This window comes from Pedobacter aquatilis, from assembly GCF_032678425.1.
GTDB lineage: Bacteria > Bacteroidota > Bacteroidia > Sphingobacteriales > Sphingobacteriaceae > Pedobacter > Pedobacter aquatilis_B.
The window spans coordinates 173,015-230,685 of the sequence record NZ_JAVTSG010000003.1 but is presented as its reverse complement, the minus strand read 5'-3'; the positions used below and the strand labels follow the sequence as shown (position 1 = coordinate 230,685).

At 35.4% G+C, this 57,671-nt stretch carries 52 protein-coding genes, 1 tRNA gene and 1 other RNA gene (2 of these 54 running past the window's edge); 31 read left to right on the top strand and 23 right to left on the bottom strand.

Going from position 1 to position 57,671, the window contains the following annotated elements; genetic code table 11:
- The 4 genes from R2Q16_RS10965 to R2Q16_RS10950 form a co-directional block, all read left to right on the top strand.
- On the top strand, positions 1–471 hold the final stretch of the coding sequence (locus R2Q16_RS10965) for an electron transfer flavoprotein subunit alpha/FixB family protein (RefSeq protein WP_316737055.1). It extends 498 nt beyond the left edge of the window; only the last 471 of its 969 coding nucleotides appear in the window; the start codon falls outside the window, past its left edge; the stop codon is at positions 469–471.
- Positions 472–522: 51 nt separating this feature from the next.
- Positions 523–1,137: a bifunctional nuclease family protein gene (locus R2Q16_RS10960; protein WP_316737053.1), complete on the top strand. Its 615-nt coding sequence runs from the start codon at positions 523–525 to the stop codon at positions 1,135–1,137.
- Between the two features lie 141 nt (positions 1,138–1,278).
- Positions 1,279–2,667: a nucleoside permease gene (locus R2Q16_RS10955; RefSeq protein WP_410478160.1), complete on the top strand. Its 1,389-nt coding sequence runs from the start codon at positions 1,279–1,281 to the stop codon at positions 2,665–2,667.
- Positions 2,668–2,685: 18 nt separating this feature from the next.
- Entirely contained in the window at positions 2,686–3,810 is a 1,125-nt protein-coding gene (locus R2Q16_RS10950) for a DUF3667 domain-containing protein (protein WP_316737050.1), read from the top strand.
- A 66-nt stretch (positions 3,811–3,876) separates the two neighbouring features.
- Here the strand turns inward: R2Q16_RS10950 and R2Q16_RS10945 are convergent, their stop codons facing one another.
- From R2Q16_RS10945 to R2Q16_RS10910, 8 genes are all read right to left on the bottom strand, one after another.
- The gene (locus tag R2Q16_RS10945; RefSeq protein WP_316737048.1) at positions 3,877–5,166 is read right to left on the bottom strand and encodes a citrate synthase; all 1,290 of its coding nucleotides are present in this window, start codon (positions 5,164–5,166) and stop codon (positions 3,877–3,879) included.
- A gap of 133 nt (positions 5,167–5,299) precedes the next feature.
- Entirely contained in the window at positions 5,300–5,830 is a 531-nt protein-coding gene (locus R2Q16_RS10940; RefSeq protein ID WP_316737046.1) for a DUF3347 domain-containing protein, read from the bottom strand.
- Between the two features lie 97 nt (positions 5,831–5,927).
- Complete coding sequence (locus tag R2Q16_RS10935) at positions 5,928–6,470, bottom strand: hypothetical protein (RefSeq protein ID WP_316737043.1); 543 nt, start codon at positions 6,468–6,470, stop codon at positions 5,928–5,930.
- Positions 6,471–6,617: 147 nt separating this feature from the next.
- Positions 6,618–7,124, bottom strand: a complete 507-nt coding sequence (locus R2Q16_RS10930) for a hypothetical protein (RefSeq protein WP_316737041.1) — start codon at positions 7,122–7,124, stop codon at positions 6,618–6,620.
- Between the two features lie 102 nt (positions 7,125–7,226).
- Positions 7,227–8,171: a tRNA (adenosine(37)-N6)-dimethylallyltransferase MiaA gene (miaA, locus tag R2Q16_RS10925; RefSeq protein ID WP_316737039.1), complete on the bottom strand. Its 945-nt coding sequence runs from the start codon at positions 8,169–8,171 to the stop codon at positions 7,227–7,229.
- A 1-nt stretch (position 8,172) separates the two neighbouring features.
- Positions 8,173–8,970 (bottom strand): hypothetical protein, encoded by a 798-nt coding sequence (locus R2Q16_RS10920; RefSeq protein ID WP_316737038.1) that lies wholly within the window; start codon positions 8,968–8,970, stop codon positions 8,173–8,175.
- A gap of 75 nt (positions 8,971–9,045) precedes the next feature.
- Complete coding sequence (locus R2Q16_RS10915) at positions 9,046–9,408, bottom strand: hypothetical protein (protein WP_316737037.1); 363 nt, start codon at positions 9,406–9,408, stop codon at positions 9,046–9,048.
- 57 nt (positions 9,409–9,465) lie between these two features.
- The gene (locus tag R2Q16_RS10910; RefSeq protein WP_316737036.1) at positions 9,466–10,551 is read right to left on the bottom strand and encodes an MBL fold metallo-hydrolase; all 1,086 of its coding nucleotides are present in this window, start codon (positions 10,549–10,551) and stop codon (positions 9,466–9,468) included.
- Positions 10,552–10,818: 267 nt separating this feature from the next.
- On the opposite strand from R2Q16_RS10910, the gene R2Q16_RS10905 reads away from it, so the two are divergent.
- Positions 10,819–11,829: a LacI family DNA-binding transcriptional regulator gene (locus R2Q16_RS10905; protein WP_316737035.1), complete on the top strand. Its 1,011-nt coding sequence runs from the start codon at positions 10,819–10,821 to the stop codon at positions 11,827–11,829.
- A gap of 1 nt (position 11,830) precedes the next feature.
- On the opposite strand, the gene R2Q16_RS10900 is transcribed toward R2Q16_RS10905, so the two are convergent.
- A complete protein-coding gene (locus tag R2Q16_RS10900) occupies positions 11,831–12,763 on the bottom strand; it encodes an AraC family transcriptional regulator (RefSeq protein ID WP_316737033.1) in 933 nt (310 codons plus the stop codon).
- 148 nt (positions 12,764–12,911) lie between these two features.
- Between R2Q16_RS10900 and R2Q16_RS10895 the strand changes: the two genes are divergently transcribed.
- Both R2Q16_RS10895 and R2Q16_RS10890 read left to right on the top strand, forming a co-directional pair.
- Positions 12,912–14,981 (top strand): TonB-dependent receptor, encoded by a 2,070-nt coding sequence (locus R2Q16_RS10895; RefSeq protein ID WP_316737031.1) that lies wholly within the window; start codon positions 12,912–12,914, stop codon positions 14,979–14,981.
- Positions 14,982–14,996: 15 nt separating this feature from the next.
- Complete coding sequence (locus R2Q16_RS10890) at positions 14,997–16,064, top strand: HmuY family protein (RefSeq protein ID WP_316737029.1); 1,068 nt, start codon at positions 14,997–14,999, stop codon at positions 16,062–16,064.
- Between the two features lie 141 nt (positions 16,065–16,205).
- Here the strand turns inward: R2Q16_RS10890 and R2Q16_RS10885 are convergent, their stop codons facing one another.
- Complete coding sequence (locus R2Q16_RS10885; protein ID WP_316737028.1) at positions 16,206–16,553, bottom strand: Dabb family protein; 348 nt, start codon at positions 16,551–16,553, stop codon at positions 16,206–16,208.
- A gap of 94 nt (positions 16,554–16,647) precedes the next feature.
- Positions 16,648–17,949, bottom strand: coding sequence for a DEAD/DEAH box helicase (locus R2Q16_RS10880; protein WP_316737027.1), 1,302 nt, complete (start codon positions 17,947–17,949; stop codon positions 16,648–16,650).
- A 351-nt stretch (positions 17,950–18,300) separates the two neighbouring features.
- On the opposite strand from R2Q16_RS10880, the gene R2Q16_RS10875 reads away from it, so the two are divergent.
- The 5 genes from R2Q16_RS10875 to R2Q16_RS10855 all read left to right on the top strand — a co-directional run bounded on the left by R2Q16_RS10875 (position 18,301) and on the right by R2Q16_RS10855 (position 20,415).
- Positions 18,301–18,462, top strand: coding sequence for a hypothetical protein (locus R2Q16_RS10875; protein ID WP_316737025.1), 162 nt, complete (start codon positions 18,301–18,303; stop codon positions 18,460–18,462).
- A 7-nt stretch (positions 18,463–18,469) separates the two neighbouring features.
- Positions 18,470–18,541: transfer RNA gene (locus R2Q16_RS10870), tRNA-Met, on the top strand.
- A gap of 310 nt (positions 18,542–18,851) precedes the next feature.
- The gene (locus R2Q16_RS10865; protein ID WP_316737023.1) at positions 18,852–19,874 is read left to right on the top strand and encodes an LD-carboxypeptidase; all 1,023 of its coding nucleotides are present in this window, start codon (positions 18,852–18,854) and stop codon (positions 19,872–19,874) included.
- Positions 19,875–19,942: 68 nt separating this feature from the next.
- Positions 19,943–20,152 carry a DUF2683 family protein gene (locus tag R2Q16_RS10860; RefSeq protein WP_316737022.1) on the top strand — a complete coding sequence of 70 codons (210 nt, stop codon included), beginning with the start codon at positions 19,943–19,945 and terminating at the stop codon, positions 20,150–20,152.
- The gene (locus R2Q16_RS10855) at positions 20,134–20,415 is read left to right on the top strand and encodes a Txe/YoeB family addiction module toxin (protein WP_316737020.1); all 282 of its coding nucleotides are present in this window, start codon (positions 20,134–20,136) and stop codon (positions 20,413–20,415) included. The genes R2Q16_RS10860 and R2Q16_RS10855 overlap by 19 nt, the downstream gene beginning before the upstream one ends.
- Before the next feature lie 3 nt (positions 20,416–20,418).
- On the opposite strand, the gene R2Q16_RS10850 is transcribed toward R2Q16_RS10855, so the two are convergent.
- Together R2Q16_RS10850 and R2Q16_RS10845 are read right to left on the bottom strand one after the other, a co-directional pair.
- Complete coding sequence (locus R2Q16_RS10850; RefSeq protein WP_316737018.1) at positions 20,419–21,735, bottom strand: nicotinamide mononucleotide adenylyltransferase; 1,317 nt, start codon at positions 21,733–21,735, stop codon at positions 20,419–20,421.
- A 157-nt stretch (positions 21,736–21,892) separates the two neighbouring features.
- Positions 21,893–22,327, bottom strand: a complete 435-nt coding sequence (locus tag R2Q16_RS10845; protein ID WP_316737016.1) for an Hsp20/alpha crystallin family protein — start codon at positions 22,325–22,327, stop codon at positions 21,893–21,895.
- Between the two features lie 67 nt (positions 22,328–22,394).
- Here R2Q16_RS10845 and R2Q16_RS10840 point away from each other — a divergent pair, with 67 nt between their 5' ends.
- Positions 22,395–22,880, top strand: coding sequence for a thioesterase family protein (locus R2Q16_RS10840; protein ID WP_316737014.1), 486 nt, complete (start codon positions 22,395–22,397; stop codon positions 22,878–22,880).
- Positions 22,881–23,243: 363 nt separating this feature from the next.
- On the opposite strand, the gene R2Q16_RS10835 is transcribed toward R2Q16_RS10840, so the two are convergent.
- Together R2Q16_RS10835 and folB are read right to left on the bottom strand one after the other, a co-directional pair.
- Positions 23,244–24,653, bottom strand: coding sequence for an FAD-binding oxidoreductase (locus R2Q16_RS10835; protein ID WP_316737013.1), 1,410 nt, complete (start codon positions 24,651–24,653; stop codon positions 23,244–23,246).
- Between the two features lie 2 nt (positions 24,654–24,655).
- On the bottom strand, positions 24,656–25,024 hold the full coding sequence (gene folB, locus R2Q16_RS10830) for a dihydroneopterin aldolase (protein WP_316737012.1): 369 nt from the start codon (positions 25,022–25,024) through the stop codon (positions 24,656–24,658).
- Positions 25,025–25,135: 111 nt separating this feature from the next.
- Here folB and R2Q16_RS10825 point away from each other — a divergent pair, with 111 nt between their 5' ends.
- Genes R2Q16_RS10825 through R2Q16_RS10815 form a run of 3 tightly spaced genes read left to right on the top strand, consistent with a single transcriptional unit; the run spans position 25,136 to position 27,012 of the window.
- Positions 25,136–26,326, top strand: coding sequence for an acyl-CoA dehydrogenase family protein (locus tag R2Q16_RS10825; RefSeq protein ID WP_316737010.1), 1,191 nt, complete (start codon positions 25,136–25,138; stop codon positions 26,324–26,326).
- A gap of 43 nt (positions 26,327–26,369) precedes the next feature.
- Positions 26,370–26,750: an SRPBCC domain-containing protein gene (locus tag R2Q16_RS10820; protein WP_316737008.1), complete on the top strand. Its 381-nt coding sequence runs from the start codon at positions 26,370–26,372 to the stop codon at positions 26,748–26,750.
- A gap of 49 nt (positions 26,751–26,799) precedes the next feature.
- Positions 26,800–27,012, top strand: a complete 213-nt coding sequence (locus R2Q16_RS10815) for a hypothetical protein (protein WP_316737007.1) — start codon at positions 26,800–26,802, stop codon at positions 27,010–27,012.
- A 102-nt stretch (positions 27,013–27,114) separates the two neighbouring features.
- On the opposite strand, the gene lysA is transcribed toward R2Q16_RS10815, so the two are convergent.
- On the bottom strand, positions 27,115–28,287 hold the full coding sequence (gene lysA, locus R2Q16_RS10810) for a diaminopimelate decarboxylase (RefSeq protein ID WP_316737005.1): 1,173 nt from the start codon (positions 28,285–28,287) through the stop codon (positions 27,115–27,117).
- A gap of 318 nt (positions 28,288–28,605) precedes the next feature.
- Positions 28,606–29,919: an aspartate kinase gene (locus R2Q16_RS10805; protein ID WP_316737004.1), complete on the bottom strand. Its 1,314-nt coding sequence runs from the start codon at positions 29,917–29,919 to the stop codon at positions 28,606–28,608.
- A gap of 261 nt (positions 29,920–30,180) precedes the next feature.
- Here R2Q16_RS10805 and R2Q16_RS10800 point away from each other — a divergent pair, with 261 nt between their 5' ends.
- The 11 genes from R2Q16_RS10800 (at position 30,181) to R2Q16_RS10750 (ending at position 39,945) form a co-directional block, all read left to right on the top strand.
- Positions 30,181–31,917 carry a phospho-sugar mutase gene (locus tag R2Q16_RS10800; RefSeq protein WP_316737003.1) on the top strand — a complete coding sequence of 579 codons (1,737 nt, stop codon included), beginning with the start codon at positions 30,181–30,183 and terminating at the stop codon, positions 31,915–31,917.
- A gap of 304 nt (positions 31,918–32,221) precedes the next feature.
- Positions 32,222–32,506 carry a hypothetical protein gene (locus tag R2Q16_RS10795; RefSeq protein ID WP_316737002.1) on the top strand — a complete coding sequence of 95 codons (285 nt, stop codon included), beginning with the start codon at positions 32,222–32,224 and terminating at the stop codon, positions 32,504–32,506.
- A gap of 236 nt (positions 32,507–32,742) precedes the next feature.
- Positions 32,743–33,513 (top strand): MbnP family protein, encoded by a 771-nt coding sequence (locus R2Q16_RS10790; RefSeq protein ID WP_316737001.1) that lies wholly within the window; start codon positions 32,743–32,745, stop codon positions 33,511–33,513.
- Position 33,514: 1 nt separating this feature from the next.
- Complete coding sequence (locus tag R2Q16_RS10785; RefSeq protein ID WP_316736999.1) at positions 33,515–34,552, top strand: cytochrome-c peroxidase; 1,038 nt, start codon at positions 33,515–33,517, stop codon at positions 34,550–34,552.
- Positions 34,542–35,492, top strand: a complete 951-nt coding sequence (locus tag R2Q16_RS10780; RefSeq protein ID WP_316736998.1) for a hypothetical protein — start codon at positions 34,542–34,544, stop codon at positions 35,490–35,492. Before R2Q16_RS10785 ends, R2Q16_RS10780 begins: the two co-directional genes overlap by 11 nt.
- Positions 35,493–35,495: 3 nt before the next feature.
- Complete coding sequence (locus R2Q16_RS10775; protein WP_316736997.1) at positions 35,496–35,951, top strand: hypothetical protein; 456 nt, start codon at positions 35,496–35,498, stop codon at positions 35,949–35,951.
- Between the two features lie 4 nt (positions 35,952–35,955).
- Positions 35,956–36,213 (top strand): YHS domain-containing protein, encoded by a 258-nt coding sequence (locus R2Q16_RS10770; protein ID WP_316736996.1) that lies wholly within the window; start codon positions 35,956–35,958, stop codon positions 36,211–36,213.
- Between the two features lie 163 nt (positions 36,214–36,376).
- On the top strand, positions 36,377–37,027 hold the full coding sequence (locus R2Q16_RS10765; RefSeq protein WP_316736995.1) for an SCO family protein: 651 nt from the start codon (positions 36,377–36,379) through the stop codon (positions 37,025–37,027).
- Positions 37,028–37,182: 155 nt separating this feature from the next.
- Entirely contained in the window at positions 37,183–37,605 is a 423-nt protein-coding gene (locus R2Q16_RS10760) for a cytochrome c (protein WP_316736993.1), read from the top strand.
- Positions 37,606–37,644: 39 nt separating this feature from the next.
- Positions 37,645–38,024: RNase P RNA component class A (rnpB, locus tag R2Q16_RS10755), an RNA gene on the top strand.
- A gap of 514 nt (positions 38,025–38,538) precedes the next feature.
- Entirely contained in the window at positions 38,539–39,945 is a 1,407-nt protein-coding gene (locus tag R2Q16_RS10750) for a sigma-54 dependent transcriptional regulator (RefSeq protein WP_316736991.1), read from the top strand.
- Positions 39,946–40,082: 137 nt separating this feature from the next.
- On the opposite strand, the gene R2Q16_RS10745 is transcribed toward R2Q16_RS10750, so the two are convergent.
- Complete coding sequence (locus R2Q16_RS10745) at positions 40,083–41,873, bottom strand: chloride channel protein (protein ID WP_316736989.1); 1,791 nt, start codon at positions 41,871–41,873, stop codon at positions 40,083–40,085.
- 78 nt (positions 41,874–41,951) lie between these two features.
- Positions 41,952–42,674 (bottom strand): RluA family pseudouridine synthase, encoded by a 723-nt coding sequence (locus tag R2Q16_RS10740; protein ID WP_316736988.1) that lies wholly within the window; start codon positions 42,672–42,674, stop codon positions 41,952–41,954.
- 249 nt (positions 42,675–42,923) lie between these two features.
- Here R2Q16_RS10740 and topA point away from each other — a divergent pair, with 249 nt between their 5' ends.
- Both topA and R2Q16_RS10730 read left to right on the top strand, forming a co-directional pair.
- Positions 42,924–45,488, top strand: coding sequence for a type I DNA topoisomerase (gene topA, locus R2Q16_RS10735; protein ID WP_316736987.1), 2,565 nt, complete (start codon positions 42,924–42,926; stop codon positions 45,486–45,488).
- A 206-nt stretch (positions 45,489–45,694) separates the two neighbouring features.
- Positions 45,695–46,099, top strand: a complete 405-nt coding sequence (locus tag R2Q16_RS10730; RefSeq protein WP_316736986.1) for a hypothetical protein — start codon at positions 45,695–45,697, stop codon at positions 46,097–46,099.
- Positions 46,100–46,212: 113 nt separating this feature from the next.
- On the opposite strand, the gene R2Q16_RS10725 is transcribed toward R2Q16_RS10730, so the two are convergent.
- Positions 46,213–46,635 carry a nuclear transport factor 2 family protein gene (locus R2Q16_RS10725; RefSeq protein ID WP_316736984.1) on the bottom strand — a complete coding sequence of 141 codons (423 nt, stop codon included), beginning with the start codon at positions 46,633–46,635 and terminating at the stop codon, positions 46,213–46,215.
- Positions 46,636–46,892: 257 nt separating this feature from the next.
- Between R2Q16_RS10725 and R2Q16_RS10720 the strand changes: the two genes are divergently transcribed.
- Together R2Q16_RS10720 and pbpC are read left to right on the top strand one after the other, a co-directional pair.
- Positions 46,893–52,484, top strand: a complete 5,592-nt coding sequence (locus R2Q16_RS10720; RefSeq protein ID WP_316736982.1) for an alpha-2-macroglobulin family protein — start codon at positions 46,893–46,895, stop codon at positions 52,482–52,484.
- A 210-nt stretch (positions 52,485–52,694) separates the two neighbouring features.
- Complete coding sequence (pbpC, locus tag R2Q16_RS10715) at positions 52,695–55,073, top strand: penicillin-binding protein 1C (RefSeq protein ID WP_316736980.1); 2,379 nt, start codon at positions 52,695–52,697, stop codon at positions 55,071–55,073.
- 370 nt (positions 55,074–55,443) lie between these two features.
- On the opposite strand, the gene R2Q16_RS10710 is transcribed toward pbpC, so the two are convergent.
- The 3 genes from R2Q16_RS10710 to R2Q16_RS10700 form a co-directional block, all read right to left on the bottom strand.
- Positions 55,444–56,136 carry a lysoplasmalogenase gene (locus R2Q16_RS10710; protein ID WP_316736979.1) on the bottom strand — a complete coding sequence of 231 codons (693 nt, stop codon included), beginning with the start codon at positions 56,134–56,136 and terminating at the stop codon, positions 55,444–55,446.
- Positions 56,126–57,343, bottom strand: a complete 1,218-nt coding sequence (locus tag R2Q16_RS10705; RefSeq protein WP_316736978.1) for a sterol desaturase family protein — start codon at positions 57,341–57,343, stop codon at positions 56,126–56,128. Before R2Q16_RS10705 ends, R2Q16_RS10710 begins: the two co-directional genes overlap by 11 nt.
- Positions 57,344–57,455: 112 nt before the next feature.
- Positions 57,456–57,671, bottom strand: partial view of a DUF421 domain-containing protein gene (locus R2Q16_RS10700; protein WP_316736976.1) — the 3' end only. It continues 471 nt past the right edge of the window; the window shows 216 of its 687 coding nt (coding positions 472–687); its start codon lies beyond the right edge, outside the window; the stop codon is at positions 57,456–57,458.

Genomic DNA, 57,671 nt, shown 5'->3' with positions numbered 1-57,671 from the left:
ACTGATGCGACTATTGAAAACTTCACAGCTGATGTTAAACAATCAGATTTAGGCACTGTTATAAAAGACATTGTTAGAGCAACAGATAAAGTTTCTTTACCAGATGCAGAATTAGTTGTGTCTGCAGGTAGAGGCTTAAAAGGACCTGAAAACTGGGGAATGATTGAAGAGTTAGCAGGCTTGTTAGGCGCTGCAACTGCATGTTCTAAACCAGTTTCGGATGCAGATTGGAGACCACACTCAGAACACGTTGGACAAACTGGTATTGCAATTAGCCCGAATTTGTACATTGCGATTGGTATTTCTGGTGCAATCCAACATTTAGCTGGTGTAAGTTCATCAAAAGTAATTGTTGTCATTAACAAAGATCCAGAAGCACCTTTCTTTAAAGTTGCAGATTACGGTATTGTTGGCGATGCTTTCGAAGTTGTTCCGAAATTAATTGAAGCCTTAAAAGCACATAAAGGATAATATTTTACAGACCTTATAGGTTTTAAAAATCTATAAGGTCTTGCTGTAAACATGAAGAAAGTAAAATTAGACATTGTAGGATTATCTTACAGCCAAACTCAATCTGGTGCTTATGCTTTAGTACTTGGTGAAGTAAATGGCAGAAGACGTTTACCAATTATTATTGGCGCTTTTGAAGCACAGGCAATTGCCATCGAAATTGAAAAAATGACCCCGAGCAGGCCATTAACGCATGATTTATTTAAATCTATGGCTGAAACGTTCCACATTAATATTCAGGAAATTATTATTTATAATTTAGTTGATGGTGTTTTCTACGCTAAATTAATTTGTAGTGATGGAAAAAACACACACGAGATTGATGCCAGAACATCGGATGCGATTGCACTTTCTGTAAGGTTTAATGCAATGATTTATACTTACGAATTCATTCTTGCATCTGCCGGAATTGTGATTGAAGGTAACGATTTCCTTTTTCTGGAAAACATGGATGGTCTTGCAAAAGAACCAGACGCTGACACCATTCCAACTTCCACAAACCAGCAAGGCTTTTCAGATTTAACTGTTGATGAATTGCAACAAAAACTACAAGAAGCTATCGCTGATGAAGCTTATGAAAAAGCAGCCCGTTTACGCGATGAATTAAATAAAAGAGGAACATCTTAGTTTTTTTTAAAGATATATCTTTAAAAAATCATAGAAATTGAAATGAACCCAAATTGTTTGAAATAATTTGGGTTCATTTTTTAATTATATTTTAAAATAGTTCCTATATTCAGCCTTTACTTTCAAAATCAAACTAACTATATGATGAATGTTAAGTTTCGCTTAACTATAATGAGTTTCATGCAATTCTTTGTATGGGCTGCCTGGTTAATTACAATTGCAAATTATTGGTTTGGAACCAAACAGTGGGACGGTGCAGATTTTGGAATTATATTCTCTACAATGGGTATCGCTTCTCTTTTTATGCCAACCTTAACTGGCATACTAGCTGATAAGTGGATTAATGCAGAAAAGCTTTATGCAATTTTACATATCCTATACGCTGCAACAATGTTTTATCTGCCTCAAGTAGAAAATCCACATAGTTTCTTTTGGGTAATACTTGTAGCAATGTGCTTTTATATGCCAACAATTGCACTCAGTAATTCGATAAGTTACACAACATTGAAAAACAGCAATTACGATGTTGTAAAAAGTTTTCCTCCAATTCGTGTTTGGGGAACGGTTGGTTTTATTGCTGCCATGTGGATTACCAATTTAACTGGTAATAAGGCAAGCGCAAATCAATTTTACATAGCTGGTATTAGTGCCTTAGCATTAGGCCTATATTCTTTTACTTTGCCTGCTTGTAAGCCCTCAAATTTAATTAGTGAGAAAACCTCATTCATACAGAAATTAGGACTAGAATCTTTTAAACTTTTTGCCGATTATAAAATGGCTTTGTTTTTTGTTTTCTCTATGTTTTTGGGTGCAGCTTTACAATTAACCAACGCTTACGGTGATGTTTTTTTAGATGAATTTAAGTTGTTTCCAGTTTTTGCAGATTCATTTGTAATTAAGTATTCTACAATAATTTTATCCATATCTCAAATTTCTGAGACCTTATTTATTTTGGCCATTCCTTTCTTTTTGAAAAAATTTGGAATAAAATGGGTTATTGTAATTGCAATGTTTGCATGGGTACTGCGTTTTGGGTTATTCGCCTATGGCGATCCTTCTTCGAATTTATGGATGATTATTGTTTCGTGCATTGTTTATGGAATGGCCTTCGATTTCTTCAATATTTCAGGTTCATTATTCGTAGAAACTTCTACAACACCTAAAACCCGTTCATCAGCTCAAGGCTTATTTATGATGATGACAAACGGCTTCGGTGCTGTATTTGGTAGTTTAGTATCTGGTTTGATGATAAATAAATATTTCACAACCTATTATACTACAATTGATTCTTTATCAAAATATGTTAAAAGTGATGCAGACAATACACATTTACTTAAATTCTTGCAAAACAAAGGAATTAGCGTATTAGAAAATGGAAACCTGAGTAGAGCTTTAGATGTTAAAGACTGGCATAACATATGGCTTTCTTTCACCATTTATGTTTTAGTAATCGCTGTTGTTTTCGTTATTGTTTTTAAACACAAACACACCAAGGCAGAAGAAAAAGCTATCGAAGCAATTAGTCATTAACATCTCACAAAATCCTTTATGTCAGCAGGCAAGTACAGAAAAGAACATAATTGTTTAAACTGCGGCGCTAATGTCGAAAAGCATTATTGCAGCAATTGTGGTCAGCCAAATTTAGAATTAAATGAAAGTTTTTGGGGTTTTATAAGCCATAGCATTGCCCATTATTTTCATTTTGACAATAAATTTTTTCAAACGCTTACCCCCCTCCTTACTAAACCCGGACAAGTTACCCTTGATTATTTAGCTGGTAAAAGAGCGAGATACATCAATCCGGTAAGTATGTATATTTTTGTATCTATTGTTTATTTTTTGGTTGCTTATTCTCCGGAACATAAAAGTAAAAAATCCACTCACGAGGTCAAAACCACTGAAAAGGTTGATAGACGAAGTGTAATAGACAGTGCTGATAAAGAACTAACTGACGCAGGACTTAAGAAAACATCTCCTGCCCTTTTTAACCACGCCAAGAGGCAAATTTTAGAGGAGATTGATAAGGATGAATTTAAAAAGCTTTCTTTAAAAGAACAGAATATCACTTTATCAGAACTTAAAAAGCAATATAAAGCCAACGAATCAGATTCTTTAAGTGATATCATTAAGCAATATAACTCTATCCACATTAAGCGTAATGATAGCACTTACCAGGCATATCTTTCTCGTCAACAGCAGTTACCGATAACCCAAAGAGATAATTTTTTTGAACGAATGATGAAGAAACGTTCGATTACGATTGGTGAAAAATCTGAAATAATTGAAGAAACTTTAGAGCACAACAGACCAAAGCAGTACTTTCTACTCATGCCGCTATTGGCATTTTTTATTATGCTAAACTTCAGGAGGAACCACATTTACTACTTGGATCACCTGATTTTTACCATACATGGAATGACAGCCTATTTTATTGTATCTATAATTACCAAGCCACTTATCAAATATATTTTCGGAGCAAGTTCTATCATGTCAACCATTATAGAAATTGGATTGTACGTTTGGATTTGCTGGTATATGTTTAATGCTTTAAAAGTATTTTATCAGCGCAAAAAAGTAATAGGTAAAATGTTTATGATTTTTATTCTATATGCAATTGCACTTGCCTTTACAGAAATGGTTATGCTTAACTTAATCTATTACGTAGCAACATAGTTTTCAAAAATCAGAGCATAAAAAAACCAGGTTTTCTCAAACCTGGTTTTTTTATGTAATAATAAATTACTTTCTATCTTTAATACCAACGAAAGCTCTATCAGTTTCACCAACGTAAATTTGACGAGGACGACCAATTGGTTCTTTATTTTCATGCATTTCTTTCCATTGTGCAATCCATCCTGGTAAACGACCCAAGGCAAATAATACTGTAAACATTTCTGAAGGGAAACCTAAAGCACGATAGATAATACCTGAATAAAAATCTACGTTCGGATATAATTTTCTATCGATGAAATATTGATCTGTTAATGCTGCCTCTTCTAATTTTTTAGCAATTTCTAAAATCGGATCATCAATACCCAAGTTCTCTAAAATATCATCGCAAGCTTTTTTAATGATTTTTGCACGTGGATCGAAGTTTTTATAAACTCTATGTCCAAAACCCATCATACGGAACGGATCGTTTTTATCTTTAGCCTTAGCAATCCATTTTTCAGTATCACCACCATCAGCTTTAATTAGTTCAAGCATGTCAATCACTGCTTGGTTTGCACCACCGTGAAGCGGTCCCCAAAGTGCTGCGATACCTGCGGCAACAGAAGCGTATAGGTTACAATCAGATGAACCTACAATACGAACAGTTGATGCTGAACAATTTTGCTCGTGGTCTGCATGAAGAATCAATAATTTATTCATTGCGTTAACCACAATTGGGTTAACATCATAATCTTCTGTACGTTGTCCAAAAGTCATCCAAAGGAAGTTCGTAACGTAATCGTATTTATTTTTCGGATAGATAAGCGGATGACCTAAAGATTTTTTATAGATGAAAGAAACAATTGTAGGTAATTTAGCTAATAACTTAATAATGGTTAAATTCTGCGCTTCAGCTGTTTGATTTGGCTTTAAACATTCAGGATAAAATGTTGATAAAGAGAATATTAAAGAACCTAATTGACCCATTGGATGAGATTTTGATGGATAACCATCAAAAAACTTCTTCATATCCTCATGAATCAATGTATGCTTACTAATTTCACCTTGAAAATCATCAAGTTGTGCTTGAGTTGGCAATTCACCGTACACAATTAAATAAGAAACTTCCAAGAAACTAGATTTTTCTGCAAGTTCTTCAATCGAGTAACCTCTGTATTTTAAGATACCTTTTTCACCATCTAAAAAAGTTATTTTACTTTTTGTAGAGCCGGTGTTTTTAAAACCTGTATCTAAAGTTACAAAACCAGTTGAATCCCTTAGCTTAGAAATATCAATAGCCTTTTCATCTTCTGTTCCTGTAATTACCGGTAATTCAATTGTCTTACCATCAACTTTAATCTCTGCAATATCTGACATATTATTGTGTTGTGTTTATAGCTTTCTAAATTATATAAAATTAATATACATGCATAGCAAATCTGTTAAATTAATGTGAAATATTAGTCAATATGACGTAACAATCATGATTATAAATAACAGTTTGAAAGCACTATATTCCCTTGATTTCTTCTGTTACTCTACCGCACTCAAGCATTTCATTACCATAATAAGGATTTTTAATTTCCTTTTCTGTTGATAACCAATCACCACCATCCCCTTTATTAGCCATTGGGCAATGTTGTACATAAATTTTACCGCCTTTTAATGGTGTTGATTTAATAAAAGCAATTAAATCCATGCTTAATGCTGTAAAATCCTTACGTTGAAACTTTAGGTTATTCGTGGCGGCAATTTTTTCAGCGATACTTGCTGTGGTTTCACATCCTTCGTAATCAGCTAAGCTTTTTTGTAAACCCGAAGCTAATTTTTGTGCTTCAGCAGCATCCGATTTAACCAAGGCATCTTTTAATAAAACGTAATCAGTAAATATTTTTGCTTTTTTTACATCTTCAATAACTACTGTATTTTTTTTATCTGCTGTATTTACTGTTGAAGAATCTATTTTATCATCAGATTTTTTCTCTGCTTGATTGCAGGCCATTAAAACGCTAAGTATTGCTATTCCGAATATTTTTTTCATTGTATTTGGTTTTCGGCTCAAAATAGCAATTAAAATATTAAAATAATAAAAAAAGCCCCCGAAAATTTCGAAGGCTCTAAATATTATGATGTTCCTATTATAATTTAAAGTTGTATCCAATCCTTAAGGCATACTGTCCGGTTTTCATAAAGTATAAATCAGACGCGCTATTGTTCACATATCCTTCATACTTAACGCCAACTTCCAATCCATTGTTCCATTCGTACCCAAGTCCACCAGTGTAGATAAAGTTCATATTAGCACCATCTTTTAAAGCCAAACCTGTTCCAGCTCCTCCGGTTAAAAACATTCTATCTATCACGAATGCTTTAACACCACCCATCAAAGGAATAAATTCAAAATTTAATGGACTACCTTTCCATTTCAATTTAGTATAGCCACCTGATGCTGTAATTGCTACGTCTTTTGTTAAATCGTATTGCAATTTAATGTCGGCTCCATAACCATAATCCATTTCAGATTTATCTGGAAATAAGCCACCTTGCACGCCAACACCTATTTTAAAAGCCATTCCGTTATTGGTAGTCATTGTAGTGGTAGATGTTTGTGCCTTTAAGCTTCCTGTTGTAAAAATTGCAATTGCTGAAGCTACTGCAAAAATTTTTGTAATCGTTTTCATATTAGATTTTTTAAGTAAATAATTAAGGTTTTAGTTTATCTACGAAAACTGACATGAAATAGATTTTTTAATTATTGTTTTTATCGAATTTTCTGAAAATAAAAAAGCCCCTGATTTCTCAGAGGCTTTAAAATATGAAGCTTTTTATTATAGTGAGAAACCGTAAGCTAAACGAATACCGGCAAATCCGATACTTCCATTATTAGAATATCCCTCGTATTTAGCAGCAAGGTCTAAACCATTACTCCATGAATAACCAATAGCAGGAGAATAAACAAATGCTGTTCCAGCTCCTTTGTTCGTTCCAAAACCAGCGCCAAGTTCTGCTAAACCATAAGCACCAGATCCAGAATCGTTAAAGAAATATTTAGCACCCGCTTTTACAGGGATAATTCCAAAACTGCCACCACCGTAGGTATCTTTAATAGAGAAATTATTGTAACCAGCAGTTACTGGAATAGATAATTGTTTATCAACATTAAATTGATATCTGATATCACCACCTATAACTAAGCCATAACCAGTAGTTGTTCCAGCACCAACATTTAAGCCTATACCTAAATTTCTAGGTGCTGTTTGAGCATTAACATTTGTTGAGATAAATAACGCTACAGCAGCTGCTGATGTAGCGAGGATTTTAGTAATTGTTTTCATTATAAGATATTTATTTTTGGGTAATCAATATAGCTACAATGTTTACAAACCCTGTGCCAAACAAGTGACTTTAAGGCATTTTCGTAGACAAAACCGTCAAATTTAACTCACAAAATCTAAGTTGTAATTATTTGAAACCATTTTTAAAATTTGCTGTTTTAACTGATCGGTTTCTAGTTTAGCGTCCAGCCAATTTATCGAAACTCCATCCTTTTCCATCTTTCTAAAAAATGTATTTTGTCGCTTTGCAAATTGGCAGATTGCCGTGCCAAGTTTTAATTTCAGTTCATCTAAATTTAATTCGCCATTCAAATACATTACTATAAACTTATATTCCAATCCATAGAAAATTAAAGTAGCCTTATCTACTCCATCTGTAAGAAGTTGTTCAACCTCATCAATCATCCCATTTTGTAAACGGTAATCCAATCGTTTCAAAATATTCGAGCGTGTAATTTCAACTTCGTTCTTCAAACCGAAAACTAAAGGATTAAACTTTGGATATTCGTAATTAATTAATGTATTGTGGTTCAAGTATGCTCCTATTTCAATAGCTCTTATTAAACGTTTTTTTGATGATCGATCAACATTATTAGTCTGTTCCTTTGGATAGGTTTCCAACTTCAATATCAATTCTTCTTTGGAAAGCAAGTCAAGTTCATTTCTTAAATTCTCATCAACTGGAACTGCTGTATAAGGTTGGTTCTGTAAAACCGAATGAATGTACATTCCGGTGCCACCACAAAGTATTGGTAGTTTTTCTTTGGATGTTATTTTCTTAAAAGCAGTAAAAAAATCATTTTTAAAAGCATCAACATGGTATCGTTCACCAGGTTCTAAAATATTTATTAAGTGATGAGGTATTTCTCTGCCATTAATTAAATATTCGGATAAATCTTTTCCAGTGCCGATATCCATTTGTCTAAAAATCTGTCGGCTATCTGCGCTGATTATTTCACCATTTAATGCTTCCGCAACACGAACAGCAAGTTTGGTTTTGCCTGATGCCGTTGCGCCTAAAATAACTAGCAAAGGTTTTTCATCCATATTAAAATTTTAAGATAAATTTAATGCTTCCTGTATTAAAAACCGTTGGATGAGTTTTTGGATTTTCATCTTTTACTAAAGTTCTGGTAAGATTTTCATCTAATAAAAAAGTTTGAGGTTTGCTAAAAGAAACTTGCTCGAAGCCCAATTTTTGATAAGATGATCCAAAAGACCAATCTCTATCTGCATAACTCATTACATCATTTGGCTGGAGATTTTTACCAACATGCATGATTAATTTTGATAAACCACCGTTAACCGAAAAGCCAGCTTTTACCGCAAATCTTATCAATTCTATTGATTTATAATTTTGGGTATGGTTCATCTTCCTCAACGCAGAAAATGTAGCAACAGCAACTAATTCATTATTTGTGAAAAGACCAAATTTATAGCGACTGCTCACTGAGCCTTGCAAGTGATTTTCATTTAAAAAAGCATCTGCTTCGGGCTTAGTTATTTTTAAAACATTTGTTTTTCTGCCGTGAATTCTGGTATTTTTTCCTGTTAAGGATTTTATCCGTTCTATAACCTCAACTGGTTTGGTGGTAAAAACATCTTCCCAAAGGTGAATCAAGTTTAAATTATTGGAGTAAAATTTAGTTTGAAGTTCTATGAGATTTTCTGGCGTTTGAGCGGTACCAATTTCAACAAAGTTGATAATGAGTTTGCTGTTTTTAATGCCGATTAAAGTTAATTCTTTGTCATCAATAAAATCAAATTCAAAACCTTGGGCATTTAATTTTGAAGTTAAATCCTTAATCCAATTAAAGTTATGCGATTCAAAAACTTTGTTTTTCAATTAAGAGATTTATAATTTGTAGCTAAACACAGATTTTTCAGCTACAAATTTAGTTTTTCCATATCGAAAATGAGATTAAACCCACTCTTTTTCTTTGAAATGGATGTGAATAATTTCAACAAGCGTTCCGGTCTCTTTAAGTTTTTCTTCGTCTATGGCACTTATAACCAACCCAGATTTTTCATCGCCAAAACTAATTATATTTTGATTTGAAGCTTTAAATTCCTGAACATTTACCTTTAGTTCAACTTCACTTCCGTTTATATAAACACCTGCAAAAAAGCGCTCTGTAATTTTATCACCGTTAATTTCTATATTTTTCTCGCTATATAAATCGTAACCCGTTTCCGAGTTTTCGTGCACGGTATAACCTAAACTAGCATAAGGATGTAAGCTTGCTCTAATGGTTTGAAAAATTTCTACAAGGTCGGTTTTCATAGTTTATGTTTTTTTGAGATAAACAACCCGAAACCACTATTGTTTAAATTTTATCCATTACCACCATTTTTCATTTAAGTGTGCCTGTCCAACTGTAACTGTTTCACCAAGTTTTGGTGTAATTATCGGAAATTCTTTTTTTTCAGCAGCTTTTACAATTCTTTCAATTGGTTCGTTCCAGGGATGCATGGCCAAACTAAATTTACCCCAATGTACAGGCATTAAAAATTTGGTTTTTAAATCGATTGCTGCTTCAACGGTTTGTTCTGGAAACATATGGATATACGGCCATAGTTCATTGTACTGTCCGCATTCTAATAGCGCAACGTCAAATGGACCAAATTCATCACCGATGGCTTTAAAATGCGTGTCATAGCCAGAATCGCCGCCTAGAAATAATTTCGACGACGCAGTTTGTAAAACAAATGCCGACCAAAGCGTTTGATTTCGCTTAAACTTTCTACCCGTAAAATGTCTTGCTGGTACTGCGGTAAAACTAATTTCATCGAATAAATTAATAGATTGATTCCAGCACAATTCATTTATTTTATCGGTACTTATCCCCCACCTTTCTAAATGCGAACCTACACCAATTGATGAAACGATATGCTTCGCTTTTGGTGCAATCTTTAAAATGCTTTGGTAATCCAAATGGTCGTAATGGTCGTGTGTTATGAGCAGAACATCGATATTTTCAAAATCTTCGGCCTTAACAAAATCAGTGCCTTTAAAAGCTTTACTACCAATAAAAGAAAAAGGAGATGGTGTTTTACTAAAAACCGGATCGACAAGAACTCGAAGACCATCAATTTTTATTAAATAGGAAGAATGACCAAACCAAATAATTTCTGGAGCTGTACTTTTTTGAATATCGTTAATAGCAGGTTTTACAAACTTTAACGCTAGTGTAGGTGCTTTATTTGGTTGCTTTTGAAAAAGAAATGCACGCAATACTTTAAAGAAACTTACACCTTCAGGTTGCATTAAAGTAATCGACAAATTTTGTAAAGCACCATCTTTATAATTTGATAAATGGTGAATTGTGTCTAATCGTTTTCCTTTAGGTAAACGGCCGAAGACAGGCAGATTTGTAACGACAAGAAAGGATATTAAAAGTATTATTAAAATATATAAGGTAATCATAAAAATAATTATGCTACAAAAGTAGATTAATTTTAAGATTAAAAGTTATTGCTCAAAATTGCAGCAGCTTTAGATATATGTTTTATTGAAGCCGTTACAAAACGTTAAGTAACATAAATTTTAGGTAAGAAAAACCTCCCCAAAGATAAAATAACTGTTATTTAGACATTAAAATAAAATTAATTGCATCTAAATATTTGCAATGATGAGATAGATAATTTTCGTAATATTACATCGAAAAGATATTTCATATAGCTTTTAACCTAAATGCAATCGAAACCAACTACCATTAAGGAAATTGCCAAAATTTTAAATCTTTCACCGTCAAGCGTGTCAAGAGGACTGCATGACCATCCAAGTATTGGCGCAGTTACCCGGGAGAAAATTAAGGAACTTGCTAAATCTTTAAACTACGAACCCAATAATGCTGCGATTCTTTTTCAAAAAGGTAAAACCTATACAATTGGTGTTATTTTACCAGAATTAGCAGAGCACTTTTTTTCGACAGCCATTTCTGCTATTGAAGATGAAGCTTTGAAAAGAAATTACACAGTAATTTTTGCTCAATCGCATGATAATTTTGAGAAAGAATTGAAGTTGGTTGATAAGATGAAAAATCAGCGTGTGGATGGTTTATTGGTTTCAATTACAAAAGATACTTCTACTTTTGAGCACTTTGAAAAATTGAAAGCTTTTAATATTCCGGTTGTGTTTTTTGATAGAATTCCACCTGTTAAAAATGTACATTATGTTGCTTGTACTTTGGAAAATGCTACTATAAAAGCTGTTAATTATTTATTGAAGAAAGGCCATAGAACCATAGGTATGATTAATGGTCCTTCTACCCTTTTTGCTAGTGGCGAACGTAAAGACGGTTATATGCAAGCCATTAATTTTAATCGTTTAAAATACGATCCATCATTGGTTATTAATTGTGATTTAACTGAAAAAGGTACAATTGTAGCCGCAGAACAACTTATTAATCACAAAAGAAAACCTTCTGCAATCGTTGCTTTTAACGATTATGTTGCCCTGTTTCTGATTAAATATCTTAAAAAACAAAACCTTGCCGATAAAATTGACATTGTGAGTTACGCAAACTTACCATTGATGGATTATCTTGATTATTCACCAATTGCTTCTGTAGAGCAATATCCATATCAACAAGGACAAAAAGCAGCGAACATATTGCTTGATTTGATTAGCAACCCGAATGCAGAAAACCAGGCTTTTTACAACACGCTTGTCGAATCTGAATTGGTGGTAAATGAAAAATAACTTAAGATTTATTTAGATTTCCCGGAAGGATACTAAACTTCTTTTTAAATGCTGCTGTAAAATGCTGAGGGTTTTTATAGCCGACCAAAAAAGCAACTTCACCAACGCTTTTAAATTCTTTTGAAAGTAATTCGTAGGCTTTTTCCATCCTAATTTCGTATAAATAACCAAAAACTGTGTTACCGATAATTTCTCTGAAGCCTTTTTTTAATTTATAATCATTAATTCCAACCTTCCGGGAAAGTTCTATCAAGGAAAAGGGAATCCGAAAGTTAGCTTCAATTAATTGCTTGGCATTTAGAATTTTATCAACATCATCTCTCTTCATCGAAAAGCTTTGCTTCGGCTTAGATTTATTGATAAAAAGTATAAGTAACTGATAAATTTTTGCCTTTAGATGTAGTTTCTCAATTCTTGGATTAATTTTATCGTCAAATAAATCCATCAAAATAGAGGTCACCTCCGGAAATGGATTTAAAGAAGAAAAGGCTTCTACATCATCAGAAAAATTAGCTCCGGTAAGATTGTGATAATAATCCTTTGTAAATCGCAATACGATATACTCAGCCTTTCCATTAATGCTAAATAATAAATTATCTAAGTCATGATTGAAAACAATGTGTTCATTTTTCATCAGCGCTTGATTTGAAAAATGCTCCTCATTCTGATATTTTAAACTTCCATCTAAACAGAAAACAAAGCCTATGCTTCCAGAAATATCCTTTAGCACAAATTCACTTTTTCTAATTGCAATTAGTCTGTTAAGCGCAATTTGAACCCCGTCACAAAATATTTCATCCCTGGTAAAAGTGTAATTTTCACTATTAAATCGATGATTATTTCTCTCGATACCATCATAATTTTCTGGATTATTCATAGCAACGTTTTGATAAACAACGTTATTCGTATCTACTTCTGAAATTCTAATATTCATTATTACGCTTGCAAATCAATATCACTATAGAGATTATTTAGAATAATTCTTAATAATCCGTTTAACGTTGTAAATTATCCGTATGGCGTTATCCGCTTTGTTCGATTATGCACAAATTTGCACAATTATTTATAATTAGTCTAAATTAATGAAAATATATTTATCAACTGTCCTAAGTGTATTAGCATTTTCTGCTTACAGCCAATCTGTTAAGCAAGATACTTCGAGCGCTAAAAACTTAAGAGAGGTTGTAATTACCGGACAATATTGTCCACAAACTTTGAAGAACTCAGTTTATAATGTTAGAACAATTAGTGCCGAAAGGATTAGACTAAGAGCAGCAACAAACATTCAGCAAGTTTTAAATACCGAATTGGGTTTTAGGTTTACAAACGATTTAACCCTAGGAACTACAGATGTATCTCTAATGGGTATGACGGGTAGAAATGTTAAAATCTTATTGGATGGGATTCCGATGGTAGATAGATCTGACGCCAGAGAAAGTTTAGGCCAGATTGATATTAATACTGTAGAACGTATTGAAATTGTTGAAGGACCGATGTCTGTAATTTATGGTACTGATGCTTTGGCTGGCGTGATAAACATCATCACTAAAAATGCAGGTAAATCACTTTTGAGCATAAATGCTCGTGTACAAGAAGAAACGGCTGGTAATGAATATGAAGCTTTTAGTGGTAAAGGTTTACACAACCAAAATTTGAGCGTCAGCTGGCAGAAAAAAGGATGGAGTGCAATAGTTGGTGCTTCCCATAATGATTTTGGTGGATGGAATATGGCGCCAAAAACTGCTTTTTTAGAGGAGTTCAATGCTAGGAAAAATCAGTGGAAACCAAAAGAACAGTGGCTTGGAAATACTAAAATTGGTTACAGAAATGAAAATTTTAATATTTGGTACCGCCTTGATGGCTTAAATGAAGACATTGATGCACGATTCGGTATCAACCCAAACACTTACATTGGTAAACTCGCAACGTATACTACAAAACGCTACACTCAACAATTACAGTCAGAGTGGAAAATCAATTCAGACTTTCAAATCACAGCTGTTGCCGGATACACGGATTTACAACGTTCTACACATACCGTAAACCATAATTTCACTAATAATACTGAGGTTTTAACTACAGATGCTGGTGAACAAGATACTGCAAAATTTAACGCAACCATTTTCAGGGCGACTGCAATTTACAAGCTGAATGATAAAATCTCTTTTCAACCGGGTTTTGAGTACAATAGAGATGCAGCTTCCGGACAGAGAATTAGTGGTTCTCCTGTAATTAATGATTATGCCTTATTTGTTTCCTCGGAGATAAAACCTATTGATGGCATTGCACTTCGCCCAGGTTTAAGGTTTATAAAAAATTCTATATATGATGCACCACCGCTAATCCCATCATTAAATACAAAATTCAGTTTAAGCAAAACTTTAGATTTGCGTTTGGGTTATGCCAGAGGTTTCAGGGCTCCGGCATTGAGAGAATTATACTACGATTTTGTTGATGCAAGTCACAAGATTTACGGCAATCCAAATCTAAAAGCAGAAGAATCGAACAGCTTTAATGGTTCATTAGCTTGGTCTGGAATTATGACTAGCGATATCCAATTTCGTTCTACCTTAGCTGGATTTTTCAATAAGTTTAAAAACAAAATAGATTTCGGTACGGCTCCAACTGATAATTCAATCACAACCTTACTGAACATCAGCAATTTTAAAACAACCGGCGCAACCTTAGACAATACCTTCATTTATAAAGATTTGCAAGCGAACGTTGGTGTATCATACATCGGCTCGTTTCATACGTACTCAGAGTCTTCAACATTTACAGATAAGAAAATTGTATGGTCGCCTGAAGTAACCGCTAACGTTACTTACACTATAAATAAAATTAACGGAAGCATTAGCTTATTCTATAAATACACTGGTGAAAAGTTAGGCTTTCAAACCGACCCAACAAATGTTACTACTTACGTACCAACAAAAATTTCGGGCTTCAGCTTTGCTGATTTAATGCTAAGCAAAATTTTTTATAAGCGTTTTACGCTGAATGCCGGAGCGAAAAATATTTTCAACGTAACCCAATTAAACAATACATCAACTGCTTCGGGTGGCGCACATAGCACTGGAGGAGCATCCATTCCCCTAAGCTATGGCCGATCTTATGTTTTGGGGTTGACATTTAACTGGAACAAAAACTAATTAAAATAAAAAACAATGAATAAACTTAACTCGATTATTGCAATTGCCCTTTTGGCGGTAACTTTTACAGCTTGTAAAAAAGATGGTGAAGAGCCTGTTATTGTTGCACCTCCGTCAGATGGTAGCACATTAACCTTAAACGGTCTAATTTCTACAGAGGCTGGAAGTGCGGCCGGAAACAGCGTTTACGTAGATTTTAGTACAGATAAACAAACTTCAGTAGATAGAGATAGCTGGGATTTAGGCTTCTACTCTGGATCAGATTTCAAAGTTATTTTGAACTCGACAAATGGTGCATCTGCACTTTTAGTGAATAAAACAGATTTAAATACAGTTACAGCTACAGATCTCGACCCAAATGCACTTAAAGTTGGTCAAGGTGGTGGAAACTTTACCATTATTGATGATGGTAGAGAAACCAATATTTTGAATAAAACTGCGATTGCTGCTGTTTCAGCAACCGATGCTGATAACAAAGTTTACATCATCAACAGAAAAGGCGGTTCGAATACAGTTTTAGCAAATGATGAATTGTACAAAATCCGCGTGTTAAGAAAAGGAACTGGTTACACTTTACAATACGCTAAATTAACGGCTACAACTTTTACAAGTTTAGATATTGCTAAAAATGCGGAGAGTAATTTCCAATTCACTTCATTAGTAAGAGGTACAACGGCTAATGTTGAGCCAACTAAAGCAACCTGGGATATTGTTTGGGGTTACAGCATGTATTGGACAGCGGCTGGAACAACGCAGTTACCGTATGGTTTTTCTGATTTAGTTTTCATCAATAACATCGCTGGTGTTACAGCGGCTCAGGTTTCTACAACAACTAAAACCTATGCTGCATTTGCAGAAGCTGATGTTGCCGGTATTACTTTCTCATCATCAAGAGATGTAATCGGTTCCAACTGGAGAAACACAACAGGAACTGCAGTTGGTGTTAAAACTGATGTTTTCTACGTAGTAAAAGATGGTTCAGGAAATGTTTACAAATTAAAATTCAACAGTTTTATTTCAAATGATGGTGGTACTCGTGGTAAACCAGTTATTGAATATAAATTAGTTAAAAAAGGTGCATAAACCTTTTATAAAATTATGTTTTGTTAGTTGGATAATTGGCCCGCCGCGATGGTGGGCCTTATCTTTTTAAAGATTTTTTAAACAAAAAAATCCTTAAGCTTCAAACTTAAGGATTTATAGTTATTACATCTTTTTAAAATGTTAGCCGTAATTAGCAGATACAATAGTATCATGAACCACAACTCTATACCAATTTTTAGAAAACTTCTCTACAGCATCCAGATGGGTTCTGTCTTCCTGGTAAGCATTGTGATCTTCAATTGTATCAAATGTGATGGTTAAAGAATAGGTGAATGAATTATCGGTAACTGGTCTGTTTGGGGTATTTGCCGCCAAACCGTAATTTAACGTTTTGATGTATTTTATAGATTTTAAACTTTCAAAGAAATTTGCAAAATCTACTATCTCTGCTTTTGTAAGTTGAGGTTTTAACCAAAACATAACAAAATGCTGAATCTGGCCTTTACTAGCGTAACTGTTTTCTTTCATAATTGATTAAATATATTATGATTTTTTACAGATTAAAAGAGAAAAAATCAACAACCTTAAAATTGTTGCAAATCTGAAACGATAATTAAACGGATTAAGATAAACCTTTTTTATTTTTGTAAGTCATCTTCGCCTTTGCGCCAGCACTGTAATTATAGTTTTTCACATTACTTGCCTTCTTTTCATGAAATGCTGCACCTCGTTCAGAAGTATCTTCATCCTCATCCTTCTTTTTCTTTTTAGGCTTCGCTGTTGATGCATCAACAATTTTTAAATCTTCTGGCAAATCGATAATATCCATACGCTGTCCAATGGCTTGTTCAATTTTCTTAACCTCTGCCAATTCAATATCTGTAGAGAAAGTTATCGCAACAACTTCATCGTTTTCATGCTTTACAATACGCTTAATCAACGTTTCCTTTTGCTCAGGCAATTCAAAGTGAAGAATAAACGGAATGCCCTGAATATCTAAATCACCAAGGTTTTCATTGGCAACAATTAAAACCCTGGCTTCATTATCGGCCTTAAAATCTTCGATATCATCAAAACCATCATCATCAAAAAACAAAGAACGGTAAATGCTTATCTCTCCTTTCTTCGGATGATTAAAGTTTTTAAAAACGGTTTGTGCAGTTAATCTAGTGTTCACAAAAACGATAACCTTATCAAAAAACTCCGCATCGCCCATTAATAAAGTAAGCAAATTAAGTTTTGTTCTGAAGTTAGGCACCTGATAAAGCATCTGCTGATAAACTTCAGCTTGTGGCTCTCCAATTTCATCGACCTCTACAGTTGCAGTAGAATCTTTCATAAATGGCGAAACCATATGATTAAATTTCTCATGCAAAACCTCGGTAAATACCACATGTTGAGATTTGTAAGCACTTTTTGCCAGTTCTACAACCGGCAATTGCAAACCTTTTTTAATAATCAATTCGGCATTATCCACAATAAAAAGCTGAATTTTATTGGTATTCAATGCCAGCTTCAAATATAATGCTCTTGCTCTATCTGGAACAGCGACAATAATATCGCAACCGTTGGTAATTTCGTTCATTTGGGTTTCAACAACACCGCGGCTATCAATACCTAAAATCCTAAAAGTATTATTACGATTTAACAGTTTGAATTGCTCCAAAACATGGTCAACATGATCTGCATCAGGCACCAAAATCAAAGCCCTTGGCGCTTCTTCAAAAGCATATTTCAATTTCATTAAAGTGGCTAAAACATAAGTTGTTGTTTTCCCTGCACCCTCTGGTCCTACCGCAATAACATCTTGCCCACCCAAAATTCGAGACATGGTTTTAAGCTGAATTTCTTTTGGTGTTAAAAATCCGGCATCCGTCATGGCTGCTACAAGAGGTTTACTCAGTTTTAATTTATCTAAAGACACTGCTAAAATTTTAATGTTTGAAAATGCAAATATCCTCAAAATAATTAGCTTTTAAGGAATTGAATTAAAAGGTTTGGAAATGAATGCCGCTTATTCTTAGGTACTTCAGTCCTGCTATCCATTATTTTCAATGAAGAATCGAAATCATTTCTATCAGGTTTAATTAACTTAAACTAGTATTTCAAAGCGCAAAACCAAATCAAAATAAAAAATAAGATACTGAAATACAGATAATTGAATTCAATTTCAATCTATAATCTACTAATTCTATAGATTTTATATACTAATTAGTATATTTGCTGAACGTTAATCATTAGCGGATTAATATGTACACAAATAAACGCAGCGATCATGTCAATCTATTTTCAATATCCGGCCATAAATGAGTATCCAAACTTAGTTTATCCATTAAAAAAGGAAGAAATTGAAACACTAAATTTAAAGGATGAAGATAGTGTTAAACGACAGGAAACTGAAGAATTAAAAGATTTTTTAACATTAAAACCTGTTTAAATTATACGGCCAGTTGACCGATTGGAAGGTACTTGTTTCATAAACTTTAGCACAATGGTTCGAATCCATTACTAGGCCGCAAAGTGTTTCATATGCACTTACCCTGATTCTGCTCAATCAGGTAAGATTTGGTTATCTTATATTTGTTTTGTTGTTAGCAAAGGCTACTCGCGATGGGTAGCCTTGACTTTTTAAAGCCTAGGAATAACGAAAAATTAAAATTCTCAAAACAATTCAATTCATTATTGGTTATCTATACAATTCACATTATACTAATCTTTTACAGATTAATTTGTTTGGTTTAAAAATGGGATTTATGGATATAAATCCCATTTCTTTTATGCGATATTTTTAAAATCCTATATTCGCTAAATACAACTCAGAACCAAATGAATAGAAAACATTTTCTTTCTTCGATTATTGCTGCAACCACAATACTTCCTGCTTTTAAAAGTTTAGCAAAGCCGATTGAAAGCGAAAGTTATTCATTTAAAATTCCCCCATACTTAAACCCTGGCGATACAATTGGAATTACAAGCCCGGCTGGTTACATTACGCTGGAACAGATTCAGCCATCTGTTTTGCAAATGCAAAGCTGGGGATTTAATATAAAAATTGGAAATACCATTGGCAAACGAGATTTTACCTATGGTGGAACAGATGAAGAACGTTTAAATGATTTCCAGCAAATGCTAGATGACCCAAACCTAAAGGCCATAATGTGCGCCCGAGGTGGTTATGGTTTTGTTAGGATAATTGATAAACTTGATTTCTCCACATTCAGAAAAAATCCAAAATGGATTATTGGCTTTAGTGATATTACCGTTTTGCATTGCCATTTAGCCAAAAATTATGGAATTGCGTCAATCCACTCTAAAATGTGCAATAGCTTTCCTGATGATTGGACGAAAGCTGAGCCTATTCAAATTGAAACCATCTTATCAATAAAAAAAGCCCTAATTGGCGAGCAATTAAACTATAGTGCGCCAACAAATTTAAATAATAGAAAAGGAAAAACAGATGGTATTTTAGTTGGCGGAAATTTAAGCATCATCGAAACAATTGCCGGGAGCGATTCAGATTTAGATACCAAAAATAAAATTCTATTTATTGAAGATACCGGAGAATATCTTTACAGTATCGATAGAATGCTTTGGAATTTAAAAAGAAGTGGTAAACTGAAAAATCTAAAAGGCTTAATTGTTGGCGGTTTCAAAATTAAACCCGACGATGCGGGAGAAGAATTCGGAAAAACCATCTACAAAATCGTGTTAGAAAAAGTAAAGGATTACAACTACCCTATTGCTTTTGATTTTCCGGTTGGCCATCAGCGAAACAACTTTGCACTAAAATGTGGTTCAAACCATTATTTAGACGTCAACGAAACCGGAAGCTTTTTGAGAGATTTTTAGCCTATTTACAGACTAAGAAATAATCAGTTGATTAAATATTTTTGTATTTTTGAGTATATTAAATCGTTATGACTATAATCGCACATCCAAAAAACAAAAAGCAAGAAGCCGCAATAGAGGCAGTTCTAAAAGCTTTAAATGTTTCTTTTGTTAAAGAAGATGAAAGCCCCTATAATCCGGAGTTTGTTGCTGAAGTAAATAGCAGACTTAGGGAGGTTGAAAAAGGAAATGTTATCCGCATTAAGAACCCAGAAAACATATGGGAAAGTATTTTATAGAGGTTGAGAAAAGAGCTAAAAAGGATTTAGAAGCTCAGTACAAATCTGGTGATAAAGCTTCAATAAAAAGAATTAACCAAATATTTATCGAACTATCCGAACACCCAGAAACCGGCATCGGCAATCCAGAAAAATTAAAATTTGATTTATCTGGATTGTGGTCTAGGCAAATCAATAAAAAAGACCGATTAATCTACCAAATTGAAAATAAAATAGTTACTGTTACTATTATCTCAGCATTAGGTCATTATAGTGATAAATAAACCTTACACCGTCTTCACCTCATTTTCCGCATAATCCTCTATATCAGTAATATAACCATTTACCAATAAGAAATCGAACAAAGGTTTTGCCTCTGGAGTAACAGGCATATTCGCTGTAGTAATTACCTGATTGGTTTTTTTATCTAAAAACGGATAAGCAAATAAACGAACGTTAGTATTAAACATATCATTTACATAGCTTAATAACTGACCAGAATAATTTTCACCTTTAAAATTAGTAGAATTAAATACGAATTTCAAGTTGTTGATATTTGTAGCTAAACCAACACTTTTTGGCTTACAACGAGCCAAATATTTCGCTAAACGGTTATGACGGGTAAAGTTCGATACAATTACAATATTTCCTGTATCGCACATTTCTTGTGCTCTTTTTGCAACAGATTCTAAATCAATATCATCAGGCGTTTCCTGGTCGTCTGTTAAAACATTCGTTAACAAAACCTCAATCATCACAGCCAGATTGTTATCTTCAACTTGGTTAGTGCGTTTAAATTGGTCGGTTGCTTTGTTAAATAAACTAAAGTTTGGCAATGATTTCTGACCGTATTTGGTTCTCAAAATCATGATATCCTTTTTATACAACAAATCTTTAGCCTGACGAGGGTGAGCATCTGAATCAAAAATCGCAGCAGCAGAAAAATCCTTCATAATCATATAAAGATTAAGCAAGATGTTATCAACTTCAGGGAAGGCTGGTCCTTTAACCGAAATTAAATCGATTTCTACTGAACCTATTGTTAGGTTATCGGCCAAAGATTCGACCATTAATTTTGGGTCTTGATAATGGTAAAACGCAGCATAAACCAAATTCACACCAATAATACCCAAAACACGTTGCTGCATATTTACATCTGTATCAAGCAATCGAACGTGAAAAAATATTTCGTTTGGTAAACCACCAGGCTCGTTTTGGAAACGAATTCCAACCCATCCATGTGGTTCATTTGTACGTTTATAATTTAAAGTAGTAACCGTATCCGCGAATGCAAAGAAGGTTCTGCTTTCATATTTTTCGCCAGATAAACGCTCATTTAACAAACCAAATTCATGGTCGAGCATTTGTAAAAGCCGGTTTTGAGAAACATAACGACCGTTAGATTCCGCACCATAAATGGCATCGCTAAAAGTCATATCATAAGCCGACATCGTTTTAGCAACAGTTCCAGATGCTGCACCAGCATTAAAAAAGTTTCGCGAAACTTCCTGCCCTGCTCCAATTTCGGCAAAGGTGCCATAAATTCGTGGGTCTAGGTTAATTTTTAATGCTTTACGTTTAGTATCCAGAATTTCTCTTACCATGCGGGCAAAAGTACAAAAAATGATATTAAGCTGATTTTAAGAATGTAACTTAAAATCAATCTAAATACTAAAAAAAATAAGGTTAGCGCTATCCAGCACTAACCCTATAAAACCTAAACTTAAACTATTATGAAATCCTCTCTCGAGAAACTCTTTATTACGATACTACAATTTCCTTGTGTTGAGATTTAGTATCGTCTTTTTTGCTGATGGTGATATTTAAGATACCATCTTTATATTCAGCAGTAATTTTCTCAGCATCAGCTGTATCTGGCAAATTAAACGATCTTGCAAACGAGCTGTAATCGAATTCTTTACGCGTAAAATCTTTAGCTACCTGATTTTCATCTTTCTTAACTTCTGCCCAAACAGAAAGTGTGTCTTTTTTTAAGTTGATTTGAAAATCTTCTTTCTTTAAACCTGGAGCAGCCAATTCAATAACATAAGCCGCTTCATTTTCGTAAATATTTACGTTTGGCGATTTATCCACCATTTTATTTTTAGTTACGGCATCGCTAAACAATGAATCAAAAACATTGTTAAAGTAAGGAGCTGTGTTGCGGGTTCTGTTGTTAAAATTTACAAGTGTCATATCTCTAATCTTTATTTTTTAATTTGATATTAACCGTTATTCAACTTACATACCAAACCGAATATTTATGAATTTTAAGACATTTTGGCAAAATAAATCAAAATCAAAAGACAAATTGACAGAAATACAGCGTTTTTCCGACAAATTCAACTACAAAACGAATATACATTTGCGCTTTATTGATTTCGATATGATGGGCCATGTAAATAATTCGGTTTACTTTACCTACCTGGAAATTGCTAGAACTAAGTATTGGGAAGAAATTGTACACTGGGATTGGAAGAAAACAGGAATTGTAATTGCTCATGCTGAAATAGACTATATTCAGCCAATTTTAATGGGCGATAAAATTGCCATACACGTTAAAACATCACGAATTGGTGAAACCAGCTTTGATTTAGATTATCAAATCGTAAAAATTAAAGGTGCCGAAGAAGTAATCTGCAGCAAAGGCAAAACGGTTTGCATAGCCATAGATTATACGACCAAAAGACCTACAGCCATCCCAACTGCAGAAAAGCAGAAAATGATGGGATTTGAACAGTTGCAATAAATCGTCTATTTTTTTTGAAAATGGATGATTTTAGAAAGCAAATTTTTACAAATATTATCGTTAGTCGGGCTTTACGCTAAATCTTTTGGCTTGAGAATAAACTTACGAAGTTTACTGGTTCGGATGCTTATTAGACTTCGTAAGTTTAGCCCGCTACCAAAAGGATATCGCTTCAATCCCGTTTATATGGCTCGGCAATTACAACTATTTGCAGTTGCAGGACGTTCTTAAACATCCGCCAATTTTAAACCCGACAGCAGCGAGCATCCCGATATTTCATCGGGATAAAGCGAATGGCGGGACTGCAGTTGCCAAGCAAAACGAAGCATACATTTCCAAATCCTGATTATAAATATTAATCACCTATAATTTATCAGGCATAATTTTACCAGGATTTAAAATCCCATTCGGATCGAAAATAATTTTGATTCCCCTCATTAAATTTAAATGAATTTCGGAGTATTTTATCGGCATAAACTCTTTCTGCACCAAACCAATTCCATGCTCGCCAGATAAGGTGCCACCTAAAGCAGTGGTTAACTCGAAAATTTCGGCAATGCCGAATTTCAGTTTCTCCTTCCAATCTTCATCGCTCATTCCAGCTTTGATAATGTTAACGTGTAAGTTTCCATCGCCTGCATGGCCATAACAAACACTTTCAAAACCATATTTAGCACCAATTTCTTTAATTCCATTAACCAGTTTTGGCAATGCTGCTCGAGGAACAACCGTATCCTCTTCCTTGTAAACCGAGTTCGATTTTACAGATTCGGCCATCGTTCTACGCATTCGCCAAAGTTCTTCTTTCTGTGCTGCAGTATCTGCAAACAAAACATCGGTACAATTATGTTCTTCTAAAACGATGTTAGCTTTTTCACAATTTTTAAAGATATCGTCCAAATCATCACCATCAAATTCAATCATTAATAATGCGGCAACATCATCTTTCAAATCAAATTTAATGTCGTCATATTTAATAACCCACTCCACTCCTTTTCGCTCCATAAACTCTAAAGCTGATGGCGTTACACCAGCCCTAAAAATTGCTGAAACGGCAGCGCATGCATCTTCATTGGTAGCGAAAGAACCCATCATTAAAACCGATTGCGATGGTTTTGGCAAAAGTTTCGTAACGATTTTCGTAACCACACCTAAAGTGCCTTCAGAACCTATCATCAACTGCGTTAAATTATAACCAGAAGCATATTTTAAGGTGTTTGCACCTGTCCAAATGATATCGCCATTAGGCAAAACCACTTCGAGATTTAAAATGTACTCGCGGATTGTACCATATTTTACAACCCTTGGTCCGCCAGAGCCATGCGCTACGTTACCACCAATAAAACATGAACCTTTACTACTCGGATCTACCGGATAAAGCAAGCCTTTTTCTGCAACAGCGTTGATAAATTCTTCGGTAATTACGCCAGGTTCAACTGTGGCTTGTAAGTTTTCCGTATCAATATCTATAATAGATTTAAATTTTTCCATTGATAAGGAAACACCTCCATAAATTGGTAGCGCTGCACCGCTCAAACCTGTACCACCACCACGCGGTGTAACAGGAACATGATGAGCATTACAAATTTTTAGCAATAAGGAAATATCTTCAGCAGTATTGGGTTTTACAACAACTTCTGGTTGGTAACGCAAATCTTCTGTTTCATCATGACTATAATTATCCAAACTTTCGGCATCTGTAAAAACTTTCTCAGCACCAATAGCTGATTTAATTTCCTCTAAAATGTTTGAATTTATTTTGGTAAAGTTCATTTCTATTTGGCTGATGTGTAAGATAATTTAACAAAAGAGTGCCCTATATGCCCGGGCATTGGCGGGTTTAGCTTTTTAATACTCACATTAACGGTTTCTACAAAAGGATAAAGCTTAATAACTTTTGAGATGATGTTATTTAAAACGGTTTCCAAAAGTTTTTGGGTGTTCTTCATTTCCTCAAGAATAATGATGTTTAAATCTTCGTAATTAACAGTCTGATTTAATTCATCATCAAAACCAAGCGGTAGAAATTCGGTTTCCAAATCGACAACAAAATGATTACCAATAAGTTGTTCCTCTGGATAAAAACCATGTAACGCGAAACATTTTACATCTTTTAGCGCTACGGTTTGTTTAATGTGATTCATGAATGTTTTGTATGGACCAAAAATAATTTTTATTCGCGAATATAATGCCCATTGCCGTAAATTGTTACCTTTGAAATGAACGCTTTATCCATAACCAAATTAGAATAAACAATGAGCAAATCAGTAAAAAAAGACTTATACGAGGCACCAGACTATTATTTGTTAGATGAATTGCTAACAGACGAACATAAATTAATTCGTGCTACAGCAAGAGAATGGGTTAAAAAAGAAGTTACACCTGTTATTGAAGATTATGCACAAAAAGCAGAATTTCCTAAACATTTAATTAAAGGGTTGGCCGATATTGGCGCGTTTGGCCCAACAATTCCAGTTGAGTATGGTGGAGCAGGTTTAGATTATACCGCTTATGGAATTTTAATGCAGGAAATTGAGCGTGGTGATTCGGGAATTCGTTCTACGGCATCTGTTCAAGGTTCATTGGTTATGTATCCAATTTATGCATACGGAAGCGAAGAACAACGCAAAAAATATTTACCAAAATTGGCCAGCGGCGAAATGATGGGCTGTTTTGGGTTAACAGAACCAGACCATGGTTCTAATCCTGGCGGGATGGTGACCAATATAAAAGATGCAGGTTCGCACTATATTTTAAATGGTGCTAAAATGTGGATTAGTAATGCGCCATTTGCTGATATTGCTGTAGTTTGGGCAAAAGATGAAGCAGGCAAAATACGTGGAATGGTTGTTGAACGTGGCATGGAAGGATTTTCTACGCCAGAAACACACAATAAATGGAGTTTACGAGCATCGGCAACCGGAGAATTGGTTTTTGATAATGTTCAAATTCCAAAAGAAAATGTTTTCCCTGAAATTAGCGGTTTGAAAGGCCCATTGGGTTGTTTAAATCAAGCACGCTACGGTATTGCCTGGGGGGCTTTGGGTGCTGCGATGGATTGTTACGATACAGCTTTAAGATATTCGAAAGAAAGGGTTCAGTTTGGCAAACCGATTGGTGGATTTCAATTACAACAAAAAAAATTAGCCGAAATGGTTACAGAGATTACTAAAGGTCAGCTTTTAGTTTGGCGTTTAGGTGTTTTAAAAAGTGAAAACCGTGCAACTGCAGAACAAATATCGATGGCAAAAAGAAACAGCGTTGAAATCGCTTTAGATATTGCAAGAAATGCTCGCCAGATGCTCGGAGGAATGGGCATTACCGGAGAGTATTCGATTATGCGCCACATGATGAATTTAGAATCGGTGGTGACGTATGAAGGCACACACGATATTCATTTACTGATTACTGGAATGGATGTGACGGGGCTGAATGCATTCAAATAAGGAGCAGGATTTTCAAGATTTAAGGATTTTAAGATTAATAGTGATGAGAGATTACAAAAAATACACATACATACCAGCAACGCCCGAAGAGGTTTATTTAGCGCTCACAAAAGACATTAGCATAAAACTTTGGACAGGTGCCGAGGTCGAGTTTGAAGAAAAACCTAATACCGAATTTTCTTACTGGGACGGTGACATTGTGGGTAAAAACCTGGAATTCGAAACCAATAAAAAAATTGTGCAACAGTGGTATTTTGGTGAAGATTCAGAACCCTCAATTGTAACAATTAAACTTCATGCTGATAAAGCAGGAACATCTTTTGAGTTTAAACAAACCAATATTCCTGATGAAGATTATAAGGATTTTACAGAAGGAATTGAAGAATATTTTATAGGTGGTTTAGTCGATTTCTTCGAAGAATAAAACATAAATGTTAGTCCTGCTGTTTAGATTTTAACCAAAATAAAAAATCATGAATAGAACCGTAGGACTAATATTAATTCTTGTAGGGATAGCAATGCTCGTCTGGACAGGCTTCTCCTACACTAAGAAAGAAAAAATTGTTGATGCTGGTCCGATTCAGATATCGGCAGATAAAGAGAAATCTGTTAACTGGCCGCCTTATGTAGGTGGTATAGTGCTCGTTGCAGGTGTTTTTGTGTTTGTAGCTTCGAAGAGAAAGTAATAAACTTGTCATTCTGAACGCAGTGAAGAATCTGTAAGCGATAAAAGCAATTCGCTAATAACCGACAGATTCTTCACTGCGTTCAGAATGACAAAACAACAACTAAATCTCGGTACTATAAACCGACCTTATCGCATCTCTTAAATTATACTTTGACGCCATAACTTCACCGTAAGCACCGGCACTACGGATTGCAAAAATATCTCCTCTAAAAGATTCTGGTTGCTCCACCTCTTTACCAAAACAATCCGTGCTTTCGCAAATCGGTCCAACTATATCATATTTTACAGTCTCCGATTCAAGACTTCCGACTTCAGACTTTCGACTTAGATTCTCAATTTTATGATAAGCTTGATACAAAGCAGGGCGCATTAATTCTGTCATTCCAGCATCTAAAACCACAAAGTTTTTTTTCTTGCCATTTTTGATATACAATGCTCTGGTAATTAAAGAAGCCGATTGACCAACCAGCGCTCTTCCTAATTCGAAATGCACTTCCTGATTTGGTTTAATCTCTAAGAAATCTTTAAATATTTTGAAGTAAGATTCAAAGTCTGGAATTTGATTATCGGGGCTATAATAATCGATACCTAAACCGCCACCAACATTTAAAACTTCAACAACGAAACCTTTATCTTCAAACCAATTACAGAACTCGTTTACACGAACACAAAGGTTCTTATAAACATCCAAATTGGTAATTTGAGAACCAATATGGAAGTGAATTCCAATAAATTTTAAGTTTGAAGAAGCTTTTAAAGTTTCAGCACATTCAGGTAAATCCCATGCATTTACACCGAATTTATTTTCATCTAAACCTGTTGTAATGTTATGATGTGTATAGGCATCAACGTTTGGATTAATACGGATGGCCACTTGTGCAATCTTACCTTTAGCTTCAGCAAGCTCGTTTAAAACTTCGAGTTCTTGAACTGATTCTACATTAAAGCAGAAAATATCCAAATCCAAAGCTTCATTTATTTCTTTATCAGATTTACCAACTCCAGCAAAAACGATTTTTTTATTATCAAAACCAACTTCTACAGCTCTTCTAACCTCACCTGCACTCACGCAATCAGCACCAAAACCAATGGTTTTAATTTGCTCGAGCAAAACTGAATTAAAGTTTGCCTTAAGTGCATAATGTATATGAAACTGATATGGAGCAGCTGCATCGGCACAGGTGCGCAACGTTTTCTGCAATAAATCCGTATCGTAATAGTAAAACGGCGTTTCTATATTGTCAAACTTTGATATATCTTTATCGGCGAACATGTTCAAATTCCTTATTATAATTTTAATTTTATTCTTTGGGCTAATTTATTTAGGCAATTACCTCGATTTAAAGCATGGAAGAATTACCCAAAAACAATACAATGGAAAAATTCGGTTTTTTATCGTTTTACTTCTGATTGTATTATTCCTTCTATTTATAAAAAAATGAAAGTTTTAGCAGCCATATTTATAGTTTTAATTATCTCTGTAGGATTGTTTAATTCCTACAAAAGATATAAAAACCAATTATTACCATCAAGCTTTTTGGCATTTCATTTCCTTATTGGCTTGATGGTGATAATCGGCGCTCTTTATCTTCTATTCGAATAATCTATTGTGCAGGCTTCTTAAAGCTTCTGTCTTATCTCCGCTTAAAATTAGTAGAGATACATTGTAATTACTTCCTCCATAAGAAATCATACGGATTGGAATGTGTTTCAAACCATCTAAAACCCTACTGGCAAAACCATTCTTCTCTGAACCGAAATCGCCCACTACACAAACAATACTGTGGTTTGTTTCAACTTCAACGGTTCCAAAACTTTCTAATTCCTCAACAATTTTCGAAAGATTTCCAGTTTCATCAATGGTTAACGAAACCGCAACTTCTGAAGTGGTAATCATATCGATTGGGGTTTTATAACGCTCAAAAACCTCAAAAACGCGACGTAAGAAACCATAAGCCAATAACATTCGGCTCGATTGGATACGAATTGCCGTAATGCCATCTTTTGCAGCAATTGATTTGATTTTACCCTTTTCACTATCGTGGGTAATTAAAGTTCCAGCCGCACTTGGCTCCATCGTGTTTAACAAACGAACCGGAATCTTATATTTCTGTGCCGGAAAAACCGACTGCGGATGCAAAATTTTCGCTCCAAAATAAGCCAACTCGGCAGCTTCATCAAAAGATAGTTGCGCAATTGGTTTAGTGCCTTTAACCACACGAGGGTCATTATTGTGCATTCCATCAATATCTGTCCAGATTTGAACTTCTTCTGCTAAAATTGCAGCACCTAACAAGGATGCGGTATAATCACTTCCACCGCGGCGTAAATTATCTACTTCGCCAAAACTATTCCGACAGATAAAACCTTGAGTAATAAATAACTTATTACCTTTATGCTCTTCTAAAAGTGGAGTTAAATGCTTTGTTGTAAATGGAATATCTGGCTCGTTATCTTCATCCATTTTCATAAAATCTAAAGCAGGCAATAGAACAGATTCTACGCCGATTGATTTTAAATAAATATGGTATAAAGTTGTAGATAATAATTCGCCTTGCGCTAAAACTACTTTTTCTTCAACTGGAGTAAAAATATCATTGGTTAAAACCGCTAAAAAGCTGAAATGGTAATCAATTACCTCATTCCCCATCTCCTGAAAATCAGCAGCAGGCAAAAGCTCAACCACAAAATCCTTATATTTTGAATACAAATTCTCTACGCACTCGCTTCCCTTCTTCTTATCTCCAGCTAAAAAATAATTAGAAATTTCTACCAAGCTATTTGTTGTACCAGACACTGCTGATAAAACGACAATCTGCTCTTCATTTGGATTAATGATATCCAACAACTTCGTCATGCGCTCGGGACTACCAACTGAAGTACCCCCAAATTTTAAAATCTTCATGTAATTAATTATTGTTTTTAGCTGTAATAAAAAGAACACAAAATTAATTGTGCCTACCATACCATAAAAAAGAGAAACAGCTTATTTTAATAATGGAATTTCTTTATTATTGTATCGGGGCGTGAAAATAAGCAAAACAAGCTTAAAAGCAACACCATCAACGAAATAAAATTTGGAAAAGTTTAATTTATTTTGATTACAACCAAACTTCCGAGTAGATATTTTTGTTCAACACCAGATATTAAATTAAAATAAAGCTCAATGCAAGGAATTGACCAATCAACACAAGCTACCATTAACCAATGGTTAGGTGGCAATTACGATGAAAAAACCAAGGCAGAAATACAAGCCCTTGTCGACCAAAATGCAACAACAGAACTTACCGATTCATTTTACAAAAGTTTAGAATTTGGTACTGGTGGATTGCGTGGAATTATGGGTGCAGGTTCAAATAGAATCAATAAATACACCATTGGCACTGCAACGCAAGGCTTAGCCAATTATTTAAACAATAAATATCCAGGCGAAAAAATCAGTGTAGCTATTGCTCACGATAGCAGAAATAATTCTGATTATTTTGCAAAAATTACGGCTGATGTATTTTCTGCTAACGGAATTCATGTTTATTTCTTCGAAGCACTAAGACCAACGCCAGAATTATCGTTTGCCGTTCGTCATTTCAACTGTAAAAGTGGCGTAATGTTAACGGCATCGCATAACCCGAAAGAATATAACGGTTACAAGGCTTACGGTGCTGATGGTGGTCAGTTTACATCACCAGATGATAAATTGGTTATCGATGAGGTAAATAAAATCCAAAGCATTGATGAAGTAAAGTTTGATAGAGTTGATGCCAACGTTGAGTTAATTGGCGAAGCTGTAGATAAATTGTATTTAGATGGAATTACAGCGCTTTCGATTTCGCCTGATGCGATTAAAAGACAGCACGATTTAAAAATTGTGTTCTCTCCTATCCATGGAACTGGAATTACTTTGGTGCCAAAAGCTTTAGCCCAATTCGGTTTTACCAATGTAACCGTTGTTGAAGAGCAAAGTAAACCTGATGGTAATTTTCCAACGGTGGTTTATCCAAATCCAGAGGAAAAAGATGCCTTAACTTTAGCGATGAATAAGGCTAAAGAAATTGATGCAGATTTAGTTTTAGCAACCGATCCTGATGCTGACCGTGTTGGTATTGCGGTTAAAGATAATGATGGCGAATGGGTATTGCTAAATGGAAACCAAACCGGAAGCTTGTTAATTAATTACATTGTTTCGGCATGGGAAGAAAAAGGTAAGTTAACGGGTAAGGAATATGTGGTTTCTACAATCGTAACCACGAGTTTAATCAAAGCAATTTGTGATGCTAAAAAAGTAGAATACTTTAATACGTTAACTGGCTTTAAATGGATTGGTCAGATTATTACACAACTTCAAGGCGAAAAAACTTTTATTGCGGGTGGTGAAGAAAGTTACGGTTATTTAATCGGCGATTTAGTTCGTGATAAAGATGCCGTTGTTTCTGCAGCTTTCATTTCTGAAATGACCGCTTATTACAAAGATAAAGGCGCAAGTTTATACAATGCTTTATTAGACATGTACGTTGAATATGGCTTATATAAAGAAGATTTAGTTTCGCTTACAAAGAAAGGTAAAACTGGAGCTGAGGAAATTAAGGCGATGATGGAGAAATTCAGAAATAATCCACCTGCTTCACTTGGAGGTTCTAAAGTTGCTGTATTAAAAGATTATGAATTAAGTCAGGAAACGGATTTATCAACTGGTAAGGTTACAAAATTAGATTATCCTGCTTCTGATGTTTTGCAATTCATTACTGAAGATGGTAGTATCGTTTCTGCTCGTCCGAGTGGTACTGAACCTAAAATAAAATTTTACTGCAGCGTAAATGCACCACTTGCTGACAAAGCAGATTTTGATAAAGTGAATGGTGAGTTGGGCGATAAAATTAAAGCGGTAATGTCCGACCTGCAGGCTTAAGCTCTTATTTAATAATTTAATATATGCCTGATGATTAATTCATCAGGCATTTTATTTATCCGTCAGTTGAAACTGACGGCAATGAATGGCATAGCTTTTAAATACAACTTTTGTCGCTGAGGTGAATTATTGCCGTTGACTTCAGTCAACGGTCAACAGATTTCCATTTTAAATTTGCCATCCCCAATTTCGTTTGTACATTTGCAGCGAGATACAAATGTTAAAGCGAGCCCTAATATTTCTTTTAGTAATCTGTACAATTTCAAATTGCTACATGCAATTGATTGTGTATTCAGGTTACAAAATGAATAAGGAATACATTACTTCTGTATTTTGTATTAATAAAGCACATCCAGAATTACATTGCGATGGACAATGTTTCCTAGCTAAAAAGCTTAAAGATTTGGATGGAAAGAATAAACAAACACAAGATAATTTAAAAAGAGTGATAGAAGCTGAACCTGAATTTCAGGTTTTAGTCGTTAATCCCGCTCTTCCATATTTCATCATCAAATCAGAAAGCGGTTATCTAGAAAAACCAATCAAAGACCTTTCGATTTCTATTTTTCATCCCCCAAAATTAGTTTAAGTAAATTTATTTTTTCCTTTTTCGTCTTTGCGAGGCACGAAGCAATCTTTATGAACTAAGTATTATTAGATGAAATTGCTTTAGCCTTTGAATTATAATTTTTGTAACGACGAAAACGATTAAAAACCTGTCAATCTACTTTCTGCTTTAACGATAAATTCTACTATTCTGTTAGGGATTCTTCATTGCATTCAGAATGACAGAAGACTATAAATTCACATATTCAATTTTCAAAAATGAAATTACCACAATACTTATTGGCATTGTTGTGCCCGATTATACTTTTATCATCCTGCAAAAAAGATACAGATGTAATTGCTGCCGATACAAAATCGAGCTTTACTTTAGAGTTTGAGCATCAGGTTAATGGTGCTGCTTTAGCCCTAAATACAACCACTTACAAAAATGCTAAAGGCGATGATTACAAAATTAATGTATTTAAATATTACGTAAGCAATGTTAAGTTAAGCAAAGCTGATGGAACAACTTACCTAATCCCGGAGAGTTATTTTTTGGTAGATGAGTCTAAACCTGTATCAAAATTAATCACTGTAAATGATGTTCCGACAGGAGATTACACGAAAATTGAATATACAATTGGTGTAGATTATGCCCGAAACTTTGCAGGCGCACAAACAGGTGCATTAGACCCGGTAAATGGTATGTTCTGGACCTGGAATAGCGGCTATATCTTTGTAAAATTAGAAGGAACTTCTCCACAATCTACAGCAGTAAACAACGCCTTAACCTTTCACATTGGTGGCGTTTTAGACCCGAACAATACCATCAGAACCTATTCTACGGAAATTAATACTGCAAATCCGCTCAGGATTAGAACTGACTCCAAACCTGATATGCATTTTATCGTAAATGCTGCATCCTTATTTACAGGTACAATCGATGTAAGTTTCGCAAACTTAAATTTCACCATGGGTGGCGCTAATTCGGTTATTGTAGCGAACAATTATGCGAAAGGTTTATTTCGTTTAGACCACATCCACAATTAATATGTGGAGGAAATTATTTGTCTTCGCAATGCTTTTTTTAAGCATTGCGTTGATGTATGCTTGCAGTAAAAATGATGGAGAAATATCACCAGAAGAAAAGAAAATTACTTTTTCCATTCCATCAAATTTTCCAGCTCCAACATACAATTTCGAAGAAAATAAATTAACAAATGCAGGCTTTGCTTTAGGGAAAAAACTGTTTTATGATGCCCGATTATCTGCCGACAAAAGCGTTTCGTGCGGTAGCTGCCATCAGCAATTTGCAGCTTTTGCTAATCTCGATCATAAGGTAAGTCATGGTGTAGATAATTGCCAGGGAAAGCGAAATGCGCCTCCCCTTTTTAATTTGGTTTGGCAAAAAGCTTTCTTTTGGGATGGTGGAGTAAAAAACATCGAAACTTCTCCATTGAATGCCTTTACTGACGCTTGTGAAATGAAAACGGATATCGAAACCGTTGTATCTTTTCTAAAAAACACAGCACCTTATCCAGAAATGTTTAAACAGGCTTTTGGTTCAACTGAAATCAATTCGCAAACTGTTTTAAAGTCCATTACTCAATTCATGGGCGTGCTGGTTTCGGGTAATTCTAAATATGATAAAGTGATGCGCAAAGAAAGTGGCTATACTTTTACTGCTGATGAACAAATTGGCTATAATCTATTTAAAGAAAAATGTACTTCATGCCATGCAGAACCATTTTTTACAGATTTTTCTTACCGAAGTAACGGATTAGATGTGGTGAGTGCTGACGAAGGACGTTCGCACATTACAGGCACACAAAGTGATTTTGGGAAGTTTCGTGTACCAAGCCTACGCAATATAGAATTTACTGGCCCTTATATGCACGATGGTCGTTTTTATAGTTTAGATGAAGTTTTAGAACATTACAATTCTGGCGTAAAACCAGCCGAACATTTAGATTCATCATTAAAAAACGGAATTCAGTTAAACAGCTCGGAAAGAGCACAAATCAAAGCATTTTTAAAAACATTAACAGACAATGAGTTTATCAAAAATACATTATATAGTGAATCGTAAAGTTCTCATAATTGCCATTTTATTAATCAGCAGTAATGTTTTTGCTTGCGATATTTGCGGCTGCTTTATGGGTATTACGCCTTACTTCAACCGAAATAGCATCAGCGTTTTGTACCGCTATCGCTCATTTAATGGTTACAACGGCCAATCGCATTCGCTTTTCCCAAATGGTGGTAAGTTTTTTATTCCAGCCAGAAGCCAAAATTCGCCAATTACAGGTCATGCTGGCAATCCAGACGATTATGAATTATACCGTTCTATGGAAATTAGAGGGAAATACTTCATCAACAGTAAATTAGAAATTAACGCAATTTTGCCTTATGTTTCGAATAGCGAACGCTACAATGGCTATACTTCAACCGTAGGTGGTGTTGGAGATGTAAATTTTTATGCCGGCTACCATGTAGTTCAAAAATTAGAAGATAATTTTAGGCAACAGCTTATTGCAGGTGCAGGGGTTAAACTTCCGACAGGTAAAAATGATTTCAAAAATACGGCAGGCATTCGCTATTCATCCTTACAACAAGCTGGAACTGGCAGTACTGATGGATTTATCTACCTAAATTATATGGTTGGACTTGGCAAATTCGGTGCAAGCTTAAACACTTCTTATAAAGTAAATGGAACGAATAACCGCGATGAAGGAATTGCAAACAGCACGACCAGTTTTCTTAACATTTTCTACACGCAACGAATCGGCAAAGATGTGCAGGTTATGCCATCCGCACAATTTTTCTATGAATATTCTGGTGGAGAAAAGTATAGTGGAGTAAAAACTGGCGAACATGTAATGAATAATTTAATGGGTGGTATTGGTGCAGATATTTTTTACAAAAACATTGCGCTGAATATGGGCGTACAAAAAAACATCTGGGAAGCGAAAACCGACCATCCCATGAGTGCAGGTAAGGTTTACGTTGGCATAACATATAATTTTTAAAAAATGGAAAAGAAAATAACATTAATTTTTAGCGTGATGATTCTTCTTTTAAGCGCTTGTAAAACCGAACCTGATTCGGAAGCCATCAAAAAAGAGGTTTTAAACATACATGATAAGCTGATGATTGATGGCGAAAAGGTTATCAGAAACCGAATGAAATTAGACACAATTTTAGTCGCAGAGCGAACAAAATCATCTCCGGATACTGCCAAAATAAGCATGTTGGTTAATAAATTAAACAGGGCTGATGAAAATATGATGGATTGGATGCATTCATTTAAGGATGATTTCAAAGGCAAAAATGAGCAGGAAAATATCAGCTATTACAAATCGCAAATGATTAAAATCAGAGAAGTTGAGGATAACTACATCCAGGCGACCAAAGAGTCAGATTCTGTTCTGAAAACATACAATATTAATTCAGCTGAAAAGATGGAAAACGCTAACCATAAACATTAATAAAATGAAAAAATTAAGCTTAGGAATAATCCTATTCGGATTAACATTAATCAGTTTAAAATCAAATGCAATTCTTAAAATCGATAACGAAAAAGCTTCGATTGATACCCTACAGAAAAAAGTAATTGACCCGGTTTGTAAAATGAAAATTAAGCCTAATGGCGCAAAAACATCGGTTCACAACAAGACGACGTATTATTTTTGCTCTGAAGGTTGCAAACAGAAATTTATGGCGGAGCCAACAAAGTACGTTAAGAAGTAAAACAACTAATTGCGCCATTCTGGTTCGAAAACTCGTCATTGCGAGGTACGAAGCAATCCCAAAGAAAAATTTGAATATTGATTTATCTCAGCATGACGAAAACCACATTAATTAATTGCCATCTGCAAAACAGAGGCGTATATTTACACTTTAATAAAATATTATGAATAAAATTATTTTATCCGTAGCGATTTGCCTGCTATCGATTACCATACTTCCATCTTGTCAACAAGATAAAAAACTACCAATTTACGGTGAGCGCCACGCAGAAACCATTAAGGATGCAGCGGGTGTGGAAAAAATAGATACCGTTTATCAGACCATTCCAGATTGGGCGTTTTTAAATCAGGATAGTGTTTTAACCACAAACAAAGTTACTGAGGGCAAAATTTACGTAACTGATTTTTTCTTTACATCGTGTACAACCATTTGCCCAACCATGCATCGTAATTTGATGACGGTTTACAACGATTTCAAGTCAAATCCTGATATCCTGTTTATTTCGCATACCATTGATTTTAAATATGACAAGCCATCAGTTTTGAAAAAATACGCAGCAAAATTAGGGGTTGATGATAAAAAATGGCAGTTCCTTTACGGCAGTAAAGACAGCGTTTACACTTTAGCCGAGAAGAACTATTTAGTAGCCGTTGGCGAAGACAGCACAGCAAAAGATGGTTACATTCACCAAGGTTATCTGGTTTTAGTTGATAAAGACAAAAGAATTCGCGGTGCTTACGATGGTACTAAAGAAGACCAGGTTGAGCAATTAAAAAAGGATATTCCAGTTTTATTAGCGGAGTATAAAAAATAATTTGTTTTGCCACGGAAACACAGAAAAAAGGAATCTTATTTCCATATAAATTTGTGCTTTCGTGGCAAAACAATTAAACAAATTTTTATAGCTAAAAAATAAATCTTGATTCCATGTAAATCCGTGTTTCCGTGGCAAAATTTAACAAAACATCAATGCGTAAATTTATCATCAATTCTATTGCCCTGTTTTCCATTATTGCGATAATTGTTTCCTGCCAAAATCAAGAAACCATTGATTTGCAAAACTACATGTCAAACGGCAAAGATATTTACAAGGCCAAATGCCAAAACTGCCATGGCGAAAATGGTGAAGGTTTAGGTCAGCTTGCGCCGCCGTTAACCGATACCGTTTTCTTAAAAACTAATAAAACGAAATTAGCCTGCATCATTAAAAACGGAACAAGCGAAAAAATTGTAATTAATGGAAAAGAATATCAGGAGAAAATGCCAGGTTTCCCTGAATTGGCAGATATTGATGTGGCTCAAGTAATGGTTTACGTTACAAATTCCTTTGGTAACAACCAAGGTTTTGTGCCCTATTCGAAAGTTTCTACGCAGTTGCAGAATTGCAAATAATATCGTGTTATCTGCCTAAAAAAGCGCATCTTTGCGCAAAATGCAGGTTGTTCTATCGCTGTTTCGAGTAAAATCGAGAGAGAGGAAAGTCCGGGCAACATAGGGCATCTCGCTTTCTAACGGAAAGGGATTTAGGAATGAAAACCTGAATTACGGATTAGTGCAACAGAAAATATACCACCCAGCGCAAGTTGGGAAAGGGTGAAAACGTGCGGTAAGAGCGCACGAGCATTACAGGCGACTGTAGTGGTTTGTAAACCCCGAGCGTTGAAAGACCAAATAGGCTAACGCATGTAGGGCTGCCCGTCCGATGTTAGTGGGTAGGTCGTTAGAGGTAAATGGCAACATTTACAGTGGATTAATGATAGAAATTCTGAGCAATCAGAAAACAGAACCCGGCTTATAGACCTGCATTTTTTTTATTTTTGCCACTGAAACACGGAAAGAATATTTTTTGCTAAAACTTCACTGTCATTTAAAATAATTGTATCTATTGCATCTTTGTCATTTCGACCGTAGCGGAGAAATGACGGATTAGTTTACTGGCAGCTTCCAAATGATGTTTCATGTACAAAATTGTGTTCAATAAACCTGATTAAACGGAAATACTTTTTGTTTGCAGCACCCTCAATACATGATCATCTGCAAGCGATGAAAAGGATTCGGGATGTTACAGAATAACAGATGTACAAAAAGATTGTAGTGAAAGCAGGGCTGAAAATTCTATGGAAAGCTGTTATTTGTTTTCCAAATAATTTTAAAATCTCCATCTATTAGAAAAAGATATACAAAATCTCAACACCTAATTTTTCATTTTAAAAAATAAAACCTTTTTTACGATTTCTCGTTTATAGCCTAAATCATTGTATAAAAAACTATACATTAATTAAAAAATAATATATTCGTAACTGAATAACGACTAAACAAAATTGAATGGCCAAATTATTAATTATTGATGATGAGCGGGCGATAAGGAGCACCTTACGCGAAATTTTAGAGTACGAAAATTACGATGTTGAAGACATTGATAACGGCATCGATGGGCTTGAAATGATAAAGAAAGGCAATTACGACCTCGTACTTTGCGATATCAAGATGAATAAGATGGATGGCATGGAAGTGCTGGAACAAGCGCAAGCCATTAATCCAGACTTACCTTTCATTATGATTTCTGGTCACGGGACGGTTGAAACCGCCATCGAAGCCAGCAAAAAAGGTGCTTTTGATTTTATCTCTAAACCGCCTGATTTAAATCGTTTATTAATTACTGTTCGTAATGGCCTAGACCGTGGTACTTTAGTTACCGAAACCAAGGTTTTAAAGCGTAAAGTAAGCAAAACAAGAGAAATTTTAGGCGAATCGGATAGCATTTCTAAAATAAAGGAAACAATTGAACGTGTTGCCCCTACTGAAGCTCGCGTATTAATTACAGGCGCAAATGGTAGTGGTAAAGAACTGGTAGCCCGTTGGTTACACGAAAAATCTAATCGTGCTGATAGTCCGCTAATTGAAGTTAACTGCGCTGCAATTCCATCAGAATTAATTGAAAGTGAATTATTCGGTCACGAGAAAGGTTCATTTACATCGGCTGTAAAACAACGCATTGGTAAATTCGAGTTGGCTAATGGCGGAACTTTATTTTTAGATGAAATTGGCGATATGAGCCTTTCTGCGCAAGCAAAAGTGCTTCGTGCTTTGCAAGAACATAAAATATCTCGTGTTGGTGGCGAAAAAGAAATTGATGTTAATGTTCGTGTTTTGGCGGCAACCAATAAAGATTTACTGAAAGAAATCGAAGATGGCAATTTCCGTATGGATTTGTACCACCGATTAAACGTAATTAATATCCATGTGCCACATTTAACGGAGCGTACAGATGATATTCCTGTTATTGCACAAAACTTCTTAGATAGTATTTGCAGTGATTACGGAATGCCTGTTAAGAAGATTAATGATGGCGGAATGGCTGCTTTGCAAGCTTTACCCTGGACGGGTAACGTGCGAGAGCTACACAATATGATTGAGCGTTTAATTATTTTGAGTGATAAAGTAATTACTGAAAATGATGTTCGTGCTTTCGCAAACCCTGGTGGAGGAACAAACATTGGGGCAGCTACAAGTACACAAATTGCGAATGCCTCAAGCGGTTCAGGCATGTCTTCATCTTTCGATAGTTTTAATAACTTTCAGGATTATAAAGACCATGCTGAAAAAGAATTTATCAAATTTAAGCTGGAGAAAAACAACTGGAATGTTTCAAAAACTGCTGATGAAATCGACATTCAAAGAAGTCATTTATACAGTAAGATTGAAAAATTTGGTTTGAAAAGAGCTGAATAACGTTATTTAAGATAAAAAAGGTATATTGAGTGTACTCAATATACCTTTTCCTTTTATACAAACTTGTCACGTTGAGCTTGTCGAAACGCAATCTCTAAATTTCTTCGACAAGCTCAGACTGACAATAGTCAAAAGGGTTACCCCATATAATCATTTTGTCGCATCAATAGTGCTCTATATTTATTAAAAATAGCGGTTTTAGAAACAAAACCCTTGTAACGATTCGCTTCATCAACAACCGGTAAGAGCCAAACATTATCTTGTTCCATTTTTTGTAATACAAGTTTCAAATCATCATTTTCCTTGATGGTATTTGGTGCATCGTGAACTAAGTTAGAAGCGGTGAGTTCATCTTTTTGAGTGTTACTTACCATTTCACTAAACAATTCTTCGATGTAAATGATACCTTTAAAATCGCCAAGTTCATCGGTTACGGCACAAATATTTTTATGCGACTGAACAATTTCATTCATTTTCAACGAAATTAAATCGCTCATGTTCAACTGAGGATAGGTTTTCTCTATCAAATACCGCAACTTCATTTGATTTAAAACTGTGGTGTCTTTATCCTCGTGAGACAATAATTCGCCTTTATCGGCTAACACTTTTGTATATATAGAATGTTTTTGAGCGCTACGGTTAATGGCATAAGAAATGGCAGTGGTAATCATCAGCGGAACCATTAAAATATAACCCCCGGTAATTTCAGCAATCAGGAAAATTCCCGTTAGTGGCGCATGCATAATCGAACCTAAAGCAGCGGCCATTCCTGCTACAATAAAGTTTGAAACATTTAAATGTGCCAAGCCTAAAATATTTACGGTGTAGGCAAATATGAAACCTATCAAACCGCCCATAATTAAACTCGGTGCAAAAGTACCACCATTACCGCCAGCGCCCAAAGTAATTAGGGTTGCCAACGATTTCATAAAAATAGTAACGACCGTAAACAATACTACAAGTGCGGGAATGTTATTGTAACTTTCAAAAATGCTATTGTTAATTACAGCAAGATAATCGCCCCTTAATAAATTTTTCATGGTGATGTAACCTTCACCATAAAGTGTAGGAAACAGAAACACTAAAAAGCCGAGCATTAGACCACCCACAATAACTTTTGTGTAGGGATGTTTGATTTTGTAGAACAATCCCTTAACGGCATAATTTGCCTTTGTGAAATAGATGGAGAACAAACCGATTAATCCAGCCAGAAGCACGTAAAACAACAAGGCGTTAATTTGCCATCCCTCGGTTACCAGAAAAAATAATTGTTGGGTATAAAATAATCTGGCTACTACCGCTGCCGTTGCGGCAGAAAGCAATAAAGGAATAAATGCTGGAATTGTAAATTCAGGTAAAAGAATTTCGATTGCGAAAACAATACCAGCCACCGGACTATTAAAAGCCCCGGCAATACCCGCGGCTGCACCACAGGCCACAAGCATGGTAATTTCCCGATAGGATAAACCTAAAAATCGCCCCAAATTTGAACCAATAGCCGAACCACTTGTTACTATGGGCGCTTCCAAACCTGTTGAACCACCAAAACCAACGGTTATGGCAGCGGTAATAATCTGCGAATAAATATTATGCGGTTCAACCTTACTTGATTTTTTTGAAATAGCATACAGCAAAGGCGTTAAACCAGTTTCAAATTTACTTTTCCTGATGAAATATTTAATGTATAAAACTGTAAGGAAAATACCAATCATTGGGAAAATAAAATACAGGTAATATTTGTACTTCCAATGCCAATCTGATTGCAGAAATTCTTCGATATGATGTGTTAAACTTTTTAAGGCAGCAGCAGCCAAACCAGCTAAAACACCAACGATTACAGCAAGTATAACTAAGAAATTACGGTTTGATATTTTTGATTTTCGGTATTGATTAATCTTATCAAGGTAATTTACAAAGCGGATATACATTCTATTGGGATTTAATAGAGAGCGAATGTGCCAAATGTAGCTAAAAGTATGCGCCGAGGCAATATTTAACTCAATTATTTAGGCATCAAACTTATCTAAAAGCTTAATTAAGGTTGCGTAATCTTTTGGATATGGCGCATCGATTACAATATCTTTATCATCCAGTCCTTTAAAAACTAAATGTCTGGCGTGTAAGGCAAAACGTTTCATAATTGGTTGTTCTTCTTCACCTTTGGTTAATTTATATCCACGTTTAATGGAAGAAAGAAAAACTAGTTTGCCCTTATACATATCATCGCCAACAATTGCTGCCCTTTGCGTAGCCAGGTGAATACGAATTTGGTGCATTCTACCTGTAATCGGCTTACACTCTACCAAAGTGTAATGTTTATAATATTTTAAAGAATTGAAAATGGTTTCTGCTCTTTTACCTTCTGCCCTATCAATGGTTACATTTTTGTTTCCATCATTTAAAATTGGCAAATCAACAGTTAGGTCATCAAAAATTACATGCCCATCTACCACAGCATGATAAGTTTTATTTACTTTTCTGCGTTCAAATTGCATCGAAACATGGCGATAGCCTTCAGGATTTTTAGCAATAATTAAAGCACCAGAAGTTTCCTTATCTAAGCGGTGACAAACCTGTGCATCATCGCTGTATTGTTTAGCTAAACGCAACACATTCGTTTCACCAGAACCACCACGCTCATCGAGAGAAGCTAAAAATGGTGGTTTATTAATTACGATGAAATCGTTGTCTTCGAAAAGAATAAGGTCTTTAAAATTAGGGTACTTCAAGCTTTGCTGTTATTAATGAGATGCAAAAGTACAGATTTTATTTTCAATGCATTATTAAGTGCAGCGTAATTCCATTTTAAACGACAATATTATAAGTTAAATACAAAGGATTTCTTAGATATTTTTTTGACGGAAAGGAGTTAAAAAGTTGTTTTTACAACCAAAAATTCAAAAATAATTTGTATAAAATTAGATGTATGTTTGGATTTATAGCTTAATTATAGCTTTATTTGCACAAAAACGTATTTCATGGCCAAAAATTTATTAATCGTCGAATCTCCAGCAAAAGCTAAAACCATAGAAGGCTATTTAGGTAAAGATTTTCTTGTAAAATCAAGCTATGGCCATATTCGGGATTTAGCCAAAGGCGATATGGCAATTGATATCGATAACGATTTTGCCCAGAAATATGAGGTTCCGGCTGATAAAAAGGCCTTGGTAGCCGAACTTAAAAAACTTGCAAAGGATGCCGAAATGGTTTGGCTAGCATCCGATGAAGACCGCGAAGGAGAAGCCATTTCTTGGCATTTATTTGAAACTTTAGGTTTGAAACAGGAAAAAACTAAACGCATTGTTTTCCATGAAATTACCAAACCAGCTATTTTAAAAGCCATTGATAGTCCGCGAAGCATTGACTACAATTTAGTAAATGCGCAACAAGCTCGCCGTGTTTTAGATAGATTGGTTGGTTTCGAACTTTCTCCTGTTTTGTGGAAAAAAGTAAAACCATCGCTTTCCGCTGGCCGCGTGCAATCTGTAGCGGTACGTTTAATTGTTGATAGAGAAAGAGAAGTTCAACATTTTAATGCAACCGCTGCTTATAAAGTAACAGCTCAATTCTCTACCGGAAAAGGCAAAGAAATTGTAAAAGCAGAATTGCCACAGCGTTTCGAAAGCGAAGCTGATGCTGAAAAATTCTTACAAGATTGCGCAACAGCAAAATTCGACATTACTAGTTTAGAAACTAAACCAGCAAAACGTAATCCAGCTGCCCCTTTTACCACCTCAACCTTACAACAAGAAGCCTCGAGGAAATTAGGTTTTTCGGTTGCGAGAACCATGCAAGTTGCTCAACGTTTGTACGAAGCCGGAAAGATTACTTACATGAGAACGGATTCGGTAAATTTATCGGATACAGCTCTAGCTGCTGCAGAACAGGAAATTAAATCAGCTTATGGTAATCAATATCATCAACCAAGAAAATATAAAACCAAATCAGCTGGTGCGCAAGAAGCTCACGAAGCCATCCGCCCTACTTATTTCGATAGGCATAGCGTTGATGGAGACATCTCAGAAAAACGTTTATACGATTTAATCTGGAAACGCTCCATCGCATCGCAAATGAGCGAAGCTTTATTTGAAAAAACGACTGCCCAAATCACAGCATCGACTCGAAAAGAACATTTAGTTGCCGAAGGCGAGGTTTTAAAATTCGATGGTTTCTTAAAGGTTTATTTAGAATCAACGGATGATGAAGAAACGGATGAAAAAGAAGGTGGTTCAATTTTACCTCCATTAGCAAAAGGGCAAGAACTTTTTTTAAAAGAAATGCAGGCAACGGAACGCTATTCTCGTCCGCCAGCAAGATATACAGAGGCCAGCTTAGTTAAGAAATTAGAAGAATTAGGCATCGGCAGACCATCAACTTATGCACCAACAATCTCTACGGTTCAAAACCGTGGTTATGTGGTTAAAGAAGATAGAGATGGTAAACAAAGAAACTTTACGGCGATAGTTTTAGCTGATGGCAAAGTTTCTAAAAATACAAAATCGGAAATTACCGGTGCTGAAAAATCTAAGCTCTTCCCTACTGATATTGGTGAAGTGGTGAACGATTTCTTAGTCGAACATTTTAAAGGAATTGTAGATTTTAACTTTACGGCAAGCGTAGAGAAAGAATTTGATGAGATTGCACAAGGTTTACAAGAATGGACTAAAATGTTGCATTCGTTCTACAACCCTTTTCATTTAGAGGTTGAAAACACTTTAGAAACTGCAGAACGTGCGACTGGTGAACGTTTATTAGGTTTGGACCCTGCAAGCGGTAAGAACGTTTATACAAAGGTTGGTAAATTTGGTCCTTTGGTTCAAATTGGCGAATTGGATGAAGAAGAAAAACCGCGTTACGCCAGCTTAATGCGCAACCAGTCGGTAGCGACTATTACATTAGATGATGCACTTGAATTGTTTAAACTTCCGTTTTCATTACCCGATTTTGATGGTAAAGAAGTAATGGTTGGCGTGGGTCGTTTTGGTCCTTATGTAAAATGGGGTGAGGCTTTTATATCGCTTCCTAAAAACGAAGAGCCTTTAGCGGTTACTTACGAAAGAGCAGTAGAAATTATTAAACAAAAAATGGATGATGATGCACCTATTGCGCATTATCAAGGTTTAGGCGTAACCAAAGGCAAAGGTCGTTTTGGTCCGTTCATTAAGTGGAACGATTTGTTTATCAATATTCCGGCTAAGGGTTACGATTTCGATAATTTATCACAGGAAGATATTGAAACTTTAATCGGCAAAAAAGTAGAAAAAGAAGCTAACCGATACATTAAAACATGGGAAGCAGAAAAAATCTCTATCGAAAATGGACGTTGGGGACCATTTATCCGCTTCGGTAAATTAATGTTGAAATTGCGTAATAATGAAGCAACCAAACAAAAATATACGGCAGAAGAATTGGTTGATATCGATTTGGAAGTTGTGAAGAAAATGATTGTGGAACAAGTTCCAAACGCGTTCGAAACCAAGAAAAAAGCACCGGCGAAAAAGAAAGCTCCAGCGGCTAAAAAGGTTGTAGCGAAGAAAAAATAGACCAGGATTTAAGGATTTTAGGATTACTATAATAATGGGGATGATTCTGAAATTTAACGCTTTAAGGCGATCATCATTGCGAGGCACGAAGCAATCTCCTTGTTAAAACAATATCGAAGACGGAAAATAAAAATGTCAAAATTAGTTTGTTGAAATTCCTTAGCATTTTTGTTTCGACAGACTCAACATGACAAAACGATTAAATTATGAAAGCCGATTTACCAGAAAATACAGTTGAAGATATCGCAATGGCGGTTGTATTAATGAGCGAAACACCTGAAGTAAAAAACTGGACCGTTTACATCATCAATTTAAAAAACGAACCGATAACAAATGTTTTAATTAGCTCGAAAGGTTATGGCGAAAAGGATGGTAAACAAGTTAAAACTTCTGTATTACGTCATTTTATTGGTGATATGACCGCAAATGATTTTAAAGGCGTAGAAGCAATCGACCCTGAAGTTTTTGGTTTAACGAATGAGTATTGGTTAAGCTATTATATTGGTTCAACCATTTACGATAAGAAATTTATCTTCCTACCTGAAAGTATTGTCGATACAAATCTTATTAAAATCCCATTGGTTAACAGACCTGGGGTGATGATAAAATAGGTTGTACGTTGTAAGTTATAGGTTTTGAAAAATGTAAAACCTATCGCTTAAAATGCACGATTTTAATTAAACCGTCTCCAACACGTAAAACGTACTACTTAAAACCTATAACCTTAAGGTAGCTTAACAGATTGCCTGCCAAGCAATTTCCATCCAGACTCTTCTTTACTCCATACTTGTAAAATATACAACTTTAAGCTTCCAGGAACGTTTTTATCGTTAGTTTTTGCACTTAAATCATGTCTAACCAAAGCCGTTTTATTGTAAACAACAATTGTTTGATTGGTTATGTTAATTTCAACAAAGTCAGAATTTCCCGATAATAATGTGTGAATAAATTGCTGTTTATTCTCAACATTTCCTTTTGAATGACCGTAACTTAAACTGCTCGCAGTTATTTTATCCAGAGCTACACTATCTGGATTGAGCAGTAATTCAGTTAACTTATTTACAGCTTTTTCTACATCCTCATGCTGAGCAAAAGAAAAAGTCGAAATCAATAAGAAACTAGCTAAAACAAAAATTTTCTTTATCATATCTGGTCGAATTGGGTTGATGTTGTAAACTTATTTAAATGATTGTTAAGGAACAAATGAAAACTTGGAAACCTTGCTATATGCTACCGTCATTGCGAGGCACGAAGCAATCTATTTATATGAAAGATTGCTTCGTGCCTCGCAATGACTAAAACAGATAACAGTAAGATTCCTCACAACATCTTAATTTTCAACATAATTTATTTTAACGAGAATTTTAGTTTATTTTGAATCACATCTAATTAAGATTTCAAAAAATGGAACAACCATCTACCTATCAATCTTCCAACAAAAAGAAATTTATTTTTATTGGTCTGCTTGTAGCTTCAATTGCTGCTATACTCTTCATTTATTTTCGTCACAAAAAGAAATCTAATGAAGATAATCAGGCTTATGCAAAATATATTGAGGCTTACACTTCAGGAACGATTTCCAAAAAAAGCTTTATCCGCGTTCACTTGGCAAACGCAGCTACCGGAATGCAAGATTTAGGCAAAGCCGAAGCTCGCGACTTGTTTGAATTTTCGCCATCAATTTCAGGAAAAACCTACTGGATTGACCCACAAACAGTGGAATTCAGACCAGATGAAAACCTGAAACCTGGTAAAGAATATGAGGCAACTTTTAAACTTTCTGAGGTTTCTGCAACAGAAAAAGGCTTAGAGGATTTTGATTTCGAATTCAAAGTAATTACGCCTGGTGTTATGCTGTCCCAAAATGGATTGGTTTCTCAAAACAATACTTCTTTAGATTATATGAAGTTAACTGGCGAATTAACTACAGCAGATGCGGAGGAAACGGCTAAAATCGAAAAAGTAATTGAACTGGATTTCGACCAGAAATTAAATATTAAATGGCAACATGACCCCGCTAAAAACATTTCCAAATTCACGATTGACAGCATTAAGAAAAAAGCTAACGACCAGACTTTAAAAATAAATTGGGATGGCGATGCCATCGATGCCGACCAAAAAGGTAAAGAAGAAATTCGCATTCCTGCCTTAAATAAATTTGAAATTCTGGATATGAAAGCCATCCAAGGCGAAGAAGATTATGCCTTGGTACAGTTTTCAGAGCCCATTGGCGTTGGACAAGATTTAACGGGTATGATTACCCTTGGTAACTTAGGCGATTTACGTTTTACAATTGATGCTAGTCAGGTTAAAGTTTACGCTGCCGAAGAATTGAAAGGAAATTACACCCTAAACGTAAACAACGGTATCGAAAATATTAATGGCAAAGCTTTATCAGGCGGAAAAACGGCCAGCTTAACTTTTGAAGATAAATTGCCAAGCGTTACCATTGCAGGTGCAGGAACAATTTTGCCAAATTCGGGCAAATTGGTTCTACCTTTCGAAGCAACAAACTTAAAAGCTGTTGATGTTACGGTTATCAAAATTTACGAAAATAACATTCCACAATTCTTCCAGACCAATAGTTACAAAGATGGCAATGAGCTACGCCGAGTGGCGAAACCAATTTTACAAAAAACGGTTCGCCTGGATGAAGACAAAGCCTTAAATCTCCACAAAAAGAATCGTTTTACGCTCGATTTAGATAAGATGATTCGTACAGAGCCTGGCGCAATGTACCGGGTAACAATTGCTTTCAGACAAGAATACAACGCCTATAACTGTAAAGCTGCAGAAAGTGAAACAGATGAAGATGGTGAGGGTGTTTATGAAGACGAAGGCAGTTATTATGGAGAAAAAATTGATGAGGATGATGATTTCTGGCAACGCTACAACAACTATTACCCATCAGATTACCGTTGGAATGATAAAGATAATCCGTGTACACCGTCTTTTTATACGAATCAAAGATGGGCAAGCCGAAATTTAATTGCATCTAACATCGGTTTAGTTGCAAAGCGTGGTAATGATAATAGTATGCTTATCGTGGCAACCGATTTATTAACAGCGAAACCATTAAGCGGCGTAAGTTTAGAGCTGATAGATTACCAGCGCCAAACAATATTTACCACCAAAACCGATGGTGATGGATTTGCAAAATTCGATTTAAAACGTCAGCCATTTTTATTAATCGCCAAAAATGGTTCTGAACGCGGTTATTTAAAATTAGATGATGGTAGCTCGTTGCCATTAAGCCGTTTTGATGTTGGTGGAGATGTTGTTCAAAGTGGCTTAAAAGGTTTTATTTATGGCGAACGTGGAGTTTGGCGACCAGGAGATAGCTTATTTGTTTCATTTGTTTTGGAAGATAAACTGAAAAAGCTGCCTGCAAATTATCCCGTAACGATGGAGTTTTATAATCCGAAAGGGCAATTATACAAACGCTTAATGAACGGCAAGCCTACAAATGGTTTCTATACTTTTAAAACAGCTACAGAAAGTACATCGCCAACTGGAAATTGGATGGCAAAAGTTAAAGCTGGTGGTGCAACCTTTACCAAAACGCTGAAAATAGAAACTGTAATGCCAAACCGTTTGAAAATTGATTTCAATGTTGGTAACAGAACTTATTTAAGTGCCGGAACTTCTGCCGCTACCCTATCGGCAAAATGGCTTTTTGGTACACCAGCCCAAAATTTAAAGGCTAAAGTTGATGTAAACTTAAATACTACGGAAACTAAGTTTAAAGGTTTTGATGGCTTTAGTTTCGATAACCCTACAGTAAACTTCGAATCGCAAGTTAAAACCATTTTCGAGGGTACTTTAAATGTGGCTGGTACAGCACAAATAAATACTAATTTAAACGAAAACAATACCGCTCCGGGGATTTTAAGAGCGAATTTCACCACAAAAGTATTCGAACCAGGTGGCAATTTTAGTATTGATAACTTTAGCATACCCTATCACGTTTACAGCAATTACTTGGGTGTTCGTCCTGAAAAAGGCGACAAATTAAGTGGAATGTTGGTTACTGGTAAAGACCATAAAATTGAAATCGTAAATGTAAATACCGATGGTAAATTGCTTTCGGGCACTAAAACCGTTCAGGTTGAAGTTTACAAAACGCAATGGCGTTGGTGGTGGGAACAAGATAATCAATATACCTATGCTAATTTCACCCAAAATCAGTATAATAAATTGGTAGAAACGCATCAAGTTAATTTATCAAACGGAAAAGGCAGTTGGAATTTACGTATTAATGAACCAGAATGGGGACGTTACTTAATCTTGGTTCGCGATTTAAATGGTGGTCACGTAACGGGGAAATCTGTTTACGTAGATTGGCCTGGATGGGCACAGCGAGAGCAAGGTGCAAATCCAACCGAAGCGTCCATGTTATCTTTCACAGCAAACAAAGAGAAATTTACGGTTGGTGAAGATATTACCCTAACCATTCCGTCGGCTAAAAATGGAAGAGCTTTAATTTCCATTGAAAACGGAAGTCGGGTTTTAAAAACGTTTTGGATAGATACCAAAGCTGGCCAAACACAATATTCTTTTAAAGCGGAGAAAGAAATGGCACCAAATGTTTTTGCAAACATTACCCTATTGCAACCTCATGCGCAAACAATTAATGATTTACCAATCAGGATGTATGGTGCAATTCCACTCTCAGTAGAAGACCCGCAAACCATTCTGAAACCAACCATTAAAATGTTGGATAAAATTAAGCCCGAAACAGAAAACACCATTACAGTTGGCGAGCAAAATGGTAAAGCAATGACTTATACAATCGCTTTAGTAGATGAGGGATTATTAGATTTAACACGTTTCAAAACGCCAGACGCACATGGCGCATTTTATGCCCGTGAAGGATTGGGTGTTAAAACCTGGGATTTATTCGATTACGTTTTAGGCGCTTGGGGCGGAAATTTAGAACGCATTTTAAGCATTGGTGGTGATGGTAGCATTAACAAAAACTTAAATCCGGCAAAAGCCAATCGCTTCAAAGCAGTAGTTAAATTTATGGGACCTTTTACCATAGGTAAAGGCGAAAATAAAACCCACAAATTCAAATTGCCACAATATATTGGAGCCGTTCGGGCAATGGTGGTTGCTGGTCAGGATGCGGCTTATGGAATGGCCGAAAAATCAGTACAAGTTAAAAAGCCTTTAATGGTTTTGGCAACTTTGCCACGCGTAATTGGTCCAGGCGAAACCTTCACTTTACCTGTTACTGTTTTTGCTACAGAAAATAACCTTAAAAATGTTTCTGTTCAACTTCAGGCAAACAATTTAATTGTTCAAGGCACAAATAAACAACAGCTTTACTATAAGCAAACTGGCGAGCAGATGGCTTATTTCGAGGTGAAAGCACCAGATAAAGTTGGCATTGCAAAGGTTAAAGTCATCGCTCAAAGCGGAGCTGAAAAAACCGAGTACGATGTTGAAATGGATATTCGAAATCCAAATCCTTATATTACTAACGTAGTTTCGGCAACAGTTCAACCTGGTCAAAAATGGTCGGTAAATTACTCACCTATCGGGATGGGCGGCACTAATTCTGGTACTTTAGAAGTTTCTTCTATTCCAGCAATTAATTTGAAGAAACGATTGAGTTATTTAATTCAGTATCCACATGGCTGTATAGAACAAACCACTTCAGGTATTTTCCCTCAATTGTTTTTAGATAGATTGAGTCCTTTGAACGAGCAACAAAAAGCGCAGACTGAAAAGAACATCAAAGCTGGAATAACCAGATTAAAAGGTTTCCAAACCACCGATGGTGGCTTATCATACTGGCCAGGAGAAGGAAATTCGGATGAGTGGGGAAGCAATTATGGTGGACACTTTTTAGTAGAAGCCCAAAATGCAGGTTACACTTTACCTGTCGGATTGCTAGAAGAGCTGTTACGTTTTCAAAAAACAAAAGCGGCCAATTGGGCTCCAAACAGCAATAATTTCTACGGCGGAGATTTATCTCAAGCTTATAGATTGTATATGCTGGCCCTAGCTAAAAAACCGGAAATGGCAGCCATGAACAGATTGAAAGCATTTGAATATTTATCTGTCGCTGCAAAATGGCGGTTAGCTGCTGCCTATAAATTAGCAGGACAAAATAGCGCTGCTCAGAGTTTAATTAGTGGTTTGAATACATCGGTTCAACCATATAAACAATTAGGCGGAACTTATGGCTCTGATGTTCGAGATGAAGCGATGATTTTAGAAACCTTGACATTGCTTGGTCAGAAAGCTAAGGCTGCAAGTTTGTTGCAACCATTAGCGGCTAAACTGGGCGAAAATACCTGGTACAGTACACAAACTACAGCATACAGTTTATTGGCAATCGCGAAATTCTGCGGCACAAACCAATCTTCAAATAAATTACAGTACCAGTATGTTCTAGATGGCAAAACTGCACCAGTAAATTCTGGTCAGTACATTAACAGTACTGCCGTAAACTTCAAAGGAAATACGGCATCCATTACCAATAAAGGGAACAATGTGTTATTTGTGCGTTTGGTTTTAGAAGGTCAGCCAGTTGCAGGGCAGAATAATTTCTTACCAAACCGACCAGAAGTTTTGGATATGAATGTAGTTTACAAACGTTTAAACGGAATACCTTTAGATCCTACTACCATAAAACAAGGAACGGATTTCTATGCTGAGGTAACGGTTAAAAATCCTGGCAGGATGGGTTATTATGAGCAAATGGCTTTAACTCAAATTTTCCCATCAGGATGGGAAATTATAAACACCAGGTTAAATGATAATCAAAGTATGTTGGCTTCATCTCCATTTACTTATCAGGATATTCGCGACGACCGAGTTTTCACCTATTTCAATATTCGGGAGAATGAAAGTTTGGTGTACAAAGTGTTGCTGAATGCATCATATACAGGCAGATATTACTTATCAGCAGTTCAATGTGAGGCCATGTATAATAATGATATTTCTGCTACGCAGGATGGAAAATGGGTGCAAGTGGTAAAGTAAGTTTATGAGTTATAACTTTCGTCATGCTGAATTTATTTCAGCATCTTAATCAGTATCAACTTAAGTAAACTAGCATTAACTAACTAGATTGCTTCGTGCCTCGCAATGACGACCGCCATGTACGTCATTGCGAGGCACGAAGCAATCTTAAAGCAAAAACTTACACCTTCATTTGTAAATGATGAAATAAATAATTGAGTATCAAAATCAATGAATAAAAAACCAAAAGCATTCCTCATTTCAGATATTTTTTGCGTTACATTGCTTTTGGTGTTTTTATTTCTACTTCCAGCAAAACTTTTTAAATCGCCAACATCATTTGTTATTGAGGCTAGCAATGGAAATTTACTTAGTGCCGCAATTGCAAGTGATGGACAATGGCGTTTTCCCGTTGCCGATTCTGTTCCCGTAAAATTTAAGGATTGCATCATAGCTTTTGAAGATAAACGATTCTATAATCATTTCGGTGTAGACTTTCTGGCGATGAGCAGGGCAATGAGGCAAAACCTCAAAGCAAAAAGCGTGATAAGTGGCGGTAGCACTTTATCCATGCAGGTTATACGTTTATCAAGAAAACAAGACCGAACCATTTGGCAAAAGCTTTATGAAATAATTCTGGCTTTCAGATTAGAGTTAAAATATTCTAAAGAAGAAATTATTAGTTTATATGCTGCAAATGCACCGTTCGGCAGTAATGTTGTCGGTTTAGAAGCCGCAAGCTGGCGTTATTATGGTCGCGATGCTAAAACACTTTCATGGGGAGAAATGGCAACTTTAGCGGTTTTACCAAACAGTCCTTCTCTCGTTCATCCTGGCAAAAACTCAGTTCGTTTGATAAAAAAAAGAAATGATTTGCTGGATAAATTGGCGAAGCTTAAATACATTGACCAAAGTACCGCGAATCTTTCCAAGCTAGAGCCTGTTCCCGGTAAACCTCTACCCTTACCTCAAAATGCGCCGCATTTGCTGAATCGATTCAAAGCTGAAAGAAAAGCCTTGGAAATTAACTCGACAAGAATAAAATCTACTTTGAATGAAGATGTTCAATTAAAAATAAATTCTATTTTAAAACGCTATAATAATCGTTACAGGGCAAATGACATCAACAATATTTCTGCCTTAGTTTTAGATGCCAAAACTGGAAATGTTGTGAGTTACGTTGGCAACATCTATCAGCCAGAAAATGCTGATCTGCAAAGCCATGTTGATATGATTAAAGCACCACGAAGTCCTGGAAGTACATTAAAACCTTTGCTTTATGCAAGTATGCTTAACGACGGATTTATTTTACCGCACACTTTAATACCCGATGTGCCAACCCAAATTGCAGGATATTCGCCACAAAATTATGATTTAGGTTATGATGGTGCAATTGCTGCCGATAGAGCTTTAAGTCGTTCTTTAAATATACCCGCCGTTAAAATGCTGCAGCAATATAAATACGAAAGGTTTTATGATAAACTTAAAAAACTAGGTATTGGAACCTTAAATCAGCCTGCCGACCATTATGGTTTATCTTTAATTTTGGGTGGTAGCGAAGTAACCATGTGGGATTTGGCGAATACTTACATGGGTATGGTTAAAACTTTAAATCATTTTAATACTTACAAAGGATTATACAATCCTGATGATTATAAACAGGCAACATATTTTCAAGCGGTAAAGAAAAGCGAGAAAGATTATCAACGCAATTCTTTTCTAGATCATGGCTCAATTTGGGCAACCTTTAATGCAATGGAAGAAGTGATGCGACCTGGTGATGAAGGTCTGTGGGAACAATTTTCATCATCTCAAAGAGTGGCTTGGAAAACTGGAACAAGTTTTGGCTTTCGCGATGCCTGGGCAGTTGGATTAACTCCTAATTACGTAGTTTGTGTTTGGGTTGGCAATGCCGATGGTGAGGGCCGACCAGGCTTGGTAGGTATTGAGGCTGCTGCACCGGCTTTATTTGATATTTTTAAATTGTTACCCAACGGAAAATGGTTTGAAACCCCTTCAACAAAACTGAAAAAGATTAAGGTTTGTAAACAAAGCGGCTATAAGGCAGGTGAATTTTGCATGGATGTTGTAGACGAATTAGTGCCCACTGCTGGAGAAAAAACAAGCGTTTGCCCTTTCCATAAATTAATTCATTTAGATAGATCGGGTAATTATCGCGTTACCGACCAATGCGAAAGCGTGAATAATATGCTGCATAAAAGCTGGTTTATTTTGCCTCCAGCGATGGAATATTATTATAAAATTAAAAACAGCGACTATAAAATCTTACCTCCTTTTATGCCTGGCTGTGATGTTTCTGGCGGCAACAGCGTTATGGAATTGATTTATCCAAAAAATGGTGCAACGGTTTACATTCCTTTAGAACTAGATGGAACAAGAGGCAAAATTGTGTTAAATGCTGCACATCGTAATCAAAGCTCAAAAATTTACTGGCATATTGATAATGAATTTATTTCAACAACTACAAATTACCATCAACTAGCTGTTAATCCGCTGCCCGGAAAACATACTTTAACTCTTGTTGATGAACAAGGGGAAAGATTGGTGCAGGTTTTTACGGTTTTGGATAAGGAACGGAGAACAAATTAGATGCTGTTCGCTTTTCGTCGGTTGAAACCGACGGCAATGAAATCAAAAGTCAAGAATACATATTGTTTATCTAGCTTTTATTTTAAGCAATGTAAATATTCCAAATTGCATAACCTACTCGCTATCATTGCCGTTGACTTCAGTCAACGGTAACCGAGTGAGCACTGATTTATTGCACAGTTTGATTTTCTAAACCTGATATAAGTGAAAATACTTTTAAAACAGCAGAAACTTAAAATTTGCCGTCATTTGTAGCCGATGAAACAGATACTTCGTTCCTTTGCACGGCAGAAGTTTTTAAAAGATTGTAACGTTAGCAGGACTACAATTCCCGATTACCACAGAACAGTGCTTTCCAAAAAAAATAAATCTAAATCTCTGTTCTAGTAACTACTAATTTCCTTTCGGTTGTACCGTAAACGATTAAGAACTGCGCAATCATATAAGTTGCCATTATTAAAACGCCAGCTTGTGGAATCGGAAAAGCGAATTTATTAACCGCCAATGCACTATCTGATAAAAGGAAGAACAAAGCCCCAAATAAAATCAGTTTGTAACTAAAAATATTAACCTTTCCGTATCGGTTTACCGCCATAATTGCCATAAACGTGATGATGATTGCATAAAACAAAACCGCAAATTGCATTGCGCCAAGAAATGGTTGTAAATAGAAAAACAAGCCTACGCAAAATATTATCAAAGCACCAACGGCCCACAAAAAGAATGGGGTTTTATAGGTTGGATTTGATTTATGGTCGAGTACAAATGCCCTGATGTAAAAAATGTGGCACAGTAAAAAAGCGATTAAACCATATATAAAAAAGCTCGATATATCAGACTGTAACATCAAAAAAACATCGCCTGCTAGTGCGAAAATTAAGCCTATGAATATACGTTTATGAAATTTACCTTTAAGATTTGTGGCGCTGTAAAGCCAAACCAAAAGCGTAATTACAATTAAAGGTTTTGAGAAATTACGGATTTGAATATTACCTGATGTTTCTGCGTAAAGTTGAAGAATGTAAATAACCGCAAAAATAAAAGAGAACAGTTTAGTTTTCATCAGCATTGGGATTTGCTTTTTGTAAATTGAAGAACCAAATTACGGATATAAATTGTATGCCTGCAAATATTACTTGATATCCGATTGGGAATTTAAACAAAATAACAATTGATAATCCCAGTGCCAGCCTCAAATATTCGAACTTAACCAACCATTTCTTTTGCTCTAACAAAGCACCACAGGCTACCAACGTAAGAAGCGTAAAGGATACACCCAAAATTAGGGGCAAACTATCCATTTTGGCATAAGAAAATAAAATTGCCGAACCAGCTGCCAATGCAATAATGAACTGTATTAGAACGTATCCGGTAAGTTTAGATTGATATTCAGGATTAAATTTTCGGTAAGTGGTAACATCAATTTCTGGAGCGTGCTGAAAACCGCCCAAATGTGAAGGAAACCAACCTGGAGGTTTTATGAACACCTTTATTTTATCACTCAATTTAGGTGATTTCCTTGCAGTTTTGAGCAAATCATCCCAATAGTGTAAGTTTGCCCAAACTGGATTCCAGCTTGCTAAAGGTTTGGTAATGCCATAATAAACCTCTTCTTCTTCCTTTTGGAAAGTACCAAAAAATCTATCCCAAATGATAAGCGTTCCAGCGTGGTTTTTATCAATATATTTTGGATTAGAGCCATGATGCACCCGATGGTGCGATGGCGTGTTTAAAATGTATTCCAATAAACCCATCGATTTTATCGTTCGCGTATGAATCCAGAATTGATACAGCGTATTGAAAGAACTTAAGGTTAAAAACATAATCGGGTCGAAGCCTGCAAATGCCAATGGCAAGTAGAAAACCCAGCTAAACCAACCCTGAAACCAACTTTGGCGTAAGGCAACCGTTAAATTATACTCTTCTGATTGATGGTGAACAATGTGCGCCGCCCAAAGCGCATTAACCTGGTGGCTCATTCTATGAAACCAGTAGTAAAAGAAATCAACTCCAATAAAAAGTATTATCCAAACCCAAATTGTTTTTGGCATTTCAAAAAGTCGCCAATGTTCGAAAATATATTTGTAACCAAAAAATAAAGCGGCTTTCATGAATATACCTGTAAGCTGCTGCCCTATTCCCTGACTTAAATTTGAAATGCTATCATTTAACCTGTAATAATCAAGTTTCTTGTAAAAATTATAAGCCAATTCTATCCCGATTAGAATAAAAAATACGGGAACAGATAACGCAATGTAATCCACTTTCATAAAGGAAGAAAAATATATTTGGTTAGAAATATCAGCTTCCAATTTAAGAATTAAATCAGATTTATAGAAAGTTAAGTGCAATTAAAATCCCTAGTATGATCATAATCAAGCATTAAGTTACTCTCTTTTCATTTAAAGATTTTACCCATTTGGTTTTATCACATTTATCGCAAATCAGCTTTTCTGTAGGCTTTACCTTGACCGTATTACCGCAAAAGCTACAAGAATGATAGCCTTCTTCTGTAATTTTTTCGGTTCTTTTCTCGAAATCATCCGGTAAAATCGGTAAACCATATTTCACATCCTCATCTTTAAAATAGAAAATACT

Excerpts from the sequence above, each read along its gene's own strand:
- R2Q16_RS10955 (WP_410478160.1), top strand. The coding sequence starts at position 1,279 with ATGATGAATGTTAAGTTTCGCTTAACTATAATGAGTTTCATGCAATTC.
- R2Q16_RS10915 (WP_316737037.1), bottom strand. The coding sequence starts at position 9,408 with ATGAAAACCGACCTTGTAGAAATTTTTCAAACCATTAGAGCAAGCTTA.
- R2Q16_RS10835 (WP_316737013.1), bottom strand. The coding sequence starts at position 24,653 with ATGAACTTTACCAAAATAAATTCAAACATTTTAGAGGAAATTAAATCA.
- R2Q16_RS10865 (WP_316737023.1), top strand. The coding sequence starts at position 18,852 with ATGAATAGAAAACATTTTCTTTCTTCGATTATTGCTGCAACCACAATA.
- R2Q16_RS10775 (WP_316736997.1), top strand. The coding sequence starts at position 35,496 with ATGGAAAAGAAAATAACATTAATTTTTAGCGTGATGATTCTTCTTTTA.
- R2Q16_RS10890 (WP_316737029.1), top strand. The coding sequence starts at position 14,997 with ATGAATAAACTTAACTCGATTATTGCAATTGCCCTTTTGGCGGTAACT.
- R2Q16_RS10930 (WP_316737041.1), bottom strand. The coding sequence starts at position 7,124 with ATGAAAACAATTACTAAAATCCTCGCTACATCAGCAGCTGCTGTAGCG.
- R2Q16_RS10860 (WP_316737022.1), top strand. The coding sequence starts at position 19,943 with ATGACTATAATCGCACATCCAAAAAACAAAAAGCAAGAAGCCGCAATA.
- R2Q16_RS10750 (WP_316736991.1), top strand. The coding sequence starts at position 38,539 with ATGGCCAAATTATTAATTATTGATGATGAGCGGGCGATAAGGAGCACC.
- R2Q16_RS10705 (WP_316736978.1), bottom strand. The coding sequence starts at position 57,343 with ATGAAAGTGGATTACATTGCGTTATCTGTTCCCGTATTTTTTATTCTA.
- R2Q16_RS10935 (WP_316737043.1), bottom strand. The coding sequence starts at position 6,470 with ATGAAAACGATTACAAAAATTTTTGCAGTAGCTTCAGCAATTGCAATT.
- R2Q16_RS10800 (WP_316737003.1), top strand. The coding sequence starts at position 30,181 with ATGCAAGGAATTGACCAATCAACACAAGCTACCATTAACCAATGGTTA.
- R2Q16_RS10720 (WP_316736982.1), top strand. The coding sequence starts at position 46,893 with ATGGAACAACCATCTACCTATCAATCTTCCAACAAAAAGAAATTTATT.
- R2Q16_RS10945 (WP_316737048.1), bottom strand. The coding sequence starts at position 5,166 with ATGTCAGATATTGCAGAGATTAAAGTTGATGGTAAGACAATTGAATTA.
- R2Q16_RS10910 (WP_316737036.1), bottom strand. The coding sequence starts at position 10,551 with ATGATTACCTTATATATTTTAATAATACTTTTAATATCCTTTCTTGTC.
- pbpC (WP_316736980.1), top strand. The coding sequence starts at position 52,695 with ATGAATAAAAAACCAAAAGCATTCCTCATTTCAGATATTTTTTGCGTT.
- R2Q16_RS10815 (WP_316737007.1), top strand. The coding sequence starts at position 26,800 with ATGAATAGAACCGTAGGACTAATATTAATTCTTGTAGGGATAGCAATG.
- R2Q16_RS10960 (WP_316737053.1), top strand. The coding sequence starts at position 523 with ATGAAGAAAGTAAAATTAGACATTGTAGGATTATCTTACAGCCAAACT.
- R2Q16_RS10710 (WP_316736979.1), bottom strand. The coding sequence starts at position 56,136 with ATGAAAACTAAACTGTTCTCTTTTATTTTTGCGGTTATTTACATTCTT.
- R2Q16_RS10905 (WP_316737035.1), top strand. The coding sequence starts at position 10,819 with ATGCAATCGAAACCAACTACCATTAAGGAAATTGCCAAAATTTTAAAT.
- R2Q16_RS10770 (WP_316736996.1), top strand. The coding sequence starts at position 35,956 with ATGAAAAAATTAAGCTTAGGAATAATCCTATTCGGATTAACATTAATC.
- R2Q16_RS10825 (WP_316737010.1), top strand. The coding sequence starts at position 25,136 with ATGAGCAAATCAGTAAAAAAAGACTTATACGAGGCACCAGACTATTAT.
- R2Q16_RS10885 (WP_316737028.1), bottom strand. The coding sequence starts at position 16,553 with ATGAAAGAAAACAGTTACGCTAGTAAAGGCCAGATTCAGCATTTTGTT.
- topA (WP_316736987.1), top strand. The coding sequence starts at position 42,924 with ATGGCCAAAAATTTATTAATCGTCGAATCTCCAGCAAAAGCTAAAACC.
- R2Q16_RS10795 (WP_316737002.1), top strand. The coding sequence starts at position 32,222 with ATGAATAAGGAATACATTACTTCTGTATTTTGTATTAATAAAGCACAT.
- R2Q16_RS10745 (WP_316736989.1), bottom strand. The coding sequence starts at position 41,873 with ATGTATATCCGCTTTGTAAATTACCTTGATAAGATTAATCAATACCGA.
- R2Q16_RS10785 (WP_316736999.1), top strand. The coding sequence starts at position 33,515 with ATGTGGAGGAAATTATTTGTCTTCGCAATGCTTTTTTTAAGCATTGCG.
- R2Q16_RS10850 (WP_316737018.1), bottom strand. The coding sequence starts at position 21,735 with ATGGTAAGAGAAATTCTGGATACTAAACGTAAAGCATTAAAAATTAAC.
- R2Q16_RS10895 (WP_316737031.1), top strand. The coding sequence starts at position 12,912 with ATGAAAATATATTTATCAACTGTCCTAAGTGTATTAGCATTTTCTGCT.
- R2Q16_RS10940 (WP_316737046.1), bottom strand. The coding sequence starts at position 5,830 with ATGAAAAAAATATTCGGAATAGCAATACTTAGCGTTTTAATGGCCTGC.
- R2Q16_RS10820 (WP_316737008.1), top strand. The coding sequence starts at position 26,370 with ATGAGAGATTACAAAAAATACACATACATACCAGCAACGCCCGAAGAG.
- R2Q16_RS10805 (WP_316737004.1), bottom strand. The coding sequence starts at position 29,919 with ATGAAGATTTTAAAATTTGGGGGTACTTCAGTTGGTAGTCCCGAGCGC.
- miaA (WP_316737039.1), bottom strand. The coding sequence starts at position 8,171 with ATGGATGAAAAACCTTTGCTAGTTATTTTAGGCGCAACGGCATCAGGC.
- R2Q16_RS10725 (WP_316736984.1), bottom strand. The coding sequence starts at position 46,635 with ATGATAAAGAAAATTTTTGTTTTAGCTAGTTTCTTATTGATTTCGACT.
- R2Q16_RS10765 (WP_316736995.1), top strand. The coding sequence starts at position 36,377 with ATGAATAAAATTATTTTATCCGTAGCGATTTGCCTGCTATCGATTACC.
- R2Q16_RS10875 (WP_316737025.1), top strand. The coding sequence starts at position 18,301 with ATGTCAATCTATTTTCAATATCCGGCCATAAATGAGTATCCAAACTTA.
- R2Q16_RS10845 (WP_316737016.1), bottom strand. The coding sequence starts at position 22,327 with ATGACACTTGTAAATTTTAACAACAGAACCCGCAACACAGCTCCTTAC.
- R2Q16_RS10730 (WP_316736986.1), top strand. The coding sequence starts at position 45,695 with ATGAAAGCCGATTTACCAGAAAATACAGTTGAAGATATCGCAATGGCG.
- lysA (WP_316737005.1), bottom strand. The coding sequence starts at position 28,287 with ATGTTCGCCGATAAAGATATATCAAAGTTTGACAATATAGAAACGCCG.
- R2Q16_RS10760 (WP_316736993.1), top strand. The coding sequence starts at position 37,183 with ATGCGTAAATTTATCATCAATTCTATTGCCCTGTTTTCCATTATTGCG.
- R2Q16_RS10790 (WP_316737001.1), top strand. The coding sequence starts at position 32,743 with ATGAAATTACCACAATACTTATTGGCATTGTTGTGCCCGATTATACTT.
- R2Q16_RS10855 (WP_316737020.1), top strand. The coding sequence starts at position 20,134 with ATGGGAAAGTATTTTATAGAGGTTGAGAAAAGAGCTAAAAAGGATTTA.
- R2Q16_RS10840 (WP_316737014.1), top strand. The coding sequence starts at position 22,395 with ATGAATTTTAAGACATTTTGGCAAAATAAATCAAAATCAAAAGACAAA.
- R2Q16_RS10950 (WP_316737050.1), top strand. The coding sequence starts at position 2,686 with ATGTCAGCAGGCAAGTACAGAAAAGAACATAATTGTTTAAACTGCGGC.
- R2Q16_RS10900 (WP_316737033.1), bottom strand. The coding sequence starts at position 12,763 with ATGAATATTAGAATTTCAGAAGTAGATACGAATAACGTTGTTTATCAA.
- folB (WP_316737012.1), bottom strand. The coding sequence starts at position 25,024 with ATGAATCACATTAAACAAACCGTAGCGCTAAAAGATGTAAAATGTTTC.